The 57289-nt window shown below is 71.6% G+C and carries 49 protein-coding genes and 1 pseudogene (1 of these 50 running past the window's edge); 32 read left to right on the top strand and 18 right to left on the bottom strand.

Annotated elements, in window-relative coordinates; genetic code table 11:
* The 11 genes in view from cobN to cobC are tightly spaced (at most 55 nt apart) and all read left to right on the top strand, a layout consistent with a single transcriptional unit that may run on beyond the window.
* Nucleotides 1–3134: the 3' portion of a cobaltochelatase subunit CobN gene (gene cobN / locus ACFWYS_RS06020; RefSeq protein WP_384763932.1), read on the top strand. The gene continues 523 nt to the left of window position 1, outside the view; 3134 of the gene's 3657 nt are visible here — the last part of the coding sequence; its start codon lies off the left edge, out of view; it ends in the stop codon at nt 3132–3134.
* Nucleotides 3131–5134, top strand: coding sequence for a putative cobaltochelatase (locus ACFWYS_RS06015; protein WP_384763929.1), 2004 nt, complete (start codon nt 3131–3133; stop codon nt 5132–5134). Before cobN ends, ACFWYS_RS06015 begins: the two co-directional genes overlap by 4 nt.
* Nucleotides 5134–5733, top strand: a complete 600-nt coding sequence (gene cobO, locus ACFWYS_RS06010; protein ID WP_384763927.1) for a cob(I)yrinic acid a,c-diamide adenosyltransferase — start codon at nt 5134–5136, stop codon at nt 5731–5733. The genes ACFWYS_RS06015 and cobO overlap by 1 nt, the downstream gene beginning before the upstream one ends.
* 7 nt (nt 5734–5740) lie before the next feature.
* Nucleotides 5741–7210, top strand: a complete 1470-nt coding sequence (locus ACFWYS_RS06005; RefSeq protein WP_384763924.1) for a cobyrinate a,c-diamide synthase — start codon at nt 5741–5743, stop codon at nt 7208–7210.
* Nucleotides 7207–7938, top strand: a complete 732-nt coding sequence (gene cobI, locus ACFWYS_RS06000; RefSeq protein ID WP_384763921.1) for a precorrin-2 C(20)-methyltransferase — start codon at nt 7207–7209, stop codon at nt 7936–7938. The genes ACFWYS_RS06005 and cobI overlap by 4 nt, the downstream gene beginning before the upstream one ends.
* Nucleotides 7939–7993: 55 nt before the next feature.
* Nucleotides 7994–8812, top strand: coding sequence for a precorrin-4 C(11)-methyltransferase (gene cobM, locus ACFWYS_RS05995; protein ID WP_384763918.1), 819 nt, complete (start codon nt 7994–7996; stop codon nt 8810–8812).
* Nucleotides 8809–10062, top strand: coding sequence for a precorrin-6y C5,15-methyltransferase (decarboxylating) subunit CbiE (cbiE, locus tag ACFWYS_RS05990; RefSeq protein ID WP_384763916.1), 1254 nt, complete (start codon nt 8809–8811; stop codon nt 10060–10062). Before cobM ends, cbiE begins: the two co-directional genes overlap by 4 nt.
* A complete protein-coding gene (gene cobJ, locus ACFWYS_RS05985; RefSeq protein WP_384763913.1) occupies nt 10059–11756 on the top strand; it encodes a precorrin-3B C(17)-methyltransferase in 1698 nt (565 codons plus the stop codon). The genes cbiE and cobJ overlap by 4 nt, the downstream gene beginning before the upstream one ends.
* The gene (locus ACFWYS_RS05980; RefSeq protein ID WP_384763911.1) at nt 11753–12352 is read left to right on the top strand and encodes a precorrin-8X methylmutase; all 600 of its coding nucleotides are present in this window, start codon (nt 11753–11755) and stop codon (nt 12350–12352) included. The genes cobJ and ACFWYS_RS05980 overlap by 4 nt, the downstream gene beginning before the upstream one ends.
* Entirely contained in the window at nt 12349–13275 is a 927-nt protein-coding gene (locus ACFWYS_RS05975) for a sirohydrochlorin chelatase (protein WP_384763908.1), read from the top strand. Before ACFWYS_RS05980 ends, ACFWYS_RS05975 begins: the two co-directional genes overlap by 4 nt.
* A complete protein-coding gene (gene cobC, locus ACFWYS_RS05970) occupies nt 13265–14329 on the top strand; it encodes an Rv2231c family pyridoxal phosphate-dependent protein CobC (protein WP_384763905.1) in 1065 nt (354 codons plus the stop codon). The genes ACFWYS_RS05975 and cobC overlap by 11 nt, the downstream gene beginning before the upstream one ends.
* Nucleotides 14330–14401: 72 nt before the next feature.
* Here cobC and ACFWYS_RS05965 read toward each other — a convergent pair whose 3' ends face one another.
* The 5 genes from ACFWYS_RS05965 to ACFWYS_RS05945 form a co-directional block, all read right to left on the bottom strand.
* The gene (locus ACFWYS_RS05965) at nt 14402–15328 is read right to left on the bottom strand and encodes an SCO1860 family LAETG-anchored protein (RefSeq protein WP_384763902.1); all 927 of its coding nucleotides are present in this window, start codon (nt 15326–15328) and stop codon (nt 14402–14404) included.
* A 166-nt stretch (nt 15329–15494) separates the two neighbouring features.
* A complete protein-coding gene (locus ACFWYS_RS05960; RefSeq protein WP_384763899.1) occupies nt 15495–16586 on the bottom strand; it encodes an amidohydrolase family protein in 1092 nt (363 codons plus the stop codon).
* Nucleotides 16587–16674: 88 nt separating this feature from the next.
* Nucleotides 16675–17454, bottom strand: coding sequence for an amino acid ABC transporter ATP-binding protein (locus ACFWYS_RS05955; RefSeq protein WP_384763896.1), 780 nt, complete (start codon nt 17452–17454; stop codon nt 16675–16677).
* Nucleotides 17451–18284 (bottom strand): amino acid ABC transporter permease, encoded by an 834-nt coding sequence (locus ACFWYS_RS05950; protein ID WP_384763893.1) that lies wholly within the window; start codon nt 18282–18284, stop codon nt 17451–17453. The genes ACFWYS_RS05955 and ACFWYS_RS05950 overlap by 4 nt, the downstream gene beginning before the upstream one ends.
* Nucleotides 18285–18287: 3 nt before the next feature.
* Nucleotides 18288–19139: an ABC transporter substrate-binding protein gene (locus tag ACFWYS_RS05945; RefSeq protein WP_384763890.1), complete on the bottom strand. Its 852-nt coding sequence runs from the start codon at nt 19137–19139 to the stop codon at nt 18288–18290.
* 164 nt (nt 19140–19303) lie between these two features.
* Between ACFWYS_RS05945 and ACFWYS_RS05940 the strand changes: the two genes are divergently transcribed.
* Nucleotides 19304–20404, top strand: a complete 1101-nt coding sequence (locus ACFWYS_RS05940; RefSeq protein ID WP_384763887.1) for a pyridoxal-phosphate-dependent aminotransferase family protein — start codon at nt 19304–19306, stop codon at nt 20402–20404.
* Nucleotides 20405–20429: 25 nt separating this feature from the next.
* Here ACFWYS_RS05940 and ACFWYS_RS05935 read toward each other — a convergent pair whose 3' ends face one another.
* Nucleotides 20430–23381, bottom strand: coding sequence for a M56 family metallopeptidase (locus tag ACFWYS_RS05935; protein ID WP_384763884.1), 2952 nt, complete (start codon nt 23379–23381; stop codon nt 20430–20432).
* Between the two features lie 64 nt (nt 23382–23445).
* Nucleotides 23446–23940 carry a hypothetical protein gene (locus ACFWYS_RS05930; RefSeq protein ID WP_384763881.1) on the bottom strand — a complete coding sequence of 165 codons (495 nt, stop codon included), beginning with the start codon at nt 23938–23940 and terminating at the stop codon, nt 23446–23448.
* Nucleotides 23941–24157: 217 nt separating this feature from the next.
* Between ACFWYS_RS05930 and ACFWYS_RS05925 the strand changes: the two are divergent.
* The 5 genes and pseudogenes from ACFWYS_RS05925 (at nt 24158) to thpD (ending at nt 28018) form a co-directional block, all read left to right on the top strand.
* Nucleotides 24158–24515: pseudogene (locus ACFWYS_RS05925) on the top strand (DUF664 domain-containing protein).
* Between the two features lie 304 nt (nt 24516–24819).
* The gene (ectA, locus tag ACFWYS_RS05920) at nt 24820–25326 is read left to right on the top strand and encodes a diaminobutyrate acetyltransferase (RefSeq protein ID WP_384763879.1); all 507 of its coding nucleotides are present in this window, start codon (nt 24820–24822) and stop codon (nt 25324–25326) included.
* 33 nt (nt 25327–25359) lie between these two features.
* On the top strand, nt 25360–26631 hold the full coding sequence (gene ectB, locus ACFWYS_RS05915; RefSeq protein ID WP_384763876.1) for a diaminobutyrate--2-oxoglutarate transaminase: 1272 nt from the start codon (nt 25360–25362) through the stop codon (nt 26629–26631).
* A 72-nt stretch (nt 26632–26703) separates the two neighbouring features.
* Nucleotides 26704–27108, top strand: coding sequence for an ectoine synthase (locus ACFWYS_RS05910; RefSeq protein WP_272122929.1), 405 nt, complete (start codon nt 26704–26706; stop codon nt 27106–27108).
* Between the two features lie 7 nt (nt 27109–27115).
* Complete coding sequence (gene thpD, locus ACFWYS_RS05905; protein WP_384763873.1) at nt 27116–28018, top strand: ectoine hydroxylase; 903 nt, start codon at nt 27116–27118, stop codon at nt 28016–28018.
* Nucleotides 28019–28041: 23 nt separating this feature from the next.
* Here the strand turns inward: thpD and ACFWYS_RS05900 are convergent, their stop codons facing one another.
* The 6 genes from ACFWYS_RS05900 to ACFWYS_RS05875 form a co-directional block, all read right to left on the bottom strand.
* Complete coding sequence (locus tag ACFWYS_RS05900; protein ID WP_384763871.1) at nt 28042–29043, bottom strand: maleylpyruvate isomerase family mycothiol-dependent enzyme; 1002 nt, start codon at nt 29041–29043, stop codon at nt 28042–28044.
* 49 nt (nt 29044–29092) lie between these two features.
* Entirely contained in the window at nt 29093–29698 is a 606-nt protein-coding gene (locus tag ACFWYS_RS05895) for an RNA polymerase sigma factor (RefSeq protein WP_384763868.1), read from the bottom strand.
* A gap of 53 nt (nt 29699–29751) precedes the next feature.
* Nucleotides 29752–30801, bottom strand: coding sequence for an aminotransferase class V-fold PLP-dependent enzyme (locus ACFWYS_RS05890; protein WP_384763866.1), 1050 nt, complete (start codon nt 30799–30801; stop codon nt 29752–29754).
* Nucleotides 30802–30906: 105 nt separating this feature from the next.
* Nucleotides 30907–31623, bottom strand: coding sequence for a DsbA family oxidoreductase (locus tag ACFWYS_RS05885; RefSeq protein ID WP_384763863.1), 717 nt, complete (start codon nt 31621–31623; stop codon nt 30907–30909).
* Between the two features lie 75 nt (nt 31624–31698).
* Nucleotides 31699–32223, bottom strand: a complete 525-nt coding sequence (locus tag ACFWYS_RS05880) for a GNAT family N-acetyltransferase (RefSeq protein WP_384763860.1) — start codon at nt 32221–32223, stop codon at nt 31699–31701.
* Complete coding sequence (locus ACFWYS_RS05875) at nt 32220–33215, bottom strand: GlxA family transcriptional regulator (RefSeq protein WP_384763858.1); 996 nt, start codon at nt 33213–33215, stop codon at nt 32220–32222. Before ACFWYS_RS05875 ends, ACFWYS_RS05880 begins: the two co-directional genes overlap by 4 nt.
* Nucleotides 33216–33285: 70 nt before the next feature.
* Here ACFWYS_RS05875 and ACFWYS_RS05870 point away from each other — a divergent pair, with 70 nt between their 5' ends.
* Nucleotides 33286–34674 (top strand): MFS transporter, encoded by a 1389-nt coding sequence (locus ACFWYS_RS05870; RefSeq protein ID WP_384763856.1) that lies wholly within the window; start codon nt 33286–33288, stop codon nt 34672–34674.
* Here ACFWYS_RS05870 and ACFWYS_RS05865 read toward each other — a convergent pair.
* A complete protein-coding gene (locus ACFWYS_RS05865; protein ID WP_384763853.1) occupies nt 34634–35242 on the bottom strand; it encodes a DUF1349 domain-containing protein in 609 nt (202 codons plus the stop codon). The two genes, ACFWYS_RS05870 and ACFWYS_RS05865, sit on opposite strands and share 41 nt — an antisense overlap.
* A gap of 115 nt (nt 35243–35357) precedes the next feature.
* On the opposite strand from ACFWYS_RS05865, the gene ACFWYS_RS05860 reads away from it, so the two are divergent.
* Entirely contained in the window at nt 35358–37112 is a 1755-nt protein-coding gene (locus tag ACFWYS_RS05860; RefSeq protein WP_384763851.1) for a sensor histidine kinase, read from the top strand.
* A 111-nt stretch (nt 37113–37223) separates the two neighbouring features.
* Nucleotides 37224–37886 (top strand): response regulator, encoded by a 663-nt coding sequence (locus ACFWYS_RS05855; RefSeq protein WP_384763848.1) that lies wholly within the window; start codon nt 37224–37226, stop codon nt 37884–37886.
* A 125-nt stretch (nt 37887–38011) separates the two neighbouring features.
* On the opposite strand, the gene ACFWYS_RS05850 is transcribed toward ACFWYS_RS05855, so the two are convergent.
* Nucleotides 38012–39541, bottom strand: coding sequence for an aldehyde dehydrogenase (NADP(+)) (locus ACFWYS_RS05850; RefSeq protein WP_384763846.1), 1530 nt, complete (start codon nt 39539–39541; stop codon nt 38012–38014).
* A gap of 133 nt (nt 39542–39674) precedes the next feature.
* Here ACFWYS_RS05850 and ACFWYS_RS05845 point away from each other — a divergent pair, with 133 nt between their 5' ends.
* The 5 genes from ACFWYS_RS05845 (at nt 39675) to ACFWYS_RS05825 (ending at nt 44941) form a co-directional block, all read left to right on the top strand.
* A complete protein-coding gene (locus ACFWYS_RS05845; RefSeq protein WP_004002235.1) occupies nt 39675–40448 on the top strand; it encodes an IclR family transcriptional regulator in 774 nt (257 codons plus the stop codon).
* Nucleotides 40449–40532: 84 nt separating this feature from the next.
* Complete coding sequence (locus ACFWYS_RS05840; protein WP_384763843.1) at nt 40533–41540, top strand: hypothetical protein; 1008 nt, start codon at nt 40533–40535, stop codon at nt 41538–41540.
* Nucleotides 41537–42793, top strand: a complete 1257-nt coding sequence (locus tag ACFWYS_RS05835) for a sensor histidine kinase (protein ID WP_384763840.1) — start codon at nt 41537–41539, stop codon at nt 42791–42793. The genes ACFWYS_RS05840 and ACFWYS_RS05835 overlap by 4 nt, the downstream gene beginning before the upstream one ends.
* On the top strand, nt 42790–43440 hold the full coding sequence (locus tag ACFWYS_RS05830) for a response regulator (RefSeq protein ID WP_384763836.1): 651 nt from the start codon (nt 42790–42792) through the stop codon (nt 43438–43440). The genes ACFWYS_RS05835 and ACFWYS_RS05830 overlap by 4 nt, the downstream gene beginning before the upstream one ends.
* A gap of 55 nt (nt 43441–43495) precedes the next feature.
* Entirely contained in the window at nt 43496–44941 is a 1446-nt protein-coding gene (locus ACFWYS_RS05825) for a peptidoglycan D,D-transpeptidase FtsI family protein (protein ID WP_384763833.1), read from the top strand.
* Between the two features lies 1 nt (nt 44942).
* Here the strand turns inward: ACFWYS_RS05825 and ACFWYS_RS05820 are convergent, their stop codons facing one another.
* Nucleotides 44943–46394, bottom strand: coding sequence for an NCS2 family permease (locus tag ACFWYS_RS05820; RefSeq protein WP_384763830.1), 1452 nt, complete (start codon nt 46392–46394; stop codon nt 44943–44945).
* Between the two features lie 251 nt (nt 46395–46645).
* Between ACFWYS_RS05820 and ACFWYS_RS05815 the strand changes: the two genes are divergently transcribed.
* The 3 genes from ACFWYS_RS05815 (at nt 46646) to ACFWYS_RS05805 (ending at nt 48971) form a co-directional block, all read left to right on the top strand.
* Nucleotides 46646–47215, top strand: a complete 570-nt coding sequence (locus ACFWYS_RS05815) for a SigE family RNA polymerase sigma factor (RefSeq protein WP_384763827.1) — start codon at nt 46646–46648, stop codon at nt 47213–47215.
* Nucleotides 47212–48057 carry a hypothetical protein gene (locus ACFWYS_RS05810; protein ID WP_384763824.1) on the top strand — a complete coding sequence of 282 codons (846 nt, stop codon included), beginning with the start codon at nt 47212–47214 and terminating at the stop codon, nt 48055–48057. Before ACFWYS_RS05815 ends, ACFWYS_RS05810 begins: the two co-directional genes overlap by 4 nt.
* An 83-nt stretch (nt 48058–48140) precedes the next feature.
* On the top strand, nt 48141–48971 hold the full coding sequence (locus ACFWYS_RS05805; RefSeq protein ID WP_384763821.1) for a pectate lyase: 831 nt from the start codon (nt 48141–48143) through the stop codon (nt 48969–48971).
* 218 nt (nt 48972–49189) lie between these two features.
* Here ACFWYS_RS05805 and ACFWYS_RS05800 read toward each other — a convergent pair whose 3' ends face one another.
* A complete protein-coding gene (locus tag ACFWYS_RS05800; RefSeq protein ID WP_384763820.1) occupies nt 49190–50344 on the bottom strand; it encodes a right-handed parallel beta-helix repeat-containing protein in 1155 nt (384 codons plus the stop codon).
* A 234-nt stretch (nt 50345–50578) separates the two neighbouring features.
* Here ACFWYS_RS05800 and ACFWYS_RS05795 point away from each other — a divergent pair, with 234 nt between their 5' ends.
* The gene (locus ACFWYS_RS05795) at nt 50579–52777 is read left to right on the top strand and encodes a family 43 glycosylhydrolase (protein ID WP_384763817.1); all 2199 of its coding nucleotides are present in this window, start codon (nt 50579–50581) and stop codon (nt 52775–52777) included.
* 3 nt (nt 52778–52780) lie between these two features.
* On the opposite strand, the gene ACFWYS_RS05790 is transcribed toward ACFWYS_RS05795, so the two are convergent.
* Entirely contained in the window at nt 52781–53590 is an 810-nt protein-coding gene (locus tag ACFWYS_RS05790; RefSeq protein WP_384763814.1) for an HAD family acid phosphatase, read from the bottom strand.
* 296 nt (nt 53591–53886) lie between these two features.
* Here ACFWYS_RS05790 and ACFWYS_RS05785 point away from each other — a divergent pair, with 296 nt between their 5' ends.
* From ACFWYS_RS05785 to ACFWYS_RS05775, 3 genes are all read left to right on the top strand, one after another.
* Nucleotides 53887–54114, top strand: coding sequence for a hypothetical protein (locus ACFWYS_RS05785; RefSeq protein WP_384763812.1), 228 nt, complete (start codon nt 53887–53889; stop codon nt 54112–54114).
* Nucleotides 54115–54280: 166 nt separating this feature from the next.
* Complete coding sequence (locus ACFWYS_RS05780; protein ID WP_384763809.1) at nt 54281–54901, top strand: ABC transporter ATP-binding protein; 621 nt, start codon at nt 54281–54283, stop codon at nt 54899–54901.
* Complete coding sequence (locus tag ACFWYS_RS05775; protein ID WP_384763806.1) at nt 54898–57165, top strand: ABC transporter permease; 2268 nt, start codon at nt 54898–54900, stop codon at nt 57163–57165. The genes ACFWYS_RS05780 and ACFWYS_RS05775 overlap by 4 nt, the downstream gene beginning before the upstream one ends.
* The last annotated feature ends 124 nt before the right edge of the window (nt 57166–57289 follow it).

Genomic DNA, 57289 nt, shown 5'->3' with positions numbered 1-57289 from the left:
TGTGCGACGCCATCGAGGCGCACGGCGCCAACGCCCTTCCGGTGTACTGCGGTTCGCTGCGCGGCGCGGACCCGGAGCTGTACGAGATCCTCGGCAAGGCCGACGCCCTGGTCGCCACCGTCCTCGCCGCCGGCGGCACGCACGCCTCGCAGGCGTCGGCGGGCGGCGACGAGGAGGCGTGGGACATCGGCAGGCTGGCCGAGCTCGATGTGCCGGTCCTGCAGGGTCTGTGCCTGACCTCGTCCAAGAGCGCCTGGGACGAGTCCGACGCCGCCCTCTCCCCCATGGACGCGGCGATGCAGGTCGCGATCCCCGAGTTCGACGGCCGCCTCATCACCGTCCCGTTCTCCTTCAAGGAGCAGGGGCCCGACGACGTTCCCGTGTACGTCGCCGACCCCGAGCGGGCCGGGCGCGTCGCCGGGATCGCCGTACGGCACGCCCGGTTGAGGCACAAGCCGAACGCCGAGAAGAAGCTGGCGCTCGTCTTCACCGCCTACCCGACCAAGCACTCGCGCGTCGGCAACGCGGTCGGTCTGGACACGCCCGCCTCGGCGGTGCGGGTGCTGGACGCGCTCAGGCAGGCCGGGTACGGCGTGACCGAGTACCCGGACAACGGCGACGAGTTGATCCACCGGCTCATCGAGGCGGGCGGGCACGACGTCGAGTGGCTGACCGAGGACCAGCTGGCGTCGGCGCCCGCGCGCGTGCCGCTCGCCGACTACCGGGCGTGGTTCGACAAGCTCGACCCGGAGCTGCGGGACGCGATGACCGAGGCGTGGGGCGAGCCGCCGGGGTCGCTGTACGTCGACGGGGACGACATCGTGCTGGCCTCCCTGCAGTTCGGAAATGTCGTCGTGATGATCCAGCCGCCGCGCGGCTTCGGCGAGAACCCGATCGCGATCTACCACGACCCGGACATGCCGCCGTCGCACCACTACATGGCGGCCTACCGCTGGCTGGAGAACAGCTTCGGTGCGGACGCCGTCGTGCACATGGGCAAGCACGGCACGATGGAGTGGCTGCCGGGCAAGGGCCTCGGGCTCAGCGGCGGCTGCGCTCCGGACGCGGTCCTCGGGGACCTGCCGCTGATCTACCCGTTCATCGTCAACGACCCCGGCGAGGGCACCCAGGCCAAGCGCCGCGGTCACGCCACCGTGGTCGACCACCTCGTGCCGCCGATGGCCCGCGCCGACACCTACGGCGACCTGGCCAAGCTGGAGCAGCTCCTCGACGAGTACGCGCTCGTCTCGGACCTGGACCCGACGAAGGCACCGGCGGTCAGGGCCCAGATCTGGACGCTGGTCAAGGCGGCCGAGCTGCACCACGACCTGCACGTGGACGACCAGCCGGACGACGACGACTTCGATGAGTTCGTCATGCACATCGACGGCTATCTGTGCGAGATCAAGGACGTGCAGATCCGCGACGGGCTGCACATCCTGGGCGGCGGCCCGGTCGGCGAACCGCGCGTGAACCTGGTCCTCGCCGTGCTGCGCGCCTCGCAGGTGTGGGGCGGGCAGGCGAACGCGCTGCCGGGGCTGCGGGCCGCGCTGGCCCAGCACTTCGGGCTGGTGGAGAAGGAGCTGCTCGCCGAGCCGGGTGCGCCGGTGAAGGTCCCGGTCGAGCTGAGCGACCTGGTCGAGGGTCCGTCCCGTACGGCCGCCGACGCCATCGACCTGCTGGAGCAGCTGTGCCGGCGGGTCGCGGAGGGGATGGAGGAGCGGGGCTGGGCGGTGGCGGACAGCCGCTCGCTCGTCCGTGACGTCCTCGGCACCGAACTCCCCGACGCCGTCGCCGTGCTGGAGTTCGCCTGCAACGAGGTCGTGCCGCGGCTCGCCCGCACGACGGACGAGATCGGCCACATCCTCAAGGCGCTCGACGGCGGCTACGTCCCGGCGGGTCCGTCCGGTTCGCCGACGCGCGGACTGGTCAACGTCCTGCCGACCGGCAGGAACTTCTACTCCGTCGACCCCAAGGCCATCCCGTCCAGGCTGAGCTGGGAGGTCGGGCAGTCGCTGGCCGACTCGCTGGTGCAGCGGTATCTGAGCGACACCGGGGAGTACCCGAAGTCCGTGGGCCTCACCGTCTGGGGCACCTCGGCCATGCGCACCCAGGGCGACGACATCGCCGAGATCCTCGCGCTGCTGGGCTGCCGCCCGGTGTGGGACGACGCCTCACGCCGGGTGACCGGGTTCGAGATCATCGGCCTCAGCGAGCTGGGGCGGCCGCGCATCGACGTCACCGTCCGTATCTCCGGGTTCTTCCGGGACGCGTTCCCGCATGTCGTCGGACTGATCGACGACGCCGTGCGCAAGGTCGCCGAGCTGGACGAGCCCGCCGACCGGAACTTCGTGAAGGCGCACGCCGACGAGGACACCGCCGAGCACGGCGACCGGCGCCGGGCCACGGCCCGTATCTTCGGCTCCAAGCCGGGCGCGTACGGCGCCGGTCTGCTGCCGCTGATCGACGCCCGCAACTGGCGCTCGGACGCCGACCTCGCCGAGGTGTACGCCGTCTGGGGCGGCTACGCCTACGGGCGCGGGCTCGACGGGCGGGCGGCGCGCGGCGACATGGAGACCGCGTTCAAGCGGATCGCGGTCGCCGCGAAGAACGTCGACACCCGCGAGCACGACCTCGTGGACGCCGACGACTACTTCCAGTACCACGGCGGCATGGTCGCCATGGTGCGGCACCTGACCGGCGAGAACCCCGAGGCGTACGTCGGCGACAGCGCCACCCCCGACCAGGTGAAGACCCGCACGCTCGGCGAGGAGACGCACCGTGTCTTCCGGGCCCGGGTGGTCAACCCCCGCTGGATGGCGGCCATGCGTCGGCACGGCTACAAGGGCGCCTTCGAGATGGCGGCGACCGTGGACTACCTGTTCGGCTACGACGCCACCGCGGGCGTCGTCGACGACTGGATGTACGAGAAGCTCAGCGCGGAATACGTCTTCGACGCCGAGAACCGGGACTTCATGAAGAAGTCCAACCCGTGGGCGCTGCGCGGCATCACCGAGCGGCTCCTTGAGGCCGCCGACCGAGGGCTGTGGGCCGAGCCGGACGCCGACACCCTGGAGCGGCTGCGCGCCACGTACCTGGAGCTGGAAGGCGACTTGGAGGGCGACGAGAAGTGACCACCCCCTTCCCCTTTACGGCCGTTGTCGGCCAGGACGACCTGCGGCTCGCGCTGCTGCTGAACGCCGTGTCACCGGCGGTCGGCGGTGTGCTGGTGCGCGGCGAGAAGGGCACCGCCAAGTCGACGGCCGTACGCGCGCTGTCGGCCCTGATGCCCGAGGTCCCGGTCGTCCCCGGCTGCCGTTTCTCCTGCGACCCGGGCGCCCCCGACCCGGCGTGCCCGGACGGCCCGCACGAGGCCGGGACCTTCCAGGCCAGGCCCGCCCGGATGGTCGAACTGCCCGTCGGCGCCTCCGAGGACCGGCTGGTCGGAGCCCTGGACATCGAGCGCGCGCTCGCCGAGGGCGTGAAGGCCTTCGAACCGGGGCTCCTCGCCGACGCCCACCGCGGCATCCTGTACGTCGACGAGGTCAACCTCCTCCACGACCACCTGGTCGACCTGCTGCTGGACGCGGCGGCGATGGGCGCGTCGTACGTCGAACGCGAGGGTGTGTCGGTCCGGCACGCCGCCCGTTTCCTGCTCGTCGGCACCATGAACCCCGAAGAGGGCGAGCTGCGGCCGCAGTTGCTCGACCGGTTCGGCCTGACCGTCGAGGTCGCCGCCTCGCGGGAGCCCGACCAGCGGGTGGAGGTCGTACGGCGGCGTCTCGCCTATGACGACGACCCTGCCGGGTTCGCCGCGCGGTGGGCCGAAGAGGAGGCCTCCGTACGTCAACGCATCGTCGCCGCGCGGGAGTTGCTGCCGTCGGTGCGGCTGGGTGACGGGGCGCTGCGGCAGATCGCGGCGACCTGTGCGGCGTTCGAGGTGGACGGCATGCGGGCCGACATCGTGATGGCCCGTACCGCGACGGCGCTAGCCGCCTGGGCCGGGCGGACCGATGTGCTCGCCGAGGACGTCCGGCAGGCGGCGCTGCTCGCGCTGCCGCACCGCAGGCGCCGTAATCCCTTCGACGCGCCGGGACTCGACGAGGACAAGCTGGACGAGACCCTTGAGGAGTTCGGGGGGTCCGAGGACGAGGATCCGGATCCTGATCCGGACGGTCCCGGTGGAGGTGGCGGGCAGCCGCCGCAGTCCGGCGACGGCCCTCAAGGGGGTGACTCGGCCGCCCGCCCCGAGGCCGGTGAGGACGGGGAGCCGCAGGCTTCCGGGGCCGGGGAGCAGACTCCCGTTCGGGCGTCGGAGCCCTTCCGTACCAAGGTGCTGAGCGTGCCGGGCATCGGTGAGGGGGCTGCCGGGCGGCGTTCGCGGGCGCGGACCGAGCACGGCAGGACCACCGGGGCCCGGCGGCCCCGGGGCGCGCTGACCAAGCTGCATCTGGCGGCCACCGTGCAGGCGGCGGCGCCGCATCAGCGGGCCCGGGGACGGTCGGGGCGTGGGCTGGTGGTGCGCCGGGACGATCTGCGGCAGGCCGTGCGGGAAGGGCGCGAGGGGAATCTCGTGCTGTTCGTCGTGGACGCCTCCGGGTCGATGGCGGCCCGGCAGCGGATGGGTGCCGTGAAGGGCGCCGTGCTGTCGCTGCTGCTGGACGCGTATCAGCGGCGGGACAAGGTGGGGCTGGTGACGTTCCGGGGCTCGGCCGCCGATGTGGCGCTGCCGCCGACGTCGTCCGTGGACGCTGCCGCCGTTCGGCTGGAGTCGCTGCCGACGGGTGGGCGTACGCCCCTTGCTGCGGGGTTGTTGAAGGCGCACGACGTGCTGCGGGTCGAGCGGCTCAGGGATCCGGCCCGGCGGGCGCTCGTCGTGGTCGTGACCGACGGGCGGGCCACGGGTGGACCCGAGCCGGTCGCGCTCGCGGGGCGGGCGGCCCGGCTGTTCGCGGCCGAGGGTGTCGCCTCCGTGGTCGTGGACTGCGAGTCGGGGCCCGTGCGGCTGGGGCTCGCGGGGCAGCTCGCGGGTGAGCTGGGCGCTACGGCGGTGACGCTGGACGAGCTGCGTGCGGAGTCCATCGCCGGGCTGGTGCGGGATGTGCAGGGCGGGTCGAAGAGGAGGGCCGCGTAATGCCTCAGGGGCAGCCGAGTGTGGTGCCGGACGACGGTCTGACGACACGTCAGCGGCGTAATCGGCCGCTGGTGGTCGTGCACACGGGCATCGGCAAGGGCAAGTCGACGGCCGCGTTCGGGCTCGCGCTGCGGGCCTGGAACCAGGGGTGGCCCATCGGGGTGTTCCAGTTCGTCAAGTCGGCCAAGTGGAAGGTCGGCGAGGAGAACGCGCTGCGGGTGCTGGGGGCCAGCGGTGAGGGCGGGTCCGTCGACTGGCACAAGATGGGCGAGGGCTGGTCCTGGGTCCAGCGGGACGCCCAGATGGACAACGAGGAGAAGGCCCGGGAGGGCTGGGAGCAGGTCAAGCGGGACCTGGCCGCCGAGACGTACAGGCTGTATGTGCTGGACGAGTTCGCCTATCCCATGCACTGGGGGTGGGTCGACACCAACGAGGTGGTCGACGTGCTGCGCAACCGTCCCGGGACCCAGCATGTCGTGATCACCGGCCGGAACGCGCCGGAGAAGCTGGTCGACCTCGCCGATCTCGTGACCGACATGTCCAAGGTCAAGCACCCGATGGACGCCGGTCAGAAGGGCCAGAGAGGCATCGAGTGGTGAGGTCGAGATGAGCTCTTCCGCCGTCCCTCGGCTGGTCGTCGCCGCGCCTTCCTCGGGCAGTGGCAAGACCACCGTCGCCACGGGGTTGATGGCCGCGTTCGCCGCGCGGGGACTTGCCGTGTCCCCGCACAAGGTGGGGCCGGACTACATCGATCCCGGGTATCACGCGCTCGCGAGCGGGCGGGTGGGGCGGAATCTCGACGCGTATCTGTGCGGGCCGGAGCTGGTCGGGCCGTTGTTCCTGCACGGGGCGCGCGGATGCGACGTCGCCGTGGTCGAGGGCGTCATGGGGCTGTACGACGGGGCCGCCGGGGAAGGTGAACTGGCGTCCACCGCCCATGTGGCGAAACTGCTGCGGGCGCCGGTCGTGCTGGTGGTGGACGCGTCGTCGCAGTCCCGGTCGGCGGCGGCGCTCGTGCATGGCTTCGCGTCCTGGGATCCGCAGGTGCGGGTCGGGGGCGTGATCCTCAACAAGGTCGCGTCGGACCGGCACGAGGAGCTGCTGCGGGAGGCGTTGGACTCGGCGGGGGTGCCGGTGCTGGGGGTGCTGCGTCGGGCGGCCCAGGTGGACACGCCGTCACGGCATCTCGGGTTGGTGCCGGTCGCGGAACGGCACGCTGCCGCTGTGGAGGCCGTGGCGGCGATGGGGGCGCAGGTCGAGGCGGGGTGTGATCTGGAGGCGTTGCTGGGGCTGGCGCGCAGTGCGGGTGCGTTGTCGTGTGCGGCTTGGGATGCGGCTGAGGTCCTGGCTTCTTCGCCCCCGCCGCCCCTTCCCGTCCCGACCCCGGGGGCTGCCGCCCCCGGACCCCCGCTTCGGCCCGAAGGGCGTCGTCCTCGAACGCCGGACGGGCTGGGTGATGCCGACCGGGGCTCAGAAGTGAGGGTTGCCCTCGCCGGCGGGCCCGCGTTCACCTTCTCCTACGCCGAGCACGCCGAACTGCTCACCGCCGCCGGTGCCGAAGTCGTCCCCTTCGATCCCCTCCGGGACGAGCGACTGCCCGACGGCACCCGTGGCCTGGTGATCGGCGGCGGCTTCCCCGAGGTGTACGCCTCCGAGCTGTCCGCCAACGAACCCCTCCGCAAGGCCGTTGCCGCTCTCGTGGAGGGCGGCGCTCCCGTCGCCGCCGAGTGCGCCGGGCTGCTCTATCTGTGCCGCGAGCTGGACGGGCAGCCGATGTGCGGGGTGCTCGATGCCACTGCCCGGATGAGCGAGCGGCTCACGCTCGGGTACCGGGATGCGGTGGCCGTCAGCGACAGCTCGCTCGCGGTCGCGGGGACGCGGATGCGGGCGCACGAGTTTCATCGGACCGTCGTCGAGCCCGGCTCGGGGGCGGCGCCCGCCTGGGGGGTCAGGTCCCCCCAGCGGCGGGTCGAAGGTTTCGTACAGCAGGGCGTGCACGCGAGTTATCTGCACACGCACTGGGCCGCCGAGCCCGGTGTCGCCCGTCGGTTCGTGGAGAGGTGCCGGACGTCATGAGCAGCAGGTTGATCGGAGTCGGGGTGGGTCCCGGCGATCCGGAGCTGGTGACCGTGAAGGGCGTCAACGCGCTGCGTGCCGCCGATGTCGTCGTCGTACCCGTCATGGACAGCGGGGAACGGGGGCGGGCCGAGGCGACCGTGCTGCACTACGTGCCCGAGGAGAAGGTCGTACGGGTCGTGTTCGCGCTGAACGAGCGCACCGACCGGGCGCGGCGCGAGGCCGCCTGGGACGCGGCGGGCGAGCGGGTCGCCGGGCTGCTGGCGGAGCACCGCGCCGTCGCCTTCGCCACCATCGGCGACCCCAACGTGTACTCGACGTTCACGTATCTCGCCCAGACCATCGGCGAGCTGGCGCCCGGCACCGTCGTGGAGACCGTGCCCGGCATCACCGCCATGCAGGATCTCGCCGCGCGTTCCGGCGCGGTCCTCACCGAGGGGACGGAGCCGCTCACGCTGGTGCCCGTCACCGCCGGCTCGGCCGTGCTGAAGGACGCGCTCGCCGGGCCCGGCACCGTCGTCGCCTACAAGTTCGGTCGGCAGGCGGCCGAGGTCGCCGAGGCGCTGCGGGAGACCGGGCGGATCGACGACGCGGTGTGGGGGTCGGCGCTGGGGCTCACGGAGGAGTCGATCCGGCCGGCCGCCGAGCTCGACGACACCCCGCTGCCCTATCTCTCGACCCTCATCGCACCCGCCCGGCGCGACGGCGGCCGGGGCGGCAAGCTCTGACGTCCGCCCCCGCACCCACCAACCCCCCGTACCTGTAGGAGAGGACCGAATCCCCATGGCCGATGCCCCCACCGGCAAGGTGACCTTCGTCGGTGCCGGCCCCGGCGCCGCCGATCTGCTGACGTTCCGTGCCGCGCGTGCCATCGCCGAGGCCGACGTGGTGATCTGGGCGGCCAGCCTGGTCCAGGCGGAGGTCCTGCAGCACGCGCGTGAGGACGCCGAGGTCCTCGACTCGGCGACCATGTCCCTCGAAGACGTCATCGCCGTGTACGAGCGGGCCCTGGCCCAGGGCCTGCGTGTCGCCCGTATCCACTCCGGCGACCCCGCCCTGTGGGGCGGCACCCAGGAGCAGCTCGACCGGTGTGCCTCGATCGGCATCGCGACCGAGGTCGTGCCGGGTGTCTCCGCCTTCTCGGCCGTCGCCGCTCTCGCCCAGCGGGAGCTGACGATTCCCGAGGTCGCCCAGTCGGTCGTGCTCACCCGGCTCGGCGGCGGCAAGACGCCGATGCCGCCCGGGGAGGAGGTCAGGGAGTTCGCCAAGCACGGCACCACCATGGCGATCTTCCTGTCGGCCGCCCGCAGCGGGCAGCTGGTGCGGGAGTTGCTGGAGGGCGGGTATCCGACGTCCACGCCGGTCGTGGTCGCGTACCAGGCGACCTGGCCGGAGGAGCTCGTCGTGCGGTGCACCATCGGCACGTTGGAGGAGACCGTCAAGGAGCACAAGCTCTGGAAGCACACCCTGTTCCTGGTCGGCCCGGCCCTCGACGCCCAGGGCACCCGATCGCACCTCTACCACCCCGGTCACTTCCACGGGTACCGCAAGGCCGACCCGGAGGCCCGCCGGGCGCTGCGTGAACGAGGGGCGAGTTCATGATCTCCGGCCGGCCGATCACGGTCGTCGGTACGGGGACGGGGGCGCCGCCCGACCAGGACGTCCTCGCCGATGCCGAGCTGGTCGTCGGCGGGCGGCGGCATCTGGACGCCGTACGGCTTCCGGAGGGGGCGGAGCAGGTCGTGCTCGGGGCGCTCGCGCCCGCCCTGGACACCATTGAGGAGTACGTCGCGAAGGACCGGCCGGTCGTGGTGCTGGCCTCCGGTGACCCCGGGTTCTTCGGGATCGTGCGGGCGCTCGGCGAGCGGTTCGGGCCGGAGCGGCTGCAGGTGCGGCCCGGGGTGTCGTCCGTGGCCACCGCGTTCGCGCGGCTGGGGCTGACCTGGGACGACGCGGTCGTCGTCAGCGCGCACGGCCGGGATCCGCGGACCGCCGTCAACGTCTGCCGGGCCCATCCCAAGGTGGCCGTGCTGACCGGGCCGGGCGCCGGGCCCGCCGACCTGGGCGCGGCGCTGCGCAACACCGGGCGTGTGCTGGTCGTCGCCTCCGCTCTGGGTGATCCGGAACGCGAGCGCGTGGAGCGGGTCTCCCCCGCCGAGGCCGCGGCCCGCGACTGGGGTACGGCGGTGAGCGTGGTGCTCTGCCTGGACGAGACGCGGGCCCTCGGTCCGGTGCGGACGCTCGCGGGGCCGGACGTACGGCCCGCCGGCTGGGCCCTGGACGAGGCCGGCTTCGCGCACCGCGACTCGATGATCACCAAGTTCGAGGTACGGGCGCTGGCGCTGGCCCGGCTGGGTCCGCGGCTCGGCGATCTGGTGTGGGACGTCGGCGCGGGCTCCGGCTCGGTGGCCGTGGAGTGCGCCCGGCTCGGGGCGGCGGCCGTCGCCGTCGAGAAGGCGCCCGACGGGGTGGAGCGGATCCACGCCAACGCCGCCTCGCACGGCGTGGACGTGCACGTGGTGCACGGTACGGCGCCGGACGCGCTGGCGGACCTCGCCGACGACCCCGACGCCGTGTTCGTGGGCGGCGGGGGGCGCGAACTGCCCGCCATCGTCGGCGCCTGCGCGCGGCGCGCCCGGCGCACGGTGGTCGTGGCGATGGCCGCGCTCGACCGGGTGCCGGCCGCGCGGGAGGCCCTGACGAGTGCCGGGTTCTCCTGCGACGGGGTGCTGTTGCAGTCGTCCCGGCTCGCGCCGCTGCCGGGGGACGTGACCCGGCTCGCGGCGACCAATCCGGTTTTCCTGCTGTGGGGCGTGCGGCCTCAAGCCTGTTCTGAAGGAGATGCCCAGTGATCGGCCTCATTTCCGCCACCGCGGCGGGGGCGGCGGCGCGGGACCGGCTGGCCGTGGCGTGGCCGGACCGCACGCGCGTGTACGACGGTCCCGTCAAGGACGCCGTGCGGCGGGCGTTCGCCGAGTGCGAGCAGTTGGTGTGCTTCCTGGCCACGGGGGCGGTCGTCCGTCTGATCGCCCCGCTGCTCGGGGACAAGGCGAGCGACCCGGGTGTGGTGTGCGTCGACGAGAGTGGGCGGTTCGCCGTGTCGCTGGTCGGCGGACACGGCGGCGCCAATGAACTCGCCCGGGAGATCGGGGAGTTGCTCGGCGCCGAGCCCGTGGTGACGACCGCGACCGATGCCGTGGGGGTGCCCGGCCTCGACACGCTCGGGTTCCCGGTGGAGGGCGATGTCGCCGCCGTCTCGCGGGCTCTGCTCGACGGTGAGCCGGTGGCTCTGCGGGCCGAGCTCGACTGGCCCCTGCCGCCGCTGCGGGTCGGCGCGGAAGGCTCGTACGTGATCCGGCTGACGGACCGGCTGGCCGAGCCCGCCGAGCGCGAGGTCGTGCTGCGTCCGCCGTCCCTCGTCGTCGGTGTCGGCGCCTCCAAGGGTGCCCCGGCGGACGAGGTGCTCGGGCTGGTCGAGAGCGCGCTGCGGGACGCCGGCCTCTCCCCCGCGTCCCTCGCCGAGCTCGCCACCGTCGACGCCAAGGCCGACGAGCCCGGCATCGTGGAGGCCGCCGCACGGCTCGGCGTCCCCCTGGTCACCCACTCCGCCGAGGAGCTGGCGGCCGTCGAGGTCCCCAACCCCTCCGACGCGCCCCTCGCCGCCGTGGGCACCCCCTCGGTCGCCGAGGCCGCCGCACTGGTGCGCGGTGGTGAACTCCTCGTCCCCAAGCGGAAGTCGGAGCGCGCCGACGGACAGCCCGCGATGGCGACCTGTGCCGTCGTACGGCGCCCCGGGCGCGGGCGGCTCGCGGTGGTCGGACTCGGGCCGGGCGCCCGGGATCTGCTGACGCCCCGCGCGAAGGCCGAACTCCAGGGCGCCTCCGTGCTGGTCGGCCTCGACCAGTACGTCGACCAGATCCGCGATCTGCTGCGCCCCGGCACCCGGATCCTGGAGTCGGGGCTCGGCGCCGAGGAGGAGCGGGCCCGGACGGCGGTCGCGGAGGCCCGCAAGGGTCAGACGGTCGCGCTGATCGGCAGCGGGGACGCGGGCGTGTACGCCATGGCGTCCCCCGCGCTCGCCGAGGCGTCCGACGACATCGACGTGATCGGCGTACCAGGTGTGACGGCGGCCTTGGCGGCCGCCGCGATCCTCGGTGCGCCGCTCGGGCACGACCATGTGTCGATCAGCCTCTCCGACCTGCACACTCCGTGGGAGGTCATCGAGCGGCGGGTGCGGGCGGCGGCCGAGGCGGACATCGTGGTCACCTTCTACAACCCCCGCTCCCGGGGCCGCGACTGGCAGCTGCCCAAGGCCCTCGCGATCCTCGCCGAGCACCGGACGGCGACGACGCCGGTCGGGGTCGTACGGAACGCGTCGCGGCCGGACGAGTCCAGTCGGCTCACGACACTGGGCTCCCTGGACCCGGCGACGGTCGACATGATGACGGTCGTGACCGTCGGCAACACGGCGACCCGGGACATCGCCGGGCGCATGGTGACGCCGCGCGGCTACCGCTGGCAGGCATCGCAGGAGGGCCCGAGGTGAACCGAGTCGTCCATCCGATCGAGGTGGAGTCCTACCGGCGCATGCGTGCCCGGCTGGACACCTCGCACTTCCCGCCGCTGACCCGGGCGGTCGTGGAGCGGGTCGTCCACTCCGCCGCCGACCTCGACTACGCGTCCGATCTCGTCATGGACGAGGGCGAGTTGGCGAAGGCGCACGTGGCGCTGCACTCCGGGGCGCCGGTGGTCGTCGACGTCGAGATGGTGGCGGCCGGGATCACCCGGCGCGAGACCGTCTGCCGGCTGAAGGACGCCGTGGCCGGTCCCGGGCTGACGCGTTCGGCGCAGGCCATCCGGCTCGCGTACGAGCAGGTCGGCCCGGGTGCCCTCTGGGTGATCGGCAACGCGCCGACCGCCCTGGAGGAGCTGCTCACCCTGGACGCCGCCCCGGCCCTCGTCATCGGTCTGCCCGTCGGCTTCGTCGGCGCGGTCGAGTCCAAGGCCGCGTTGCGCGAGAGCGGGCTGCCCGCCGTGAGCAACGTGTCCGAGAAGGGCGGTTCGGCGGTCGCCTCCGCCGCCCTCAACGCCCTGCTGTACCACCCGTACCACCCCGCATCCCACTCCGAGGAGAAATCGTGACCACCCCGCCGCCCGCCCTGCTCATCGCCGGTCACGGCACCCGGGACGACGCCGGGGCCGAGGCGTTCCGCGACTTCGTACGGGAGTTGGGGCGCCGCAACCCCGAACTGCCCGTCGCGGGCGGCTTCATCGAACTGTCCCCGCCGCCGCTGGGCGACGCCGTCACCGAGCTGGTCGAGCGGGGCGTACGCCGTTTCGCCGCCGTGCCGCTGATGCTGGTGTCCGCCGGGCACGCCAAGGGCGACATCCCGGCCGCGCTGGCCCGCGAGAAGGAGCGGCACCCGGGGATCTCGTACACCTACGGCCGCCCGCTGGGCCCGCATCCCTCGCTGCTGTCCGTCCTGGAGCGGCGGCTCGAAGAGGCGCTCGGCACCGGCGGCAACCGCACGCCCGGCGACCGGGCCGATGTCACCGTGCTGCTGGTCGGGCGCGGCTCGACCGACCCGGACGCCAACGCCGAGGTGCACAAGGCGGCGCGGCTGCTGTGGGAGGGGCGCGGTTACGCGGGCGTGGAGACGGCGTTCGTGTCGCTGGCGGCGCCGGACGTGCCGAGCGGCCTGGACCGGTGCGTGAAGCTGGGGGCGCGGAAGATCGTCGTCCTGCCCTACTTCCTCTTCACCGGCATCCTGCCGGACCGGGTTCGGCAGCAGACGGAGGGCTGGGCGGAGGCGCACCCGGAGGTCGAGGTGTTCTCGGCGGACGTCATCGGTCCGGAGCCGGAGCTGCTCGACCTGGTGATGGAGCGGTACGAGGAGGCCGTCAAGGGCGATCTGCGGATGAACTGCGACTCGTGTGTGTACCGCATCGCGCTGCCCGGCTTCGAGGACAAGGTCGGCCTGCCGCAGCAGCCGCACTTCCACCCGGACGACGACGGCCACCACCACGGACACCACCATCACGGCGCCCACTCCCATGCCCACTGAGGGCGCGCACGACCTGCGCCACCACGGCGACGCCGAGGTCCGTGACGACGGCTCGGCGCTCGTCGACCTCGCCGTGAACGTCCGCGCGGACACACCGCCCGCGTGGCTGCGGGAGCGGATAGCCGAGTCGCTGGGCTCCCTCGCCGCCTACCCGGACGGGCGGGCGGCGCGGGCGGCGGTGGCGGCGCGGCACGGGCTGCCGGTGGAGCGGGTGCTGCTGACGGCGGGGGCGGCGGAGGCGTTCGTGCTGCTCGCCCGCGCCCTGAAGGTGCGCCGGCCGGTGGTCGTGCACCCGCAGTTCACGGAGCCGGAGGCCGCCCTGCGGGACGCCGGGCACACCGTCGACCGGGTGCTGCTGCGGGAGGAGGACGGGTTCCGGCTCGACCCGGCGGCCGTCCCCGAGGAGGCCGACCTGGTGGTGATCGGCAACCCGACCAACCCGACGTCGGTACTGCACCCGGCCGCCTCCCTCGCCCGACTCGCCCGTCCCGGGCGGACGTTGGTGGTGGACGAGGCGTTCATGGACGCGGTACCGGGCGAGCGGGAGGCGCTGGCGGGGCGGACGGACGTGCCGGGGCTGGTCGTGCTCCGCAGTCTGACCAAGACCTGGGGGCTGGCCGGCCTGCGGATCGGCTACGTCCTCGCCGCCCCGGACACCATCGCCGACCTGGAGCGCGCCCAGCCCCTGTGGCCGGTCTCCACACCCGCGCTCACCGCCGCCGAGACCTGTGTGTCACCACGGGCCCTGGCGGAGGCGGCCCACGCGGCCCACCGCATCGCCGCCGACCGGGCCCATCTCGTCGCGGGGCTCGGCGCGTTCGCCGCGGCCGGGCTCCGGGTCGTCGAGCCGGCCGAGGGTCCCTTCGTCCTCGTACGACTGCCCGGGGCGGCCGAGGTACGACGGCGTCTGCGCGACCTCGGGTACGCGGTCCGGCGTGGTGACACCTTCCCCGGGCTGGGCGAGGAGTGGCTGCGGCTGGCGGTGCGGGACCGGGCTACGGTCAGGCGGTTCCTGACCGCACTGGAGCGGGCGCTGGACCCGGCGGATCGCTGAGCCGGGCCGCCCGCTCATGGGCGCCCCGGCTCAGCCGGGGCAGCCGTCCCCGGTGCCGCTGTCCCTCGCCGCTCAGGCCTTCCGGCGGTGTGCCAGTGCCACCGCTCCGCCGCCCGCCACGAGGAGGGCGAGTGCGCCGCCCGCGATGTACGGCGTCATGGAGTTGCCGCCGGTCTCCGCGAGACCGTCGTCGGCGGCCTCGCCCTGGGGCTTCACACCGTCGGCCGGGTCGGTGCCGGTGCTCGGGGCGCCGCTCGGGTCGGTCTGCTGCGCGGCCCCGGCCGGGGTCTCGCAGGTCGCCTCGGCCAGGGTCAGGGTGCCCTGGACGTCGGCGACGTTCAGCTTCAGCGGGTTGACCGAGACCTTGAGTTCGAGGGCGGTGGCGGCGGCCGTACGCGACGTGGTCTGCGTCTTGGAGTAGTCCAGCCGCACGTCGCCGACGCCGGGCACCTCGACGTCGGTGGTGCCGCCCGCGGTCAGCGTGACCTTCTTGCCCAGCACGGTGACATCGCCGAGCAGGTTGGACGAGGCGGTCGGCGTCTTCCCGGCCTCGCAGGTCGCCTTGGAGGTGACCTGGCCGACCTCGATGAGCGAGAGGAGCGGCAGACCGGGCAGGTGGACCTTGGCGTGGGTGAGGTTGGTGTACCCCTCCGCCTTGCCGCCCTCGACGGTCGCCTTCGACTTGGCGACCTCGGCGTTCAGCACGTTGAAGGACCGGCCGCCGTCGACGCCGTTCAACTGGGCCGTCAGCGTCGCCTTTTCGGCGCTCTGCGGCGCCTGGACCTCGTTCAGGGAGACCGCGAGCGGGACGTTCACGGTCTTGTTGAGCAGGGAGACGTCGAGCCCGGTACGCAGCACGACGGCGCTGGCGCGGCCCTCGTCACCGGTCGCGTGGGCGGTGCCGGCGGCGCCCAGCACCGCGGGACCTGTGGTCAGGGCGGCGGCCGTCGCGACGCCGGCGAGACGGCGTGCGGGCAGGCGGAAGTTCTTGCCGTTCAAGGTGGGGACCCCTCGGAGGAGACTTGCTCGGGACCTGCCAAGAATCGCGCATACGGGATGCCCGGTCAGCATCCTGCCGTGAGTTCACCCCTACGTGTGTTTCCCGTGCAGGTTTTCGAACCCCGGGGCACGCACGTTCTCCACAGTCACAGGCGCAACGGGCGCCTCAGCCCACGATCTTCCCGTTCAGGACGATACGTCGAGGCGCCGCCAGCACCCGTACGTCGGCCCGCGGGTCGGTCTCGTACACCACGAGGTCCGCCGCGGCCCCCTCCTCCAGGCCCGGTCGGCCGAGCCAGGTCCGGGCCGCCCAGGTGGTCGCCGCGAGGGCCTCGACGGCAGGGATGCCCGCGGTGACCAGTTCCGACACCTCGGCCGCCACCAGACCGTGCGGCAGGGTGCCGCCCGCGTCCGTGCCGACGAAGACCGGGATACCGGCGTCGTAGGCGGAGCGGACGGTGTCGTAGCGGCGTTCGTGGAGGCGGCGGATATGCGCCGACCACTGCGGGAACTTGGACTCGCCGCCGTCGGCCAGCTTGGGGAAGGTCGCGATGTTCACCAGGGTGGGGACGATGGCCACCCCCCGCTCGGCGAACAGCGGGATCAGATCGTCCGTGAGGCCCGTCGCGTGCTCGATGCAGTCGATGCCCGCCTCGACCAGGTCCCTCAGCGAGCTCTCGGCGAAGCAGTGCGCGGTGACCCGGGCGCCCAGCCGGTGGGCCTCGGCGATGCCCGCCTCGACCGCCTCGCGCGGCCAGCTGGGGGCCAGGTCGCCGAGGTCGCGGTCGATCCAGTCGCCGACCAGCTTGACCCAGCCGTCACCGCGCCGGGCCTCCTGGGCGACGTAGGCGACCAGGTCCGCCGGCTCGATCTCGTGGGCGTAGCCGCGGATGTAGCGGCGGGTACGGGCGATGTGCCGGCCGGCCCTGATGATCTTCGGCAGGTCGTCGCGGTCGTCGACCCAGCGGGTGTCGGAGGGCGAACCGGCGTCCCGGATCAGCAGGGTGCCCGCCTCGCGGTCGGTGAGCGCCTGCTTCTCCGCGACGTCGTCGGCCACCGGGCCGTGCGCGCCGAGGCCGACATGGCAGTGCGCGTCGACGAGGCCGGGCAGGGCCCAGCCCTCGACGCTGCGGGTGTCGTCTGCACGGGCCGGCCGGTCGTAGGTGATGCGGCCGTCGACCACCCACAGCTCGTCGTGGATGTCGTCCGGTCCGACGAGCACCCGCCCCTTTACATGCAACACCGCCTGATCGCTCATGCCACGCACGATAGTTCGTCGGCTGCGGGTCCGTTGTGGCTGGTCGCGCCCACGCGGCGGAGCCGCATGTCGATACAGCCCCGCGCCCCTAGGGGGCGTTGTCCTCCTCCTCGACCTCGGCCATCGCCGGGTCCAGGAGCCGTGACAGGAAGTGGCGGGTGCGTTCGTGCTGGGGGGCGCCGATGACCTGGTCCGGGGTGCCGTCCTCGACGATCACGCCGCCGTCCATGAAGACGACCCGGTCGGCGACCTCGCGCGCGAAGGTCATCTCATGGGTGACGACCATCATCGTCATGCCCTCGTGGGCGAGCATGCGCATGACGGCGAGGACGTCCCCGACCAGCTCGGGGTCCAGCGCGGACGTCGGCTCGTCGAACAGCATCACCTGGGGGCCCATGGCGAGGGCGCGGGCGATGGCGACGCGCTGCTGCTGGCCGCCGGAGAGGGACGCCGGGTACGCGGTCGCCTTCTCCGCGAGGCCCACCCGCTCCAGGTTCTCGGCGGCGACCTTGGCCGCGGTGGCCTTGTTGCGCCGCAGGACCCGGCGCTGCGGCAGCGCGAGGTTCTCGGTCACCGTGAGGTGCGGGAACAGGTTGAACTGCTGGAAGACCATGCCGATACGGCGGCGTACGGCGTCGATGTCGACGTCCGGGTCGGTGAGCTCGGTGCCGCCGACGAAGACCTGGCCCTTGGTGGGCTCCTCCAGCAGGTTCACGCAGCGCAGCAGCGTCGACTTGCCGGAGCCGGACGGGCCGATGACACAAACGACCTCGCCCTGCTTGATCTCCAGGTCGATGCCGCGCAGCACCTGGTTGTCGCCGAAGGACTTGTGCAGGTCACGGACCTGGATCTCTGCCCTGGTACTCACTTGACGGCCTCCTGGGCCTTCGCCTCCATACGGCGTACGACGAAGCCGAGCGGGATCGTGACCAGCAGATAGCACAGGCCCGCGACCAGGATCGGCGTGGAGTTGGCGGTGGTGCTGGCCAGGTCGCGGCCGAACTTGGACAGTTCGCGCTCCTCCAGCGTGACACCGAGGAGCAGCACGAGGGAGGAGTCCTTGAAGAGGATGATGAACTCGTTCGTCATCGGCGGGAGGATGATCCGGAACGCCTGCGGGATGATGATCGAGATCATGGCCCGTGCGGGCGAGAAGCCGAGCGAACGGGCCGCCTCCATCTGCCCCTTGGGCACCGCCTGGATGCCGGCCCGGAAGGTCTCCGCCAGGTAGGCGGCGCCGACCAGGCCGAGCGCGATGGCGGCCTTGCCGTAGGTGCCGCCGACGATCTCCGTGCCCGGGAAGGCCAGGGGGATCGCCACGCCGATGAAGATGAAGATCAGCAGGGCGGGCAGGCCCCGGAAGATCTCGATGTAGACGCCCGCCACCCAGCGGTACGGTCCGACGGACGACAGGCGCATCAGCGCCAGCACCAGTCCGAGTACCAGGGCGAAGACGAACCCGGACACGGTGTAGAGCACCGTGTTCTTCAACGCCAGCGTGATGACGTCCGGGAACATCTGCCGCGCGACGTCCTCCTGCGCGAACTGGTTCTGCAGCCGGTCCCAGTCGGCCGCGAACGCGAAGGCGATCACGGCCGCGACGAAGACGACGTACTGGATGCCGCGCGACAGACGGCGCTTCTGACGCCGGGTCAGGCCCTTTTTCTTCGGCTGGAGTTGTGCGTCGGTGTCGGTCATCGGTCAGGAGGAGGCCGGAGCGGGGGAGGCGGCGGACTCGTCGTACGGGCCGATCCACTTCTCGTACAGCTTCTTGTACGTGCCGTCGGCCTTGGCGTCCTTGATCGCCTTGTTGATGGCCTCGCGGAGCTTGTCGTTGCCCTTCTTCACCGTGACGCCGTACTGCTCACCGGTGTTGACCTGCTCGGCGACCTCGAAGGCGGCCGCGTTGGCCTTGTCCTTCAGCCAGCCCTGGACGACCGGGTAGTCGATGACGACGGCCTCGACCTGGCCGGTGCGCAGGCCGTTGAGCACGGCGTCGGAGGACTCGAAGGAGACCGGGTCCAGGCCCTTGCTCTTGGCGTAGTCCTCACCGGTGGTCTGCGCCTGGGCGCCGACCTTCCTGCCCTTGAGGTCCGCGAAGGAGGAGATGCCGCTCTTCTTGTCGGCGAGGACGGCCTGGGTGGCCTCGAAGTACGGGTCCGAGAAGTCGACGTTCTTCTTGCGCTCCTCGGTGATGGTCATGCCGGCCGCGGCGAGGTCGCACTCGCCGGAGTTCAGGAACGCACCGGTCTTGAAGTTCTCGAAGGGCGTGTCGAGGATGTTCTGCTTCACGCCCAGGTCGTCGGCGACGAGGTCGATGAGGGAGACGTCGAAGCCCTGCACCTTGCCGTCGATCTCCGACTGGAAGGGCGGGTACGGCAGGTGGGTGCAGGTGGTGAGCTGGCCCGCCTTGACGAGCTCGACACCGCCGGCCGCGGTCTTCGTGCCGCCACCGCCGTTGTCGCTGGAGGTGCAGCCGGCCACGAGCACCAGCCCGGCCGTCGCGGTGGTGGCGGCCAGAACGCGGGTCCGGCGCCCGAGGGTCGTCTTCACGGGGGGCCTCCTGTCAGGGAACTGTGGGTTCCGATTATAAGGATGGGTTTGAGTGTCTCAAACCAAACCGATGGCCATGGAGTCGTTCTACCTAAGATCGGCGGAGTAGACCTCCACGAAGTACCCGAAGCGGCAGACCTCCACGAAGAAAGCGAGCGCTCTCCATGACCCACCCATTCCTCGATCTGCCTCCGTTGGACGCCGCGCGCTTCGCCTCGATCGAGGACCGGGTGGCCCGGCTGCTCGACACCCGGCAGGACGTCGTGATCATGCAGGGTGAGGCGCTGCTGCCGCTGGAAGGGGCGATCCGGGGGACGGCCGGGCCCGGCACGACCGCGCTGAACGTGATCACCGGTCCGTACGGGCAGACCTTCGGGAACTGGCTGCGGGACTGCGGGGCGACCGTGATCGATCTGGCGGTGCCCTTCCATACGGCGGTCACGGCCGACCAGATCCGGGAGGCCTTCGCCGAGCATCCCGGGATCGACTTCGTGTCCCTGGTGCACGCGGAGGCTGCGACCGGCAACACCAATCCGGTCGCGGAGATCGGCGAGGTCGTGCGGGCGCACGGGGCGCTGTTCTACCTGGACGCGGTGGCGTCGATCGGGGCGGAGCCGGTGCTGCCGGACGCGTGGGGCGTGGACCTGTGCGTCATCGGGGCGCAGAAGGCGATGGGCGGTCCGGCCGGGGTGTCGGCGGTGTCGGTGAGCGAGCGGGCGTGGGCCGGGATGGCGGCGAATCCGGGGGCGCCCCGGCGGTCGTATCTGTCGCTGCTGGACTGGAAGGAGCGCTGGATCGACGGCGGGCGCAAGGCGCTGCTGCATGCGCCCGCGCAGCTGGAGATGCTGGCGCTGGAGGCTTGCGTGGAGCGGATCGAGGGGGACGGGCTCGCGTCGGCGATGGCGCGGCACCGGGCCGCCGCGGCCTCCGCCCGGGCCGGGGCGGTGGCTCTCGGCGGGGGGCTGGAGCCGTATGTGTACGAGGACCGGGAGGCCGCTCCGGTGGCCACGACGTTGCGGGCGCCGGTGGGGGTGGTGGCGTCGGAGGCGGTGGCTCGGGCGCTGGAGGTCGACCCCGTGGTGCCGCTCGCCGCGGGAAGCGGGGCGTTGGCCAAGGAGATGATCCGGGTCAATCACTACGGGGCGGATGCGACGGTGGGGGCCGTGCGGGCGAGTCTGGCGGCGCTGGGGACGGCGCTGGCGGAGCAGGGGCTGGCCGTGGATGTGGAGGGGGCGCTGCGGGCCGTCGAGGAGGCCTGGCGGTAGTCGTCCCCTGCTGAACCGGCGGGCGTCACTGGGCACCGGGCGGGACCTCGAAGAACCAGTCGGGGTGTGCGGGTGCCTCGTAGTCGGCGTCCAGCAGCACCTTGTCGACCCTGCTCTTGACCGCTGCGGCGCTGTTCCTCGCCCCGCCGATCTCGCGTATGGCGGTCCGGAAGAGGGTGAAGTCCCGCTGGTCCAGGGCCTTCTGGCAGTCCTGGCTGCCCTGCCGGGCCTGGGCGCCGAACTGCTGCCAGAGCAGCCGGGCCCGCAGGTCGGGGATCCGGAAGTAGGAGCCGTTCGCCCACTGCGCGACCTTGCCCAGGTTGACGCAGGCGGGGCGGACCGGGCTCAGGGCCTGCTTCAGGTCGGTCCAGTCGACGTCCTTGGCCGCCGCGATGGTGCGCAGCTCGTTGACGAAATGGTCGGCGTGGGCGTTGGCGTGCCAGATCAGGTAGTGCCCGCCGAGGCGGTACCAGGCGTGCACCTGCTCCGCCTTCCTGTCGGCGGACACCGGCGCGTCGGCGACGCCGCCCCACTGCTGCGTGGCGCGCTGGGCGGCGCTCGCGGTGACGATGCGGAGCTTCTGCCGCGCCTGGCCGACCGTTTCCACCGCGGCGATCCCCACGGCCACCGCGCAGAGCACGGACACGGTGACACGCCGGGCGCGCCGCGCCGATGGGCCTCTCCCGGGAGCGGCCGTCCGGGCAGGCCGGGCGGGGCGGGCAGGCCGGGCCGACCGCCACGCCCGGGACGCTCCCGCGCGAGCGCAGGCGGAGCCGGCTGCCGCGACGACGACTGCCGTGACGGCCCCCAGGACCAGGGTGCCGTTGACCAGGAAGAGAAACGCCGGCCCCAGCGACTGCCAGGGAGGCGTCCATGTGCAGCTGGACCCAAGGGTGTTCAGGGGCGCGACGCATCCGTCCGAGGAGGTGAGCAGGATCATCCCCGCGAGGCTCGGCAGGGCCGCCGTCTCGGCTGCGATCAGCGCGCCGAGCAGCCGGTAGGGACCGCTCCTCGCGACGGCCGTGATCGCCGCGACCGCTGTCGCCGACACCAGGGCCACGAGCAGCCAGGCCACATAGCTCCACGCGAACATGCCCCCGCGCTGCTCCGGGCCGGGCTGCCAGGTGTGCATGTACGCCTGCACACCCGCGACGGCGACCCAGCCCACGGCCCCGCCCAGCAGTCCCGGCAGCAGGACCCGGCGCAGCGGCGGAATCGCGTCCCCGGGTGCCGCCGCGCGGGCGCCGGTGCCCTGCAGGGCACCCTCGGCCCAGCGGGGCACGGCCGTGCGTGGGCCGGCCGCCCAGGCCAGCAGCGGCACCACCCAGAACACGGCGACCGCGGCAGGGACCAGGGGCAGCAGCAGTGTGCTCTGCACCGGGGGCATCACCGCGGTGATCGCGGACAGCATGGCCGGGTGACCGGTGAGGCGGCCGGGGAAGTCGTACAGCAGAGCCGCGTGCACCCCGTCAGAGGAGAACGAGAACCCGTTCGCGAACGGTCCCCCGACCTGTCCCCACCAGGCGAGCCAGCAGGACAGCAGCACGACGGCGGCCGCCAGGCTGACAAGGAGCACCGGCCGCAGGGTCCGTCCCCGCCAGGTCCTGGTCCACAGACGGGCGCACTGGGCCACCCACACGGCGTACACCACGCCGGCGCACACGACGAGCAGCAGGAACTGGGGGCGGGTCGGATACCACTCGGCACCCGAGCCGAAGCCGGTGATCAGGTTGCCGGCGGCCATCCCGGCGCCGAGCCACAGCCCGCTCCGCACACCCGAGGGCACGCGTTCCGACGTCAGGACGGCGTGCGCGACCTCCCGCCACAGCGCGATCCCGACCACCCCGGTGACCAGGACCGCCGACGCCAGGACGACGGCCTGGTTCAGCCATGCGCCGGCCACGTAGTACGGCGACAGGTAGTTCAGCACATGGAAGTCGATCAGTGCCGCCGCGGCGCCGGTCAGGAACATCGGCAGCGCGCGGATGCCGAACAGCGGCGCGGGATCGGCCAGGATGTCCCGGCGCAGTTCCCATCGCGGGTGGGTGCGCCACATGTCCAGGAACGACGCGAAGGCCCGCCGTCGCGTGCTGTCGGCGGGCGCCCGGTCGGCGGTGCCGACCCAGCCGCTCGGGTCGGCGCCCCAGCGCACCGCCGTCAGGTCGGCGTAGACCTCCCGGCTGTGCAGCACGTTCGATCGCGCGAGGTACACCAGCGCCACCAGCACGACGGGGAGCAGCACACCCCGCGTGGTCGTCGGCAGGTTGCTGCGCCAGTTCGACGCCCCGAACTCGATATAGGTCCCGTAGATCATGGCGCCCTCCCAGATCAGGTAGGGCACGAGCACCAGGGCGAGGAACACCCGCCACAGGGCGACGGTGACGTAGGTGATGGTCACGTCCCGGTTGGCGATGTGCGCGAGTTCATGCAGCAGGACCGCCCGGAAGCGCTGGGGCTCGCTGTTCCTTCCGGCGAGGAGGCCGCCGTGCAGGCACACGGTGGGACGGCCGTTGCGCCCGAACACGACCGCACCGGTCGAGAGCGCCGTCGGGTCGACGACCACCCGCGGTGTCCGGGCCAGCCCGGCCGTCGCCGCCAGGTCGGCGAGCAGCCCGCGGAGTTCGCCGTCACGGTCGACCGACTCCAGCGGCACGACCCGGCCGCCCCTGGCCTTCCAGGCCGGAAGGACGAGGAACAGCACGCCCGCCGCGCAGGACAGCAGGACCGGCCACCCGGCGGTCCCCCACCAGGGCGGCGGCGGGGCGTACTTGGCCATACAGGCCAGGTAGGGAACGGCCTGGCTGAGGGCACTGATCAGAGCGGGCCCGTTGCCGAGGTTGTCGGGATCCACTCCGGCGGCGAGATTGCAGCCCAGCCTGTCCCCGCTGCGCAGCGTGTCGACGACTGGCAGGATCATCGCGCCGCCGGCCGCCAGCATCAGGACCACCAGCATCGCGAAGCGCACGGTCGTGCCCACGCCGATCGCCCGCTCGGCGAGCTCAGAGCCTGTGTCGGGCCGAGGATCGGGCGCAGCCACCGGCTCAGTCCCGGCTCGGGGCGCCGCCGTCGGCCGGGGGGTCCGGCTCCTGTGGGGGGTCGCTCGCCCCGGCCAGCGCCAGCCTGGCCACCACGGCGTCCGCGATCTCCTTGGCCCGCCGCTCGGAGATCCCCCGCTCCCCGGCGGCCTCCAGCACCTGCTCCCGCACCTGGGCCAGCTGCTCCCGGGTGAGCGGCGGGACGGCGACCGGAGCGGGGCGGCGGCGGAAGACCCTGCGCAGGGCGGCCGTGGTCCGCTGCGCCGAGCCTTCCACGATGACGTCGGCCGCCCGCCTGGCCGCCTGGTCCACCGTCAGCCATACGACCGGTGTCACCAGGACCATGACCTCGCCCCAGCCGAACCCCAGCGGTTCCCGTCGACGGCCGCGTCCGCTCAGCCGCCGTACGACGGTGGCGTCGTCGAACCGGAACAACCCGTCCACGAGCGGAAGTTCGTCCACCGCCACGTCGGCCACCACGTCGCGGACGATGTCACGCACGTGCCTCCCGTCCGACGCCGTCATCCCAGAAGCCATGCCCGTCCCCCGAAGGCTCGCCTGCTGTCACGCCCGCAAAGTTGACTTGCGCACAACAACTCTGGCATGGATTTCGAGGAACCAGCATGTCTGTGGGAAAGGTGGGCCGAGGCAGACCTCCGGGATTCGCCCGACGCTGAAAGCCGTACCGCCACCGGCCGCCCATGGCATCCTCCCCCGCATGACGACCGACACCCCCACTCACCACCTCCCCGACGGCCGCCCCGTCCCTCACCTCACCGGCGACGAGCGCCCCATGCTCGAAAGCTGGCTCGACTTCCACCGGGCCACGCTGGAGCTGAAATGCGCGGGGCTGGACGACGCGCAGGTACGGCTCACGGCTGCCGAGCCGTCGGAGCTGACGTTGCTCGGGTTGGTGCAGCATCTCGCGGAGTGCGAGCGGAACTGGTGACGGGCCGATGGCCGGGGTCGAGGTCGGTCTCCGGTGGGTGTTCCTTCACATGATCGAGGAGTACGCCCGGCACAACGGCCACGCCGACATTCTGCGGGAGCACCTCGACGGAGTTACCGGTGCTTAAATTCGGAGTAATTCTCGAATTCCTTGAAGGGTAGCTTCCCATTCTCTTCTGCCCGCTTTCGGCAGACCTAAACGCAAAGATTTCGCGAACGCCAACCGGCGTATTTCGGGCAGGTCCCAAGAGAGTTACACGGCTGTGACGCGTTCCACATCGCGACCACTTTGTCCGGTATTAACCGGACAGAAGGTGCATCTCGCAGCCATTTTAGCCCCACCCTCACGCCCGCGTGATAACACACCCCAGTCTCACACGTAACCCCTGACGGCCATGCAATTTCGAATTTCCCTCGGTAAATTCAATTCGCATGACTGCCGCACAAGCAGACCTGCAAATCGACCGTCCGGCGGTGGCCGACGGGGCCTCGCTGTGGCGGATTGCCAGAGACTCCAAGGCCCTCGACCTCAACTCGTCGTACAGCTATCTGCTGTGGTGCCGTGACTTCGCCGGCACATCGGCCGTGGCCCGCGACGAGCGCGGAGAGCCGGTCGGCTTCGTCACCGGCTACGTACGCCCGGACCGTCCGCGCACCCTGCTCGTCTGGCAGGTGGCCGTGGACGACGCCTACCGCGGCCGCGGCATAGCCGCCGCGCTGCTGGACGGGCTCGTGGCGCGGGTCGGCGGCGAGTACGGCGTCACCGGCGTCGAGACCACCATCACCCCCGGCAACACCGCCTCGGAGCGGCTGTTCGGCGCCTTCGCCGAGCGGCACGGCGCCCACCTGGAGCGCGAGGTGCTGTTCCCGACGGGCCTGTTCCCGGACGGGCCGCACGACCCCGAAGTCCTGTACCGCATCGGTCCCCTCTCCCTCTGACCTCTCCCCCCACGCATCGAGGAGCGATTCGTCGTGACCATCACCCAGCCCGACCTCAGTGTCTTCGAGACCCTGGAGTCCGAGGTGCGCAGCTACTGCCGCGGCTGGCCCACCGTCTTCGACCGTGCTCGGGGCAGCCGTATGTACGACGAGGACGGCCACGAGTACCTGGACTTCTTCGCCGGGGCCGGCTCGCTGAACTACGGGCACAACAACCCGGTCCTGAAACGGGCTCTGATCGACTACCTGGAGCGGGACGGCGTCACGCACGGGCTCGACATGTCCACCAGTGCCAAGCGGGCCTTCCTGCAGACCTTCCAGGACCTGGTGCTGCGGCCGCGTGACCTGCCCTACAAGGTCATGTTCCCCGGCCCGACCGGCACCAACGCCGTGGAGTCCGCGCTGAAGCTGGCCCGGAAGGTGAAGGGGCGCGAGGCCATCGTGTCCTTCACCAACGCCTTCCACGGCATGTCCCTCGGGTCCCTCGCCGTCACCGGCAACGCGTTCAAGCGGGCCGGCGCCGGTATCCCGCTGGTGCACGGCACGCCCATGCCGTTCGACAACTACTTCGACGGCACGGTCGAGGACTTCCTGTGGTTCGAGCGGCTGCTGGAGGACCAGGGCTCCGGGCTCAACAAGCCCGCCGCCGTGATCGTCGAGACCGTGCAGGGCGAGGGCGGCATCAACGTCGCGCGTCCCGAGTGGCTGCGCGCCCTGGCCGAGCTGTGCGAGCGGCAGGACATGCTGCTCATCGTCGACGACATCCAGATGGGCTGCGGCCGTACCGGCGCCTTCTTCTCCTTCGAGGAGGCGGGCATCACGCCGGACATCGTCACCGTGTCCAAGTCCATCAGCGGCTACGGGCTGCCCATGTCGCTGTGCCTGTTCAAGCCCGAGCTGGACATCTGGGAGCCGGGCGAGCACAACGGCACCTTCCGCGGCAACAACCCCGCCTTCGTCACCGCCACCGCCGCCCTGGAGTCGTACTGGGCCGACGGTTCGGCGATGGAGAAGCAGACCCGGGCGCGCGGCGAGCAGGTCGAGCAGGGGCTGATCGCCATCTGCGAGGAGAACCCCGCCGACGTCAAGGAGTACCGGGGCCGCGGCCTGGTGTGGGGCATGGAGTTCCACGACAAGGAGCGGGCCGGGCGGATCGCGAAGCGCGCCTTCGAGCTCGGGCTGCTCATCGAGACGTCGGGCCCGGAGAGCGAGGTCGTCAAGCTGCTCCCGGCCCTGACCATCACCCCGGACGAGCTGGACGAGGGGCTCCGCATCCTCGCCCGCGCCGTCCGTGAGACCGCCTGACCGGCAGGCAGGACAGCCGGGAAGACGGTCGGAAAGAAGAGAACACCACCACCTAGGAGGCATCGCAACACCGTGATCGTCCGTTCGTTCAAGGACATCGAAGGCACCGAGCGCCATGTGAAATCGGCGTCCGGCACCTGGGAGAGCAAGCGCATCGTCCTCGCCAAGGAGAGGGTCGGCTTCTCGCTGCACGAGACGGTCCTGTACGCGGGTACGGAGACGTCGATGTGGTACGCGAACCACATCGAGGCCGTCGTCTGCGTCGAGGGCGAGGCCGAGCTGACCGACCACGAGACCGGGCGGACGTACGCGATCACGCCCGGAACCATGTACCTCCTGGACGGGCACGAGCGGCACACGCTGCGGATCAAGGAGGACTTCCGCTGCATCTGTGTCTTCAACCCGCCCGTGACCGGCCGGGAGGACCACGACGAGAACGGCGTCTACCCGCTGCTCACCGAGCCCGAGGAGGTGTGAGAACCCCATGACCACCGCCATGACCGGAAGCGTCACCGATCTCTACCCCAGCCGCGGTGCCACGGAGGTGTCGACCCCGCGCCAGGACCCCGTCGTCTGGGGCGCCCCCGACACCCCGGGCCCGATCACGACCGGCGACCTCCAGTCGTTCGAGCGCGACGGCTTCCTCGCCATCGACCAGCTCATCACCGAGGACGAGGTGGCCGTCTACCACCAGGAGCTGGAGCGGCTCGTCACCGACCCGGCGATCCGCATGGACGAGCGCTCGATCATCGAGCCGAAGTCCAAGGAGATCCGCTCCGTCTTCGAGGTGCACCGGATCAGCGAGGTGTTCGCGAAGCTGGTGCGCGACGAGCGCGTGGTAGGCCGGGCACGGCAGATCCTCGGCTCGGACGTGTACGTCCACCAGTCGCGGATCAACGTCAAGCCGGGCTTCGGGGCGAGTGGCTTCTACTGGCACTCCGACTTCGAGACCTGGCACGCCGAGGACGGTCTGCCCAACATGCGCACGGTGTCCGTCTCGATCGCGCTGACCGAGAACCACGACACCAACGGCGGGCTGATGATCATGCCCGGCTCGCACCGGACCTTCCTCGGGTGTGCGGGGGCCACGCCGAAGGACAACTACAAGAAGTCCCTCCAGATGCAGGACGCCGGGACGCCCTCCGACGAGGCGCTGACCAAGATGGCCTCCGAGTACGGCATCAAGCTCTTCACGGGCAAAGCCGGCTCGGCGACCTGGTTCGACTGCAACTGCATGCACGGCTCCGGCGACAACATCACGCCGTTCCCGCGCAGCAACGTGTTCATCGTCTTCAACAGCGTGGACAACGCCGCCGTCGACCCCTTCGCGGCTCCGGTACGCCGTCCGGAGTTCATCGGCGCACGGGACTTCACACCCGTGAAGTGAGCCTCACACCGGTGAGGTGACCCTCACAGCCACGCCAGCGACGCGGCCCGCTCCAGTACGTTCCGTACGGCGGCCGCGTCGCCGGTTTCGCCCCGCGGGACGGTTTCCGGGGCGTGCCGCCCGCCGACCAGCAGGCAGAAGTCGACGGGATCGAGGACGAGTTCGGCCTGGACGGGCTCGTCCCCGGAGCCCAGTACCCACTCCGTGCCCCCGGTGACCGAGAACAGCACCGGGGGCGCGCTGGGTCCCAGGGCCAGGCCGAGGATGCGGACGGCGAGACGGACCAGCTGGTCCAGGTGTTCCCGGGGCGGCGCGGGGACGGCGAGGCCGAGGGCCCGGCCGATGTCGTCGGTGTGGATCCACGCCTCGAAGCCGCGCACCAGGAAGTGGTCGGCCACGGGCAGCCGCAGTCCCATCAACGTCACGGCGCGCGCGGCGAGTTCGGCGTCCCCGGCCTCGGGGGTGGCGAGCAGCTCGGCCGCCTGCGCGGACCAGTCGGCCACGGTCGCCTCGGGCGTACGGCCCTGCTCGTGCGCGATGACATCGGCGCTGCGGCGGTCCCAGGCGTCCTCCCAGCCGGTGCCCTCCGCGATCCGCGAGGGCGGCACCCGGGCCGGCACGCCGAGCCGGGCGGCCAGGTGCTCGTCGGCGGCGAGGAGGTGGGCGAGGGTGGCGTGCACGTCCCAGTCGTGCACGACCGGCGTGGCCCAGCGGTCCGCCAGCTCGGGCAGCAGCGCCTTCAGCCCGGCGACGGCGACGGCGTAGGGGGCGGCGTGCGCGGCGACGCGGGGGACGGCGGGGCGGGTGCGCAGGGCGAGGGACAGCGCGCCGTTGTTCCGCCCCGCGGGAGCCCCCGGCGACGGCCCGTCCAGCAGCCGTACGGTCTCCCGCAGCCGTGCCGCCTCCGCCGCGCAGCTCCCGCACTCGGCCAGGTGCGGCCGGACCGTCATCTCCTCGGCCGGATCGAGGGCGCCGAAGGCCCAGGCGGCCAGCAGGTCACGTACGGCCTCGTGCTCGTCGGTCATCGCCCGCCTCCTCCCTGTGCCGGTTTCCTGCGAGTACCCCTCCTCGCCATCATGCGCCCCTTTCGAGCGCCGGATCCGGTGGGTCGGCCAAAGTTTCCGCCAAGGAGCGCAGGGCGGTGCGCAGCCGGGTCTTGGCGGTGCCCTCGGGGATGCCCAGCTCGACGGCGGCCTGCCGGTAGGTGCGGCCCGCGAAGTAGGCGAGGTGGACGACCTCCCGCTGGGGCTGCGGGAGTTCGGCGAGGGCGGAGTGCAGCAGCAGGGAGCGTTCCCGGTCGACGACCGTCTCGTCGGGGCCGGGCCCGGTGTCGGGGATGGCCTGGAGCGCGGAGTCGTCGGCGCCGGCGTCCTTGCGGTGCCGGGCCTCGCTGCGCACCCAGTCCACGGCCCGCCGGTGGGCGAGCACGGACAGCCAGGTGCGCAGCGAGCCACGGCCCGGGTCGAAGGCGTACGGCCTGCTCCAGAGCTGGGCGAAGACCTCCTGCGCCACGTCCTCGGCGGCGCCCGGCGACCGGGTGACCCGCACGGCGACCCGCCGCACCAGCCCGCCGTACGCCCCGTACACCTCGGCCAGCGCGGTCTCGTCGCCGTACACCAGCCGCCGGTGCACCTCCGCGTCGGCAGTCGGCGGTGCGGAGGTATCGCCCGTGGACTCCACGTGCCCTTCCTAGCGTCCCGGCAGGGCCCGCGCCAGTGGTTCCGTCGGATGGTTCAGTCGGAGAGGGCGTCGAGCAGGCGGTCGACGTCGGCGCGGGTGTTGTAGAGGTGGAAGGCGGCGCGCAGGTTGCCCGCCCGGTCGGAGACCTCGATTCCGGCGCTGCTCAGCCCGGCCTGGCGGTGGCCGAGCCCGGGCACGGAGACGATCGGCGAGCCCGGGGACGGGATGGGCTCCTGGCCGAGGGAGGCCAGGCCCGCCCGGAAGCGGTCGGCGAGGGCGAGATCATGGGCGCGTACGGCGTCCACGCCCAGTTCCTCCAGCAGTTCCAGGGAGCGGCGGGCACCGGCGTAGGAGAAGAGGGCGGGGCTCTCGTCGAACCGCCGTGCGGAGTGGGCGAGTTCGTCGACGGGGCCGTAGCAGGCGTCCCAGGGGTGCTCGCCCGCCACCCAGCCGGCGAAGAGCGCGGTGAGCCCGCCGAAGTCCTCCGGGACGACCAGGAAGGCCACGCCCCGCGGGCAGACGAGCCACTTGAAGGCGACGGAGGCGGAGTAGTCGTAGGCGTCCGCGTCGAAGTCCAGCCATCCGCTGGCCTGGGACGCGTCGATGTACGTACGCGCACCGTGCTCGCGCGCGGCTTCCCTGATCGCGGGCAGGTCGGCCACGCGGCCGTCGGCGGACTGCGCGGCGCTGACCGCGACCAGGGCGGTGCCGGGCCGCACCGACTCGGCGATGCGCTCCAGCGGCACGCTGCGCACCTTGAGGTCGGTGCGGACGTGGAAGGGGTTCACGACGGAGCTGAAGTCGCCCTCCGCGGTGAGGACTTCGGCGCCCTCGGGGAGGGAGGCGGCGATCAGGCCGCTGTAGACGGCGACGGAGGCACCGGCCGCCACCCGGCGCTCGGGCACCCCGACGAGCCGCGCGAAGCAGGCGCGGCTCGCCTCGACGTCGGCGAACATGTCGGTCGGCTGCCCGGCGGCCGCGGCCTCCACGGCGGTCCGCATGGCGGCGACGGTGCGGGCCGGTACCAGCCCGGTACTGGCCGTGTTCAGGTAGGTGTTCTTCGGCGCGAACTCGGCACGGACGAGGCTCTCGAAGGTCTCCATGACCCCACTGTGAGCCCCGGAGAACCCATAGTCCATTGCCGATTTATACGTGGTTTCGCTAAGCAACCCTTATAGATCGGCCGCCACCTGCCCTTTTGCCTGTGCTTACTTCTGCGGCACCGCGCACCCGTCGGGACCGCACGCCTCCGCGTCCCCCTGGTCGATGAGCCGGAGCGGCGAGCGCTCGCCCCACGCCTGCGTCAGCGCCTGCTCGAAGACCTCGGCGGGCTGGGCGCCGGAGACGCCGTACTTGCGGTCCAGGACGAAGAAGGGCACGCCGTTCGCACCGAGCTGGGCGGCCTCGCGCTCGTCGGCACGGACGTCGTCGGCGTAGGCGGCCGGGTCGGCGAGCACCCCCCGGACGGCGTCGGCGTCGAGCCCGGCCTCGACGGCCAGCTCCACGAGCCGCTCGTCGCCCTCGGCGAAGACGGACCGCTCCTCGGCGAAGTTCGCCCGGTAGAGGATCTGGATCAGCTCGTCCTGCCGGCCGTGCTCCTTGGCGAGGTGCAGCAGGCGGTGCATGTCGAAGGTGTTGCCGTGGTCGCGGTCCCGGGTGCGGTAGTCCAGGCCCTCGGCGGCGGCCTGCACACCCAGGTTGTCCTCGGCGGCCTGGGCCTGCGCCTCGCTGATGCCGTACTTCTTGGCGATCATGGGGATGACCGGGCCGGTGGCGGCCTTGTCGCGTCCGGGGTCCAGCTCGAACGAGCGGTGCACCACCTCGACCTGGTCGCGGTGCGGGAAGGCCTGCAGCGCCTTCTCGAAGCGGGCCTTGCCCACATAGCACCAGGGGCAGGCGATGTCGCTCCAGATCTCGACGCGCATGTCTTCGGCTCTCTCCCAGTCGTACGGGTACGGAGACTCCCTCCGGTTAGTGGGTGAACGTTCAAGCAGCCCGGTTCATTCCCCGGTCGCCGGGGCCCCTTCCCCGGTCACGGAGAAGCACAGGAAGAGGTGGTGGTCGCCCTCGGCGGGCGGGTTCTCCGGGTCCGGACGCCAGCCCCGGCCGGCGTAGAAGGCCTGCGCACGCCGGTTGTCCACATGCACGTCGAGCACGGCCGTCCGCTTGCCGTCGGCCCGCCACTCCTCCACGCAGGCGGCGTGCAGGGACGCACCGACGCCACGGCCCCAGTGGTCGGGGTCGACATGGAACTGGAACAGCTTCACCATGTCGGCGGGGGCGCCCTCGGGTGTGCGGAAGGACGCGAGGCCGACGATCCGGCCCTCCTCCACGACGCACCGCACATGCCCGTCCGGCCGCGCGATGGCGCCCTGCCAGACGGCGAGCCAGTCGGTGCCGTCGTCCGGGATCCCGTCGGGGTAGTACGTCGCCCGGGCACGTGCGTGCAGGGCGGCGACCGTCTCCGCCTCGACGGGCAGGACGGTACGGATCACCCGGATCGCGGTCTCTCTGTCACTGATCATGCAACGTTGGACGTGACCCCGGACGCGGCGGTTCCGAGCCGGCTGAACTGCGCCCGGTAGCCGCTCGGCGTCAGACCCGTACGGCGCACCAGATGCCCCCGCAGCGAGTCGGCGGTGCCCAGCCCGCAGGCGCGGGCCACCTGGTCCATGGGCAGGGCGGTGGTCTCCAGGAGTTCCTTGGCGCGCTCGATGCGCTGGTGGAGCAGCCACTGCAGCGGGCTCACCCCGCTCTCGGCGTGGAAGCGGCGGGTGAGGGTGCGGACGCTGACACCGGCGTGCCGGGCCAGGTCGGTGAGGGTGAGCGGCTTGTCGAGGTTCCGCATGGCCCAGCCGCGGGTGTCGGCGCAGGCGTTGCCGCGCTCGGGCGGCAGCGGGGTCTGGGTGAACTGGGTCTGGCCGCCGGGCCGTACGGGTGCGACGAGGGCACGGCGGGCGACCTCGTTGGCGACGGCGGCGCCGTAGTCGGTGCGGATGATGTGCAGGCACAGGTCGATGCCGGCGGCGTAGCCGGAGGAGGTGACGTAGGGGCCGTCCTGCACATAGAGCACGTCTCCGCGCAGGTCGACGTGCGGGTAGCGGCGGCGCAGCTCCTCGGCGTGGGCCCAGTACGTGGTGGCCCGGCGCCCGTGCAGCAGGCCCGCCTCGGCGAGCTGGAAGGCGCCGGTGCACAGGGACGCGATCCGCCTGCCGTCGGCGGCCGCCTCGCGCACGGCGGCCACGATCCGCGCGTCCGGCTCGAAGGGCTCACCGGTGCCGGCGACGAGCACGGTGTCGGCCTCCCGTACGGCGTCGAGGCCGTGCCGTACATACAGGTCGAGCCCGCCACTGGTGGGCACCGGACCCGGCTCGGCCGCGCAGATGACCACCTCGTAGCCGGGCCGTCCGTCGACCTCGACCTTGCCGAACAGCATCTCCGGGATGGCGAGGTTGAACATCGACACGGGCGACGGCGCGACGACGGCGATGCGGTGCGGGGCGTGCGGCTGGGGCATGGCCAGAACCTCCGGGTGCATGGCATTCCGGCCACTACTGTACGACGGCGTGGATCAGCAGCATGGAGACATGTCAACGAACCAGACCCTGAAGGGCGACGAACTCACCTCCGCACAGGGCGAGTTGGGGCCCACGAGGACTTCCGCAGCCCTCACCCTCACCGCCGGCCTCCTCGGCTTCGCGCTGGTCTGCCTCGACGCGTCCATCGTGAACGTGGCGCTGCCCGCGATCGGTTCGTCCCTCGGCGGCGGGATGTCCGGCCTGCAGTGGGTGGTGGACGCCTACACGCTGGCCTTCGCCGCGCTGATGCTGTCGACCGGGGCGTTCTCGGACCGGGCGGGCGCGAGCCGGGCGTTCGGGCTCGGTACGGCCGTCTTCACGCTGGCCTCGGCGGCCTGCGGCCTGGCACCGAATCTGCCCACGCTGGTCGGCGCGCGGGTGGTGCAGGGCGTGGCGGCGGCGGTCGTACTGCCTGCCTCGCTGGCGCTGGTGCGGCAGGCGTACGCCGACCCGGCGCGGCGGGCACGGGCGGTGGCCGGGTGGGCGGCGGGCGGTTCGGTGGCGGTGGCGCTCGGTCCGGTGGTGGGCGGTGCGCTGACGACGGCCTGGGACTGGCGGTGGATCTTCTTCGTCAACCTGCCGGTCGGTGCCCTGATCCTCGCGCTGCTGGTCCGGGCCCCGCGCTCACCGCGCCGCCCGGCACCGCTGGACCTGCCCGGCCAGGCGACGGCGGTGGTGGCCCTCACGGCACTGACGTTCGCGGTGATCGAGGGCGGGACGGAGGGCTGGGCGGCGCTGGCGGTGGCGGTGGCGGCCGCGGTCGCGTTCGTCCGGATCGAGGCACGCCAGCCGCACCCGGTCGTCCCGCTCGGCCTGTTCCGCAACCGGACCGTCGCGGTGGCGGTGGCCGCCGGAGCGGCGGTCAGCGTGGCCTTCTACAGCATGGTGTTCGTCTTCTCGCTCTTCTTCCAGCAGGTCCAGCACCGCTCCGCGCTCCAGGCGGGCCTGATGTTCCTGCCGATGACGGGCCTGATCGCGGTGACGAACGTCGTCGCGGGCAAGCTCGCGGGCCGCTACGGCCCGCGGCTGCCGATGCTGGTGGGGCAGGGCCTGGCCGTCGCAGGACTGCTCATGACGCTGTACGTCGACACCGGCACGCCCGCGGTCCTGGTGGCCCTGATCCTCGTCCCGATGGCGCTGGGCTGCGCGCTGACGGTGCCGCCGCTGACCGCGGCCATGCTGGAGGCGGTGCCCGCCGAGCGGGCGGGACTGGCGGCCGGTGTGCTCAACGCGGCGCGACAGATGGCGGGGGCGCTGGGCATCGCCGTGTTCGGGGCGCTGATCTCCGACGGCTTCGTGGCGGGGATGCGGGTGAGCGTGGTCGTCAGCGCGGCCCTGCTCACGGTGACGGGTCTGCTCAGCTTCCGTCTCGCAGGTCCTTCGGCCAGTTCGGCCTGAACTCCAGGTGGTCGTAGGTCACGACGCACCCCTCCCCCATCGGCGACTGCGTCATGAACCCGACGAGGGCGGCGTCCGCCTCCTTCTCCTCTCCCAGCGTGAAGAGCCGGACGAAGGTCCAGCGCTCACCGTCCCGGGAGGCGTGGAACGCGAAGGCCCGCCCGGTCCGGCTCACCCGCAGCCAGACCGAACTGCCCTCCACGCTGAAGGAGTTGGCATCGTCGGAGTGCCCCCGGGTGACCACCGTGCACACGGTCGGCACGTCCGGCGAGTACTCCAGACACAGCTTGGCCCAGGCCCGCTCCCCGACATGGACGTAGAGCACCCCGGCGTCGAAGGCGGCGGCGAACCCGACGGTGACCCGGGCGATCAGCTGGAAGTCCCCTTCGGGCGCGCCCAGGAGTCGCGGCGCGTCGGCGGCGGGGTCCTGGGCCTCCCCGGTGGGCGGCACGAACCGGTCCTGCCGGGGCCCGGCCCATCCGGAGAGGATGCCGTCCTCGTAGAGCCAGTGCCCGTCGGGACCGTAGCTACGGAGCGGGAAGGGCAGTTCGGGAAGTTCCACGTCCATGGCTGGATTCTTCCAGGCGCCGCCCGGCGCCCGGGGCCGGTGTCGACTTTCGTCGTTCGGGACCGCACCGAAGGGTGGATGCGGGTGCCCGGCGGTCGCTGTCTATCGTCTGCGCGTGGACGCAGCCAACAGTTTGCGCGCAGACGCAGCCGATACACCCCGTACCGACCGGGCGCTCCGGTCGCTCCGGTCCCGGCTCGCCGCCGCCTCGCCATGGACCCGTAAGCGGATCGTCGGGGAGGCCGCGCTCGCCGTCGTGCTGGCCGGGCTCACCGTCCTCGGAGGCGGACTGGCCTTGTTCGGGGCGTGGGCCGTCGCCCTGGCCCTGGCAGTCGCCCTGCTGTCGCTGGCCCGCCGCTCGCTGCCGGCGACGGTACTGCTCGTCGTGTCGGCCGCGGCGGGTGAACTGGTCGGCGCGACACCCCTGCTGATCTGCGCGAGCTGGTCGGCGGGCAGCCGCATCATGCGCCCCGGGCGGGCGCTGGCCGCGTACGCCGCCGGGCTCGTGCTGAACATCGCCTTCTCCGTCCGCAGCGCGGTCGGCGAGGCGAAGGAACTGTCCCTGCTCGCGGCGGCCCTGTCCGCGGGCGTGTTCGTGACGCTGGCGGTGGTTCCGGGCCTCGCCTCCCGGTACCGCGCCCAGCGCCACGCGCTGTTCGACGCCCTGCGCCGGCACAACGCCCAGCTGGTGCGCGAACAGGCGATGGTGGCTCATCAGGCCCGGCTCCTGGAACGGCAGCGCATAGCCCAGGACATGCACGACAGCCTCGGCCACCAGCTCGCCCTGATCTCCGTGCACGCCGGGGCGCTGGAAGTGGACCCGGAGCTGGGCGACCGCCAGCGGGAAGGGGTGGGCATCCTCCGGGAGGCCTCCAGGGCGGCGATGCAGGAGCTGCGCGAGGCGGTGGGCATCCTGCGGGACGGCGTCGGCGAAAGTGCCGGCCGGCGGCCGGACCCGGCCGACGGCGAGCCCCCGACGGCCCGCGTGGCGGCCGCCGTCGACGGTCTCGTCGAGGCGTCGGTTGCCGCGGGCGCGGCCGTGGAGCTGCACCGCTCCGGCACCGTACGGCCGCTCGCGCCCGCCGTCGACCACGCTGCGTACCGCATCGCCCAGGAGGGTCTGACCAACGCGCACAAGCATGCGCCGGGCGCCCCGATCACCGTGGCGCTGCGCTATGAACCGGACAGCCTGGTGGTCGAGGTGGCCAACGGGCCCGTGCCGGCCGGGGCCGCCGGGTCCGCGCCCGCGGTGAGCGGCGGCCAGGGTCTGACGGGCCTGCGGGAGCGGGCCCGGCTGGTCGGCGGCATGGTGCACACCGGGGACACGCCCGACGGCGGTTTTCGGCTCGCCGGTGTGCTGCCCTACGGCGGTGGCGAGACGCGGCCCGGCCCGGAGGGCGCGACCTTCGTCGCCGCGGACGACGACTTTCGGGGGCAGATCGGCGGGGGCGCGGCGGGCGACGGTGGAGCGGTCATCGACCGTTTCGATCCGCACGGGGAGTACTCCGCCATCATGAGCAGCAAGAAGAACATCGCCCTTGGCTGCGCCCTCACCGCCGCCGTCCTCGTCGTGGGCGTCGTCGCCCTCGGGGCATGGGGGCTGACCGCCCTGTGGGACGAGGTGGAGAGCGGCACCATCTCGGCCGACGTGTACAAGTCCGCGAAGATCGGCGACGCCGAGGCGGACCTGAAGGCCAAGCTGCCCGAGGGCAGTTCCCTGCTCACCGAAGGCCAGGAGAAGCAGGGCCCGCCGCTGCCCGAGGACGCGACGTGCCGTCACTACCTGGACGTCGACGAGGACATCGTCTACCGGTTCTGCTTCCGCGACGGGAAGCTGGTCGCGAAGGAGACCTTCAAGGACGAGCTCTGAACGTCGGCGACGAGGTCGCACGGGTGACCGGATCGGGCATGGTGACCGGATCGGGCATGATGACGGGGCTCTGCCATCCGTACATCACACCGACACCGCGCAGGAGGCCGCGTGATCCGGGTCCTCGTCGCCGACGACGAGCCGCTCATCAGGGCCGGCATCAGGATGATCCTCACCTCGGCCGACGACATCGACGTCGTGGCCGAGGCGGCGGACGGCCGGGAGGCGGTGGAGACCGCCCGGAGCACCGCGGTGGACGTGGCCCTGCTGGACATCCAGATGCCGGTGATGGACGGGCTGACCGCGCTGGCCGAGCTGGGCCGGGCCGCGCCGCGGGTACGCGTGCTGATCCTGACCACGTTCGGCGAGCGCGACAACGTCCTGCGGGCGCTCGGCCACGGCGGCGCGGGCTTCCTGCTGAAGGACTCGGCGCCCCAGGAGCTGATCCACGCGGTCCGTGCGGCCGCGGCCGGGAACGCCTATCTCTCCCCGGCCGCCACCCGGCATGTCGTGGACACCCTCGCCTCCCCGGCCACGACCGCGCGCGGCGAGGAGGCCCGCCGCCGCCTGGCCGGCCTGACCGAACGGGAACGCGACGTACTGGCCCTCCTGGGCGAGGGCCTGTCCAACGCCGACGCGGGTGCCCGCCTCCACATGAGCGAGGCCACCGTGAAGACGTACGTCAGCCGCATCCTGACCAAGCTCGACTGCGACAACAGGGTCCAGGCGGCCTTGCTTGCCCGAGACGCGGGCTTGGAGTCAAACGCCGGGTGAGCCGAGCGCCGGGTAAGGGGCGCGGGGCTGGATCGATGTGCGGCTCCGCCGCGCGGGCGCAACCAGCCCCCACGGCGCCGCAGACAACCAACAACCCGGCCCATCCCGGCTTTCCCGGCGGAGCGCTACCGCTCCAGCGAGCCGTTGAACCTGCGGGGCAGCCCCAGCGGGTTCTCGTCCCGAAGCTCCGCGGGAAGCAGCGCCGCGGGCGCGCCCTGGTAGGCGACCGGCCGCATCCACCGCTCGATGGCCGTACCGCCCACCGACGTGGACGTCGAGGTCGTCGCCGGGTACGGACCGCCGTGATGCTGGGCCGGCGCGACGGCGACACCCGTAGGCCACCCGTTGACCAGCACACGCCCGGCCAGCGGCGTCAGCTCCGCCAGGATCTCCGCGCCGCGTCCCTCACCGGCGGCCTCCTCGGCCGACAGGTGGACGGTCGCGGTGAGGTTGCCCGGGAGCCGGGACAGGACGGCCTGCGCCTGCGCGTCGTCGTCGTAGCGGACGACGACCGTCACCGGGCCGAAGCACTCCTCCAGGAGGAGGTCGTAGGCGCCCTCACTCTCCAGCTTCTCGGCCGCCACCGTCAGGAACCCGGCGCTGACCGTGTGCTCACCGCCCGCCCCCGGCGTCACCGGCGACTCGACCTCCGGCAGCCCGGTGCGCTCGGCGACCCCGGCGATGAAGTTGTCCCGCATCCGGTGGTCGAGCAGGACGCCCGCCTCGGTGTCGCTGACGGCGTCCGTGAGCGACTTGACCAGGCCGTCGCCCGCGGCGCCGGACGGCACCAGCACCAGACCCGGCTTCACACAGAACTGGCCGACGCCCAGCGTCATCGAGCCCGCGAGCCCGGTACCGATGGCCTCGGCGCGCTCGGCCGCCGCGGCCTCGGTGATCACGACCGGGTTCAGGGAGCCCAGCTCGCCGTGGAACGGGATCGGCACCGGTCGCGCGGCCGCCGCGTCGAAGAGGGCGCGGCCGCCCCGGATCGAGCCGGTGAAACCGGCCGCGGTGACCAGCGGGTGCCTGATCAGCTCGATGCCGGCCTCGAAGCCGTGGACGAGGCCGATGACCCCGTCGGGGATGCCGTGCTCGGCGGCGGCCGTACGCAGCACCTTGGCGACCAGCTCCGACAGGGCCGGGTGGTCGGGGTGGGCCTTGACGACGACGGGGCAGCCCGCGCCCAGCGCGCTCGCGGTGTCGCCGCCGGCGACGGAGAAGGCGAACGGGAAGTTGGACGCCGAGTAGACGGCGACGACACCGAGGGGCACCTTGTAGCGGCGCAGGTCCGGGATCGGCGGGGTCGCGGTGTCGTCGGGGTGGTTGATGACGACGTCCAGGAAGGCACCCTCGTCGACGATGTCGGCGAACGACCTCAGCTGGTAGCAGGTACGGGCGAGTTCGCCGGTGAGGCGGACCGGGCCGAGCGCGGTCTCGGCGTCGGCGGCCTCCACCAGCTGGTCCTTGGCCGCCTGCAGCCGGTCGGCGGCGCTGCGCAGGAAGGCCGCGCGGACCGTGCGGTCGGCGAGGGAGCCGCGCGCGGCGTGCGCGGCGCGGACGGCGGCGTCCACCTCCTGGGCTGTGGCCTCCACCGCAACCTGTTCACGCTGCTTCCCGGTTCGGGGGTCGACACTCCAGACTGGTGCTGCTGCCACCGCGGGTCCCTCCACACATGTATTGCCGCAGTACTGGGTCATCCACCAGGCTCGTTCGATATACTGAACGCTGTCTCTGATGATGAATATGCTGTTGGAGACTATTTCCCGTCGAACGAAGGGGTCAAGGGCGATGTCGGCTGGCGAGACGGGCGGTGGGGCGCAGGTCAAGTCCGCGGTACGGACGGTTGAACTGCTCGAATACTTCGCCGGACGCCCCGGCATGCACTCCCTCGCGTCGGTCCAGGAGGCCGTCGGATATCCCAAGTCCAGCCTCTACATGCTGCTGCGCACGCTGGTCGAGCTGGGCTGGGTGGAGACGGACGCGACGGGCACGCGGTACGGCATCGGCGTCCGGGCGCTGCTGGTCGGCACGTCGTACATCGACGGCGACGAGGTGGTCGCGGCGGCCCGCCCGACGCTGGACCGGCTGTCGGACGACACCACGGAGACCATTCACCTGGCGCGCCTCGACGGCACCAACGTCGTCTACCTCGCCACCCGCCAGTCCCAGCACTATCTGCGCCCCTTCACCCGGGTCGGCCGCCGGCTCCCCGCGCACTCGACCTCCCTCGGCAAGGCGCTGCTCAGCACCTACACCGACGAGCAGGTCCGCAAGATGCTCCCGGAGACGCTGCCCGCGCTGACCGAGAACACCATCACCGACCGCGAGAAGCTCATCGAGGAGCTCCACCAGGTCCGCGAGCAGGGCTTCGCCGTGGACCGCGAGGAGAACACCCTCGGGCTGCGCTGCTTCGGCGTCGCGATCCCGTACCGCACCCCGGCGCGCGACGCGATCAGCTGCTCGGTGCCGGTGGCCCGGCTGACGCCCGCGCACGAACAGATGGTGAAGGACGCCCTGTTCGACGCCCGGGACCGGCTGACGCTGGCGACCCGCAGACTCTGACGATCCCCGTCTCCCCCGCACGGCGGAGACGGATCGTCTGCGCGCAGGACGTACTGGCGGGACTCCACGCGGGAGCGTGGGGGCATGACGCAGACACTCGCTCATGCCGCCCCGGTGACCGACCGGGGCGCCGTCGGTCTCGGCCGGCCCCGCCGGCTCCTGCGGGCCGTCGCCGTCGTCTCGTGCGTGCCGTACCTCTCACTCAAGATCGCGTGGCTCGCCGGGAGCCGTCTCGGCATCCCGGACGGCAGCTCGCTGCTTGAGCACCGGGGGAGCATGGCCGTGGCCAACGGTGTCACCGTCGTGATGGACGGCGCGGTGATCGTGCTCGCGCTGGTGCTGACCCGGCCGTGGGGGCTGCGGGTGCCCGCGTGGCTGCTCGGCCTCCCCGCATGGGTGGCCACCGGGCTGCTCGCGCCGATCATGGCCGGGTTTCCGCTCCAGCTCCTCGTCAACGCGCTGGGCGGGACGGCCGGCACCGGGGGCGGTGACAGGGAGCCGTTCCTCGACGACTGGGTCTTCGGGGTCGTCTACACGGGGTTCATCGTGCAGGGCCTCGCGCTCGGCGCCCTGTTCGTGCTGTACGCCCGTGACCGCTGGGGCCGGTTGTGGGAGGGGCGGGTGTGGGAGCTGCCGGTCGGTGTCATCGGGGCGGCGCAGCGTGCGGTCGCGGCAGCGGCGGCCGCTCTCGCCCTGCCGCCCCTGACGACCCACGTCCTGTGGGCGTGCGGCGGCACCGCCGGGCTCGGCGAGCCGCTCGCCGCCGACCGCACGAGCGGCTTCCACGTCATGGAGGCCCTGTCCGCCGTCTTCCTCGCCACCGCCGTCACCGGTGGGCTGCTGCTCGCCTTCCGGCGTGGCCGGGCCCTGCCCGTCAAGCTGCCGCTCGCGCTGGTCTGGGTCGGCTCGGCCGCCACGGTCTGCTGGGCGGGCTGGCTGTCGCTGGCCCCGCTCACCGACCTGGGCGACGGCCCGACACCGCTGATGAACCTGACCTACGCTGGCCAGATGATCGTCGGCATCCTCGTCGCCTGCCTCGGCGTCCACTTCCTCGCCGAGCGTGCCGCGGGCCGGAAGCGTCGTACGGCGTGACCGAGTTCGTCCGCCGGCTGTTCGGGCGGCGGGCGCGCCGGCGCTGGATCCATCTGATCCTCGGCGGCGCGCTCGCCATGCCGTACGTCTTCGTCGGCCAGCTCGTCGTCGGGCCCGCCACCGACTCCCGGTATGTCTTCAACGACCTGCCCCTGCAACTCCTCTCGTTCGCCGTCGGGTTGCCCCTGGCCGCCGTCACCGCCGCCCTGTTCCCGCTGACCCGGTCGCTGGAGGCGGGTGCGGTGCGGTCGCTGTGCGGGGTCGAGGCGGGGCTGCTCGCCCACGGCCCCGCCCGGACGCGGGCCGCGAAGGGGCGTACGGCGGCCTGGTTCACGCTGCATCTCGGGTTCGGCGGGATCATCTCCGGGATGTCGCTGGCGGTGCCGCCGTTCGCCGGGTTCCTGGCCGCGCTGCCGCTGCTCGTGTGGCTGGGCGGTGCGGAGCTCGTCGAACTCCCCGAATCCCTCAACCAGACCTGGGTGTTGGCGCTGGCGCCGGTCGCGGGGGTGGCGACGCTGCTGGCGCTGGCCGGCTGCGCGGCCGTCGCCGGCACGCTCCTCGCCCGCTGGGCGCCCGCGCTGCTCGGGCCCGCGCCGGAGGACCGGCTCGCGGCGGCCGAGGCGCGCGCCGCCGACCTCGCCGTGCGCAACCGGCTCGCGCGCGAGCTGCACGACTCCGTGGGCCATGCCCTCAGCGCGGTCACCCTGCAGGCGAGCGCGGCCCGCCGAGTCCTCGACACCGACCCGGAGTTCGTGCGCGAGGCCCTCGCCGCGATCGAGGACACGACCCGGCGCACGGTCGGTGAACTCGACACCGTGCTCGGCGTGCTGAGGGACGGCGACGCTCCCGGTACGGCCCCGGCGCCCACCCTCGGCGGCGACCTCGACTGTCTCCTGCGCCGCACCCGCGCGGGCGGGACGCGGGTGACGGCCACGGTCGGCATCGACCCCGGGGCACTGCCGCCGGTGCTGTCCCGCGAGGCCTACCGCATCGTGCAGGAGGGGCTGAGCAACGCCCTCCGGCACGCCGGTGAGCGGGTGACGGTGACCCTGCGGATCGAGGCCGCCGACGGGCAGCTGGCGATCACCGTGGAGAACCCCCTGGACCACGCCCCCGTCTGTCGCCCCGGCGGCGGCCACGGCCTGCGCGGCATCGCCGACCGGGCCCGGCTGCTGGGCGGGACGACTCAGGCCGGCCCCGCGCAGGGAATGTGGCGGCTGCAGGTACGACTGCCCCTGAAGGGACCGACATGACGATCCGGATCGTCCTCGCCGACGACGAACGCATGGTGCGCAGCGCCCTGCGCGCCATCCTCTCCGCCGAGCCGGACATGGAGGTGGTCGGCGAGGCGGCCACCGGCGCCGAGGCCGTGACCGTCGTACGGGACCGGCGACCCGATGTCGTCCTCATGGACGTCCGGATGCCCGAGATCGACGGTATCCGGGCCACCGAGCAGATCCTCGGCACGCTCGACGATCCGCCCCGCGTTGTCGTCGTCACCACCTTCGAGAACGACTCCTATGTCTACGACGCCCTGCGCGCCGGAGCCGCCGGGTTCCTGCTGAAGCGGGCGGACGCCGACGCGCTGGTGCAGGCGGTACGGCTGGTCTCGCGCTCCGACACCCTGCTGTTCCCGTCGGCCGTCCGGGATCTCGCCGCCGAGCACGCGCGCGCGTACCCCGCGCCGCCGCCCTGGGTGGCGCGGCTCACGGGACGCGAGAGCGAGGTGCTGCGGCTGATGGCGCGGGGCCTGACCAACGCGGAGATCGCCCGGCGCATGGAGGTCGGTCCGGCCACCGTGAAGTCGCATGTGGCGGCGGTCCTGGCGAAGACCGGCACCCGGGACCGCACCCAGGCGGTGATCGCCGCGTACGAGGCGGGCTTCATGAACGCTCGATGAGAAAACGGGTCGCAAGGGAACGATTGCCCGCATCCCGCTCGTCTTCTCGGGTGGGATGAACAAGACGATCAGGCGGGCATCCGTCTTCGTGCTGCTGCTGGTGTTCGCTCTGCTGGTCAGGGCGACATGGGTGCAGTTCTACGACGGCAAGGCACTCGCGGACGACAAGGACAACCGGCGGAACACGATCGCGCTGTACAGCGAGCCGCTCGGCAACATCGTGGTGGGCGGCAAGTCGGTCACCGGCTCGGCGCGCACCAAGAGCGGCGACCTCGCGTACAAGCGGACGTACACGGACGGCTCGCTCTACGCGGCGGTCACCGGCTACAGCTCACAGGCGTACGGCGCCACCCAGCTGGAGGGCGTCTACCGGGATCTGCTGGACGGCACCGACAACCGTCTGAAGAGCGCGCTGGACACGGTCACCAACAAGCGGTCGGACCCGGGCAACGTGATCACGACGATCGACCCGGACGTGCAGAGGGCCGCGTACGACGCGCTCGGCGACAAGAAGGGCGCGGCCGTCGCGATCGACCCCGCCACCGGGAAGATCCTGGCGACCGTCTCCACTCCGTCGTACGACCCGTCGCGGATCACCACGGGCGACTCGGACGCCTGGACGCAGCTGACCAAGGACTCCGACAAGCCGATGACGAACCGTGCGCTGCGCCAGCCGCTGCCGCCGGGTTCGACGTTCAAGCTGGTCGTCGCGGCGGCCGCGCTGGAGGACGGGCTGTACAAGTCGGTGGACGACAAGACGGTCAGCCCGAACCCCTACGACCTGCCCCAGTCGAGCAGTCAGTTGACGAACGAGAACCCGTCCGCCCCCTGTGAGAACGCCTCGATCCGGGTCGCGCTGCAGTACTCGTGCAACAACGTCTTCGGCAAGATGGCCGTCGACCTGGGCCAGGACAAGGTGCGGGCGATGGCCGAGAAGTTCGGCTTCAACGACGAGTCGCAGGACGTACCGGTGCGGGCGTACGCCAGCGTGTACCCCTCCGAGATGGACAAGGCGCAGACGGCCCTGTCCGGCATCGGCCAGTTCGACGTCACCGCGACCCCGCTGCAGATGGCCATGGTGTCGGCTGCCATAGCCAACGGCGGCAAGCTGGTCTCGCCGCACATGGTGTCGCAGATCACCGACAGCGGCGGGGATGTGCTGGAGAACTACGACGACGGGGCCGACAGCAAGGAGATCGTCAGCTCGTCCACCGCCGAGCAACTCCAGTCGGCGATGCAGACGGTCGTCGAGGAGGGCACGGGCACGAACGCCCAGATCTCGGGCGCGACGGTGGGCGGCAAGACGGGCACGGCCCAGCACGGCGAGAAGAACAGCAAGACGCCGTACGCCTGGTTCACGTCGTACGGCAAGGCCGACGGCAAGGAGGTCGCCGTGGCGGTACTGGTCGAACAGTCGGACGCGGCACGGTCTGAGGTCAGCGGTAACGGGCTGGCCGCCCCCGTGGCCAGGAAGGTGATGGAGGCGGCACTCAAGAGCTAGCTCACTTCACGCCCAGGAGCTGCTCGATCGGGTTGATGGCGAAGTACACCAGGAACAGCACCGACGTACCCCACATCAGCCAGTGGATCTCCTTCGCCTTCCCGAGCACCGCCTTGATGACGACGTACGCGACGAACCCCGCCCCGATGCCATTGGTTATCGAGTACGTGAACGGCATCACCGCGATGGTCAGGAACGCCGGGATGGCGATCTCGTACTTGTCCCAGTCGATGTGCTTGACCTGGGTCATCATCAGGAACCCGACGGCGACCAGGGCGGGGGCGGCCGCCTGGAGCGGGACGATGGTGAGCAGCGGGGTCAGGAACAGGGCGAGTCCGAACAGGCCGCCGGTGATCAGGTTGGAGAAGCCCGTGCGCGCGCCTTCGCCGACGCCCGCCGCCGACTCGATGTAGGAGGTCGCGGAGGACGACGAGGCCGCACCGCCGGCGGCCGCCGCGGCGCCGTCGATCAGCAGCACCCTGCCGAGGTTCGGCACCTTGCCCTGCTCGTCCAGCAGGCCGGCCTCCGCGCTGATGCCGACGACCGTGCCCATGGTGTCGAAGAAGTCGGACAGCACCAGGGTGAAGATCAGCAGGACGACGGTGATGGCGGTGGTCTCACCGAACGCGCCGAACAGGCTGAAGTCACCGATGAGTCCGAAGTCCGGGGTGTCGACGACCTTGTCGGGCCAGGCCGGCGTGGTCAGACCCCAGGCCTTTATGTCGGTGACGGAGTTGATGATCATCGCGATGACCGTCATGGTCACGATGCTGATCAGGATCGCGCCCTTCACCTTGCGGGCGAGCAGCGCGATCGTCAGCAGAACTCCGAGGCAGAACACGAGCATCGGCCACCCGGCGAGCTGGCCGGTGCCGCCCAGCTGAACCGGCACGGTGGTGTTCGCGGCGTCCGGGATCCGGCTGACGAACCCGGCGTCGACAAAACCGATGAAGGCGATGAATAGGCCGATACCGACACTGATCGCCTGCTTCAGCGGCTGCGGGATGGCGTGCATCACGGCCTCGCGCAGCCCGGTGACCACCAGCGCACAGATCAGCAGGCCTTCGAGGACGACCAGCCCCATCGCGTCGTCCCACGCCATCAGCGGGGCGATCTGGAACGCGACGACGGCGTTCAGACCGAGGCCCGCGGCGAGCGCGAGCGGCAGGTTGCCGCCGACACCCATGATGATCGTCATGACCGCGGCCACCAGGGCGGTGGCGGTGGTGAGTTGGACGGCATCCAACTGGTCGCCGAACTTGTCCTTCGCGCTGCCGAGGATGATGGGATTCAGGACAAGGATGTAGGCCATCGTGAAGAACGTGGCGAAGCCGCCCCGTATCTCACGGGCGAAGGTGGATCCCCGCTCGGAGATCTTGAAGAACCGGTCGACGCTGTTCACACCCTCCGGCGTGGCACTTGGCCGGTCGGTCACCTTCTGGGTATCGGACATGACGGGTCGCTCCTTGCTGCCTGACTGATCGGTGTGCGGATGCTGGCTGGATTGTTCCCCTGTTGAACCCGTTTCAGGTTTTCCCCGTGTTACGGAATCAGTGCTGCTCACCGTACGGCCTGCCATACGCCGTTCGAAGCCTCGTACGAACCGCGCACTCGATCGCTGCTACGCTTCCGCTTCTCGTCCGGATGATCTCCAATCGATCACATGTCATACACATGACACGCACAGGCAGGGAGGGGTCACCCGTGGGCACGGTCGTCGACGACGCCGCCTCCGTGGAGTTCCATGCCTTCTTCGACCGTCACTACGCCGAACTGTCCCGCCTGGCCCATCTGCTGACGGGCGAGGCCGACGCCGCCGACGATCTGGCGGCGGACGCGCTGCTGGCGCTGTGGCACCGCTGGGACCGGGTGCGCGCTGCCGACCATCCGGTGGCGTACGCGCGCGGGGTGGTCGCCAATCTGGCCCGTACGAGGATCCGCAGCGCGGTCCGGGAGCGGCGGCGTATCGCCCTGTTCTGGTCGCAGCGCGAGGAGAAGACCGAGAACCCGGATGTCGCGGGCGTCGTCGACGTCCAGGAGGCGTTGCGTAGACTTCCGTTCCGCAAACGCGCCTGTGTGGTGCTGCGGCACGCCTTCGACCTGTCCGAGAAGGACACCGCGCTCGCCCTGGGCGTCTCGGTAGGTACGGTGAAGAGCCAGACCTCCAAGGGGATGGCCGAGCTGCAACGGCTGCTCGGGGCCCAGGGAGCTCCGCTCAAGGTGCATGCGGCCGCCATGGCCCGCACCGGGAGCGCCGGAGGAAGGAACCGATGATGCGGCGGGACGTGCACGACGAACTGCGCGCCCGGCTGCACGAGGCGGCCGAGGCGCACCGGCCCGACCGCGAGCGGATCCTGGCCCGTGTCGAGCGCGGCATGGCCGAGCAGACCCGCCCCGACCACCGGGCGACCCGTCCGCCGGTCTACGGCTGGTTCCGGGTGGTGACCGCGACGGCCGCGGTGGCCGGCGTTCTCGCGGTCGGCGGTTACGCGGTGGCGTCCGCCGTGAAGGAGGACACCCCGCAGCAGACGGTTGCGACCTCACCCACGCCCGCACCGTCGCCGGACGCGACGCGCCGTGCCCCGGTCCCGCCGGTGAGCCCGAAGCCGAAGCCCACGCCGGAGTCCCGCGAGACGACCAGGCCCCCGTCGCAGCCGTCCGCGAACCCCCTGCCACCCACCGCCAACGGCGAGGAGGACGGCCCCCTGTGGTCCGACGGCTCGGTGGACCCGCACAGCAACGACTTCTGGGCGCAGAGCAACCTGACCCTCAGGACGAGTGAGCAACTCACCGCGCTCACCGTGCGGTTGAAGGTCGCGCAGACCGGCGGGGTCACCTCCACCGGCGCCTGGCGCTCGCTGCCGGAGGACGACTTCACGCTGACGGTCGAGGAGAAGGACGGCTTCGTCGTCTACACCTGGGTGCTCAAGGAGGGCCGTACGGTCCGCGAGGGCGACTGGGTGTTCGCGGGGCAGTACGACCATGAGCGCGGCGGCCGGGACGCCGGGGACGACAGCTATGCGATGACGGCCACCGCGAGCGGCGAACAGCTGTCCGTGGCGGGCGACTTCGCAGGCCATGACGACAACTCCGGCACAGACGCAGGGGATTCGTAAAAAAATCCCGAAGGCCCGGCAACCCTTCCTTCACCCGGGGGCGACCAAGAGTCGCAAGGATCCCCCAGGCAAGGATTTGGGTAATGACAGCACGAGCCGAACAGCGCGTCAGCCACCGCCGCAAGGTCACGAAGCGACGGGCGCTGATCGCCGGAGCCTCCGCCTTCGGCATCACCGGTGCGGCGATCGTCACCACGACGCTCATGTCCACCGCCGGTGCCGCCGCGTCCTGGCCGACGCCCAACGGCAGCAAGCCGGTGGCCAAGACGATCCCGGTGTCCGGCACGTACGACGGCAGGATGGCGAAGTTCTACGGCACCGGCGACCTGGGCGGCAGCGGCCAGGAGGAGGGCCAGGACCCGATCTTCGAGCTGGCCGACGGTGCGGTCCTGAAGAACGTCGTCATCGGCACCCCGGCCGCGGACGGCGTCCACTGCAAGGGCTCCTGCACCCTGCAGAACGTGTGGTGGCTGGACGTCGGCGAGGACGCCGCCACCTTCAAGGGCAAGTCGTCCTCCGCCGTGTACACGGTGTACGGCGGCGGCGCGAGGAACGCCGACGACAAGGTGCTCCAGTTCAACGGCGCCGGCAAGCTGGTCGTCTCCAAGTTCCAGGTGGAGAACTTCGGCAAGCTGGTGCGTTCCTGCGGCAACTGCTCCACGCAGTTCAAGCGCACGATCATCATCAACGACGTGGACGTCACCGCGCCCGGCAAGTCGATCGTCGGCATCAACTCCAACTACGGCGACACGGCCGCGCTGCGCAAGATCCGTATCCACGGCGACAGCGGCAAGAAGATCAAGACCTGCACCCGCTTCGAGGGCAACAGCAGCGGCAAGGAGCCGAAGGAGCTCGGCAGCGGCCCCGACGGGACCTCCTGCAAGTTCACGGCGTCCGACATCGCCTACCAGTGAGCGGGTTCGCCCCCACTGCTCCCGCACAACCCTCGGCACCTTCCCTCACCGTGGGAAACAACCACATGTTCACGTTCGACGTCCCTAGTAGTGCGTGACACACGGACCTGCTGACCTGAGCCCCCCTCGGTCAGCAGCGCCGGCAGAGCCCCCCTCGGCCGGCAACAGGAACGCCCCGCCTGTGACGACAGGCGGGGCGTTCGGGCTTGTGGCGAGGGCTAGTTCATCGTCGAGCCGATGGTGGTCGAGTCCGTCGTCAGGAAGGTCGTCGCGGGCAGCGAACCGTCAGCCTTGCGCGCCCCGTACGCCGTCGCGGCGTCCTTCGACCTGAAGGCCGGGGTCGCCACGCCGCTGTCCCAGTTGTTGGCCGAGGAGACGGCCGGCGAACCCAGCTTGGAGAGCCCCTTCTTGTTGCCCACCGCGAGATTGCGGCCCAGCCGGGCCTTGCCGGTGGCGAAGTAGAACCCGGTCTCGGCGTTGGCGTACGCGGTGTTGCGGTTGAGGGCGATCGCCCCGGTGTTGGAGTTCTCGGTGAAGCCGTGCAGCGAGTTGTCCCAGGCCGCGTTGTTGTCGACGACGTGCGCGACCGAGGCACCGCCGCCGCCCAGCTTGAACCCGTTGCCGTTGCCCTCGAAGGCGGAGTCGTTCCAGCGGTTCCTGCCGTTGCCGTAGGCCCAGGTGTGCTCGACGGTGACCGGCGAGGAGAACTGCCAGAGGTCGATCCCGTCGTCCGAGTTGTTGTACAGGCGCGCCCCGGTGATCCTGTTGCCGGTTCCGGAGCCGAACTTCACGGCGATCCCGTCGGCGTTCTGACCGTGCCCGGCGGGGTCGTAGTTGCCGTAACTGTCCAGGTTCTGCACGAGGTTGCCACTCGTGCCGTCGCCGCGCAGCGTGAACCCGGAGTCGCCGTTGTTCGCGGTGACGAGGTTCTTGAAGACGCCGCCCACGCTCGACGTGGCGACGAAGCCCTGGGCCGGGGAGTTGACGAAGGTGAGGTTCTGCACGGTCCAGTAGTCGCCGTAGATCCCGGCGAGCCAGGATCCGTCGGGCAGCTTGGAGCCGTCGATCCGCACCTTCTCGCCGCCGTACGCCCGGAGCGTGATCCGGGCCGAACTCGTTCCGTTCGCCGTGGACTTGAGGGTGGCGGCCGGCTGATAGGTACCGCCGCGCACCTGGATGGTGGTACCGGCGGCGGCGTTCTTGACGGCCGACTCCAGCTGAGCGGTGCTGGACACGGTGACCGTGGTCGAGGCGGCTTCGGCGCCGCCGTTCGAGAGGCCGAGGTGGACGCCGCCCGCCCCCGCGGCGACGGCCACGGCGGCGGCGATGGAGAGGGTGCGTGTCCTGCGGTGGCGTCCGGTGCTCTGAAGCACAGGGCGTTCCTTTCCTAGGCAATGGGGACGAAGCGGGCCGGAGGGGCCGCCCCGGCCCGCTTCTGGCATCTGGTCGCCACCGGGGGCGGGAAGGTTGCCACACCTCACCGAAACCGAGCGAAACTTTCGCCGCCCCTGATCACACACGCACCGATTGACGTGCCGTTTCCCGCTGGTGAGACTCCGAAGGCGCACACCACCCAACATGAACCCCCACACTCACACAGGAGCGGCATGCGCCCACGCATACTCCTCGTCGCCTGTCTCTCGCTGCTTCTCGCCCTGCTCACCGCACCACCCGGTTCCGCCCGTTCAGGAGCTCCACCCGTGAACCAGTCCAAGTACGCCGGCTATCTCTTCGCCTACTTCACCGGCGAGGGCACCGCCGACGGCGAGCAGATCCGCTACGCCCTCAGCCGCGGCAACGACCCGCTGCACTGGCGTGAGCTGAACGCCGGGAAGCCGGTGCTCACCTCCACGATCGGGGAGAAGGGCCTGCGCGACCCCTTCGTGATCCGCTCCCCCGAGGGCGACAAGTTCTACATGATCGCCACGGACCTGCGGATGTACCGGAACAGCAGCGGCAGCTGGGACCAGGTCCAGCGGCACGGCAGCAAGTCGATCATGGTCTGGGAGTCCACCGACCTGGTCCACTGGACCGATCAGCGCCTCGCGCGGGTCTCCCCCGACAACGCCGGCAACACCTGGGCGCCGGAGGCGTACTGGGACGACAGCCTCGGTGAGTTCGTCGTCTTCTGGGCGTCGAAGCTGTACGCGGCCGACGACCCCGACCACACCGGCTCGACGTACAACAAGATGCTGTACGCGACGACGAAGGACTTCCGCACCTTCAGCGAGGCGAAGGTCTGGAACGACCCGGGCTACTCGGTCATCGACTCCACGGTCGTGCGGCACAAGGGCACTTACTACCGCTACACCAAGGACGAGCGGGACCCGGGCTCCGGCTCGCCCTGCTCGAAGTTCATCACCGCGGAGAAGTCGACGAGCCTGACCGACACCTCGTACGACTTCGTGGCCGACTGCGTCGGCAGCGCTGCGATGGAGCGCGGTGAGGGCCCGACGGTGTTCAAGTCGAACACCGAGGACAAGTGGTACCTGTTCATCGACGAGTACGGCGGCCGCGGCTACGTCCCGTTCGAGACCACCGACCTCGACTCGGGCAGGTGGACGCCGTCCACCGACTACCAGTTGCCCGCGAGCCCCCGCCACGGCACGGTGATTCCGGTGACGCAGGCCGAGTACGACCGGCTGCTGGCCGCGTATCCGGCGAGCCCCGCCTCGGTGGTGGACGCGACGGCGAAGGACCAGAAGGGGTACGCGACCGTCACGGAGAGCGCGTCGAAGGTGGTCCTGCCGATGCGGCCGGACGCCGACCTGGCGCGGCTGGCCCCGAAGCTGTGGGTCGGCGAGGGCGCTTCCCTCACCCCGAGGTCCGGCACCCGGCGTGACTTCCGCAAGCCGCAGACGTACACGGTGACGGCCGCGGACGGCACGAAGCGCACCTGGACGGTGGAGGCGGTACGGACCGGAAGCCCGGTCCTGCCCGGTCTCAACGCCGACCCGGACGTGCACTATCTGAACGGCGAGTACTGGATCTACCCGACGACCGACGGCTTCCAGGGCTGGAGCGGGACCAGATTCAAGGCGTACTCGTCGAAGGACCTGGTCCACTGGAAGGACCACGGCGTGATCCTGGACCTGGGCCCCGACGTGCCCTGGGCGGACAAGTACGCGTGGGCACCGGCGATCGCCGAGCGCGACGGCAAGTACTACTTCTACTTCTGCGCCGAGCAGCAGATCGGCGTGGCGGTGGCGGACTCCCCGGCGGGTCCGTTCAAGGAGGCGCTGGGCAAACCGCTGGTGGCGAAGGGCGGTTCACTGCCCGGCCAGATGATCGACCCGGCGGTGTTCACGGACGACGACGGGACGTCGTATCTCTACTGGGGCAACGGGCACGGGTACGTCGTCCCGCTCAACGACGACATGGTGTCGTTCGACGCGTCGGAGGTGCGGGACATCACGCCCGGCAACTTCCGTGAGGGTTCCTTCGTGATCAAGCGGAAGGGCACCTACTACTTCATGTGGTCCGAGGACGACACCCGCAGCGAGAACTACCACGTGGCGTACGCGACGGGCCCGTCCCCGCTCGGCCCGTGGACCAAGCGGGGCACCATCCTGCAGAAGCGCCCGGAGTACGGCATCCTCGGCACCGGCCACCACTCGGTGGTCAACACCCCCGGCACCGACGACTGGTACATCGTCTACCACCGCTTCGCCCTGAACGGCCCCGGAAGGCCGGGCGGCGACGGTATGCACCGCGAGACGACCGTCGACCGCATGAAGTTCGCGGCCGACGGCACGATCGAGCCGGTGGTGCCGACGCTGGAGGGCATCAGGCCGGTACGGCGGTGAGGGTCAGCCGACGAAGTACGTCGGGTTCGGCAGCTTGTAGGTCCGGTCGGCGCGGCCGCCCTCCAGGTCCGAGTACTGGTCGCCGAAGTTGGCGATGATCTCGTACCCGAGGTCGTCCTCGATGTGCCCCCGGGTGCCTGACTTGTACTGCACGGTCGTGCAGTTCCAGGTACCCGGCGTGGCGCAGGCGCTCAGATAGGCCGGCGGGTTCGCCTTGTCCTTGAGGAACATGTGGTCGGCGTCGAGGTTCACATCGGCGCCGACCTTCTTCAGGTTCTCGACGGCGGCGGAACGCTGCGCCTCGCTCAGACCGGAGTTGTAGAAGACCTCGACACCCTTGGACTCGGCGTACCGGACCAGCTCCGGGCTGCCGAAGACGGCCGGGCGGTCGGCCTTGTTCACGTACTCGGCCCAAGTGGTCGCGTTGAAGGTGTAGTTGGTCTTCTTCTCGTAGTCGAGGCTGAGCAGCAGCGTGTCGTCGATGTCGAAGACGACCGCCGGCTTCTCCCCCTTGTGCAGCGCCTTGCGGGCCGCCTTGTCTATGTACTTCCGGGCGGCCTTGTCCATCCTCGCCAGGTCCTCGGCGTAGGGGCTGTCCTTCGACGCCTGGTAGACGCCGTTCGCGTCGAGCGAGGTGCCGTAGTAGGTGTCGATGTCCTTGGCCAGCAGCCCGATGTTGTAGGGCTCATGGGTGCTGTTCGCGGTCGACTGTCCGGCCGTGGCGGCACCGGCGCCGTACAGGGCGGCACCGGCGACGGCACAGGCGGCGGTGACGGCCGCGACACGCAGTGACTTGTGCGATGGCTTATGCATGACAGATTTTCTACGCGCGTCACCCCCGTCTGCGCGAGTTCCGTTGCGAGATCGAGATCTGGGGAGATCCGGTGGGGGCCGGGGATGCGAAAACCGGGGTTCGGGTTCCCTCGGATCGGTGCGATGTCCGTGAAGGGTGTGCATGACATTTGCGAATGCTTATCACGAGAGGGAAAGCAAGTGAATCGAAAGCCGTCTGTCGGTGTGCTCGCGACCAGGCTCTTTCTGGCCGGCATGGGGACAGCGTTCGCCACGGCAAGCGGGGGAACGACCGGTGCGGCCGAGGCTCGCGCCGCGTGGAAGGGCATTCCCAAGCTGAACAGCGGTGGTGTCCAGTTCAGGTCCGCGTCGAGGGATACGACTGGAGCCGGTTCAACGGCAAGCAGAAGAAGACCGTCTGGCTGGACAAGCTCAGCTACGACGGTGCCGCGCTGCACACCGATGACGCCTGGATACGGGCCTGCCGCGACCGGGGTTCGCTCCACCCGGACAACTGCTCGGTGACGAAGGAATACCACCGCTAGGAGAGACTGACGGGTGACACCGTCGGTCACAGAACAACCTTTGGGCCCCGGTCTGACCGCCGGGGCCCTCCGGCCTCCGGGGGAAACGATCAGTACCAGTACGTCAGACGCGTCACACATCCTCTCCGCGAGCGGTGTCGAGCTCTCCTACGGCTCCACTCCGGCCGTGCGCGACGCCCATCTCGCGCTCGCCCGGGGCGAGGTCGCGGCGATCACCGGGGCCAGCGGTTCCGGGAAGTCGTCGCTGCTCTACTGCCTGGCGGGGGTGCTGCCGCCGTCGCGGGGCCGGATCAGTTTCGACGGGCAGACCTTCGCCGACCTGGACGACGAGGAGATCAGCGCCCTGCGCCGGGAGCGGTTCGGGTTCGTCTTCCAGTACGGCGAGTTGCTGCCCGAGCTGACCATCGAGGAGAACACCGCCCTGCCACTGCGCCTCGCCGGTCAGCGCAAGCGCCCCGCGCTCGACGCCGCCGCCGAGGTACTCGACCGTCTTGGCATCGGCGAGCTGCGCGAGCGGCGGCCGTCCCAGGTGTCCGGCGGGCAGAGCCAGCGCGTCGCCGTCGCCCGGGCCCTGGTGCACAAGCCCGCTGTCGTGTTCGCGGACGAGCCGACCGGCGCCCTCGACAGTGCCAACGCCTCTGCTGTTCTGAAGGAGTTCCTGGACCTGGCCCGCTCGCAGGGCACGGCCGTGCTGCTGGTGACCCACGATCAGACGGTGGCCGCGCAGGCCGACAGCCGCTACACCATGGCCGACGGTGTGCTCGCCCCCATGGGAGCGGCGGGATGAGGGAGTTCCTGCTCGGCCTGCGGCTGCTGTTCGGCTCCGGCCGGGGCAACCGCGCCCGCTTTCTGCTGATGACCCTGGGCGGGTCGCTCGGTGTGTGCTGTCTCGCGCTCGTCCTCACGATCCCGGCGATCCTCGACGCCCACGACGGGCGGACCGCCGCCCGTGACCCCCGGGTCTACGCCGGTCAGCCGACCGGTCAGCGGAGCCTGGTGCAGGAGTTCCGGGACCCGCACGGCTCCAGGCCGTTCGGCCGGGTCTTCATCGCCCTGGGCACCCAGGACACACCCGCGCCGCCGCCCGGCCTGAGCAAGCTGCCCGGCCCCGGTGAGGTGTACGTCTCCCCCGCCCTGCACGACCAGCTCCGGCGCGAGCCCGGTCTCAGGGGCCTGCTGCCCGGCACGGAGAAGGGCCTGATCGGCGCGGCAGGTCTGGCCGACCCCAACGAGCTCTACGCCTACGTCGGCACCACCCGTGCCCAACTCGGCGACGGCGCACGGGCGTTGAAGAGTTTCGGCAGCGAGTACCCGCCCACCTGGGCCGTGGACCCCTCCACCTTGGAGATCCTCCGCTTCACCCTGGCCACCCTGGTCCTGCTGCCCCTCGGCATCTTCCTGTCGGTGTGCGCCAAGCTGTCCGCCGCCAGCCGCAACCGACGGCTCGCGGCGCTGCGTCTGCTCGGACTCAGCGCCAAGGGCACCCAGCGGGTCAACGCCGCCGAGACCGTCGTGGCGGCCCTGCTCGGTGCGGCCCTCGGTCTCGCCGAGTTCTGGCTGCTCAACCAGATCGTCGCCAGGACGGGCCTGCCCGGCCTGAAGTGGTACGCCGCCGACGGCGCGGCCTCGGGGCAGACGATCGCCATCTGTCTGCTCGGCTGCCCGCTGCTGGCCTGGTTCGTCGGCCGGGCGAGCGCCCGCGCGGCGGCCCGGAACCCGCTCGCCACCCGTCGGGTCGCCGCCCCCAGATCGCCACGCGTCTGGGGCGGGCTGCTGCTCGTCACCGGTCTGGGAATCATCGTCGGCTTCAGCGCCACCGGCCTGACCGACCACCCCGCGAGCAGCAGCGGCGTCAACGCCCTGCTGGTCCCGGCCGGTGTGCTGCTGACCGGCCTCGGTCTGGTCCTGACGCTGCCGCTGCTGTCGTACCTGCTGGCCAAGCGGCTCGCGCGCTCCGGCAACCTCGCCCTCAACCTGGCCATGCGGCGCAACGAGGTCGAGCCCGGCAGCGCGATGCGCGTGGTCACCGGCCTGGTGCTGCTGGTGTTCTCGGCGTCCCTCGCCCAGGGAGTCCTGGTCGAACTGAGCCAGGTCTCGCGCAGCTCCTCTCCGACCCAGGAGTACGGCCTGCAGCTGTCCCGGCTGAGCCGGGACCAGCAGCAGCGGCTGCGGGAGATTCCCGGTGTGGACGTGGCCGTCGTCGTCATGGACTTCGACGATGATCTGCAGAGCGACACCGACGACGACCAGGCCACCGCCCTGGTCGCCAGCTGCGCCCAGCTCGCCGCGCTGACCCGGCGGGTGGAGGGCTGTGTGGACGGCAAGGTGATGCGCCTGTCGGACCCGAACACCGGGGTCGAGCCCTTCAAGGCCTCCACCTACACGCTGAAGCAGGACGGCAAGCGCATGACCCTGCGCATCCCGGTGCCGAAGGACACCGTGCTGTTCGCGGGTCAGGAGGTGACGAACCTGCCGGGCACCGGCATCCTCGTCCCACCCGGCGAGCTGCCGCCCGGCGCCGTCCCGGTGTCCGCCACTCTCGTCCTCGCCTCCTCCTCCGACCCGGCGACCGTGCGCGCGGTCCTGGACGGCATCGGGGCGATCGCGCCGACGGCCGACGTGGATCCGACGGGCGTCAACGTCGAGGCCCTGCAGCAGCTCACGGTGATCAAGACGCTCCTCGTACTGGGCATGGTGATGGGCCTGGTGATCGGCGTGGCCGCGTTCCTGGTCTCGGTCACCGACCGGGCCGTGGAACGCCGGTCCCAGGTCACCGCCCTCGCACTCATCGGAGCCCGGGCCGGCACCCTGCGCACGGTGCAGTGTCTGCAGGTCGTCCTGCCGCTCGCGATCGGCCTGCTGCTGGCCCTGGCCGCGGGCAAGCTGGCCGAGACCGCCTATCTGGTCACGGGCGGCGGCGAGATCTTCTGGGACGGCGCGGGCCTGCCCGTACTGCTGGCCTCCACCCTCGGCGTCCTCACCATGGCGATCATCGGCACCCTCCCCCTGGTCGGCCGCCGCATCGACCCCGAGCTGATCCGCCGGGACTGACGGGACGCGGGGAATCGACGTGTGAAGCGGGGGGGCGGCCTCTGCGGGGCGCGTGTGTGGGCGCCCCGCAGGGGCGGTTAAAGGGGCCCCCGGGGGGGTGGTGCCCCGCGGGTGGGCCGTCGGC

Source organism: Streptomyces sp. NPDC059010, assembly GCF_042740355.1.
Taxonomy (GTDB): Bacteria; Actinomycetota; Actinomycetes; order Streptomycetales; family Streptomycetaceae; genus Streptomyces.
The sequence above is the reverse complement of the archived record's forward strand: the minus strand, read 5'-3'. Positions and strand labels throughout refer to the sequence as shown.

Bases quoted from the DNA above. Each gene is read 5' to 3' on its own strand.
- cobO (WP_384763927.1), top strand. From the start codon at position 5,134: ATGCCTCAGGGGCAGCCGAGTGTGGTGCCGGACGACGGTCTGACGACA.
- ACFWYS_RS06005 (WP_384763924.1), top strand. From the start codon at position 5,741: ATGAGCTCTTCCGCCGTCCCTCGGCTGGTCGTCGCCGCGCCTTCCTCG.
- cobI (WP_384763921.1), top strand. From the start codon at position 7,207: ATGAGCAGCAGGTTGATCGGAGTCGGGGTGGGTCCCGGCGATCCGGAG.
- cobM (WP_384763918.1), top strand. From the start codon at position 7,994: ATGGCCGATGCCCCCACCGGCAAGGTGACCTTCGTCGGTGCCGGCCCC.
- cbiE (WP_384763916.1), top strand. From the start codon at position 8,809: ATGATCTCCGGCCGGCCGATCACGGTCGTCGGTACGGGGACGGGGGCG.
- cobC (WP_384763905.1), top strand. From the start codon at position 13,265: ATGCCCACTGAGGGCGCGCACGACCTGCGCCACCACGGCGACGCCGAG.
- ACFWYS_RS05960 (WP_384763899.1), bottom strand. From the start codon at position 16,586: ATGAGCGATCAGGCGGTGTTGCATGTAAAGGGGCGGGTGCTCGTCGGA.
- ACFWYS_RS05950 (WP_384763893.1), bottom strand. From the start codon at position 18,284: ATGACCGACACCGACGCACAACTCCAGCCGAAGAAAAAGGGCCTGACC.
- ACFWYS_RS05940 (WP_384763887.1), top strand. From the start codon at position 19,304: ATGACCCACCCATTCCTCGATCTGCCTCCGTTGGACGCCGCGCGCTTC.
- ectA (WP_384763879.1), top strand. From the start codon at position 24,820: ATGACTGCCGCACAAGCAGACCTGCAAATCGACCGTCCGGCGGTGGCC.
- thpD (WP_384763873.1), top strand. From the start codon at position 27,116: ATGACCACCGCCATGACCGGAAGCGTCACCGATCTCTACCCCAGCCGC.
- ACFWYS_RS05900 (WP_384763871.1), bottom strand. From the start codon at position 29,043: ATGACCGACGAGCACGAGGCCGTACGTGACCTGCTGGCCGCCTGGGCC.
- ACFWYS_RS05890 (WP_384763866.1), bottom strand. From the start codon at position 30,801: ATGGAGACCTTCGAGAGCCTCGTCCGTGCCGAGTTCGCGCCGAAGAAC.
- ACFWYS_RS05885 (WP_384763863.1), bottom strand. From the start codon at position 31,623: ATGCGCGTCGAGATCTGGAGCGACATCGCCTGCCCCTGGTGCTATGTG.
- ACFWYS_RS05880 (WP_384763860.1), bottom strand. From the start codon at position 32,223: ATGATCAGTGACAGAGAGACCGCGATCCGGGTGATCCGTACCGTCCTG.
- ACFWYS_RS05875 (WP_384763858.1), bottom strand. From the start codon at position 33,215: ATGCCCCAGCCGCACGCCCCGCACCGCATCGCCGTCGTCGCGCCGTCG.
- ACFWYS_RS05870 (WP_384763856.1), top strand. From the start codon at position 33,286: ATGTCAACGAACCAGACCCTGAAGGGCGACGAACTCACCTCCGCACAG.
- ACFWYS_RS05865 (WP_384763853.1), bottom strand. From the start codon at position 35,242: ATGGACGTGGAACTTCCCGAACTGCCCTTCCCGCTCCGTAGCTACGGT.
- ACFWYS_RS05845 (WP_004002235.1), top strand. From the start codon at position 39,675: ATGTCGGCTGGCGAGACGGGCGGTGGGGCGCAGGTCAAGTCCGCGGTA.
- ACFWYS_RS05840 (WP_384763843.1), top strand. From the start codon at position 40,533: ATGACGCAGACACTCGCTCATGCCGCCCCGGTGACCGACCGGGGCGCC.
- ACFWYS_RS05830 (WP_384763836.1), top strand. From the start codon at position 42,790: ATGACGATCCGGATCGTCCTCGCCGACGACGAACGCATGGTGCGCAGC.
- ACFWYS_RS05825 (WP_384763833.1), top strand. From the start codon at position 43,496: ATGAACAAGACGATCAGGCGGGCATCCGTCTTCGTGCTGCTGCTGGTG.
- ACFWYS_RS05820 (WP_384763830.1), bottom strand. From the start codon at position 46,394: ATGTCCGATACCCAGAAGGTGACCGACCGGCCAAGTGCCACGCCGGAG.
- ACFWYS_RS05810 (WP_384763824.1), top strand. From the start codon at position 47,212: ATGATGCGGCGGGACGTGCACGACGAACTGCGCGCCCGGCTGCACGAG.
- ACFWYS_RS05805 (WP_384763821.1), top strand. From the start codon at position 48,141: ATGACAGCACGAGCCGAACAGCGCGTCAGCCACCGCCGCAAGGTCACG.
- ACFWYS_RS05795 (WP_384763817.1), top strand. From the start codon at position 50,579: ATGCGCCCACGCATACTCCTCGTCGCCTGTCTCTCGCTGCTTCTCGCC.
- ACFWYS_RS05790 (WP_384763814.1), bottom strand. From the start codon at position 53,590: ATGCATAAGCCATCGCACAAGTCACTGCGTGTCGCGGCCGTCACCGCC.
- ACFWYS_RS05775 (WP_384763806.1), top strand. From the start codon at position 54,898: ATGAGGGAGTTCCTGCTCGGCCTGCGGCTGCTGTTCGGCTCCGGCCGG.